Source organism: Rhizobium sp. 9140, assembly GCF_900067135.1.
Lineage (GTDB): Bacteria > Pseudomonadota > Alphaproteobacteria > Rhizobiales > Rhizobiaceae > Ferranicluibacter.
The window spans coordinates 589,716-647,386 of sequence record NZ_FJUR01000001.1 but is presented as its reverse complement, the minus strand read 5'-3'; the positions used below and the strand labels follow the sequence as shown (position 1 = coordinate 647,386).

Here is a 57,671-nt window from a genome sequence, read left to right as displayed (position 1 = left end):
CTGCGCCGATTGCGACAGGCGCGGATCGAACGGCACGAGCGCGACCACGAGGAGGATGGCACCGAGCAGAAGCCAGACGGAGGAGGAGATCGGCCTGTTCATGATGTTCCTTGTCTGTCTCCGTCTGCACGATCTTGCGGAAAGTGTTTTCGCGTTTGCTGAAGTCAACCGCCAGACATGAAAATGCCCCGGTCTCTGCGGGGAGCCGGGGCATTTGTGGGTTCATTCAGGCATATCAGGCTGAAAGTGCCTTGAATTCGGCCAGGATCGCATCGCCCATTTCGGTGGTGCCGACCTGCCGCGCGCCGGGTGCCATGATGTCGCCGGTGCGGATGCCCTGATCGAGCACGTTGGCGATCGCCTTTTCCAGACGGTCTGCTTCGGGGATCATGTTGAACGAGTAGCGCAGGCACATGGCAAAGGACGCGATCATCGCGATCGGGTTGGCGATGCCGCGGCCGGCAATGTCGGGGGCCGAGCCGTGAACGGGCTCATACATCGCCTTGCGCTTGCCCGTGGTCTCGTCGGGCGCGCCGAGCGAGGCCGACGGCAGCATGCCGAGCGAGCCGGTGAGCATGGAGGCGACGTCCGACAGCATGTCGCCGAACAGGTTGTCGGTGACGATGACGTCGAACTGCTTGGGCTGGCGCACCAGCTGCATGCCGCCGGCATCGGCCAGCATATGATCCAGCTGCACGTCGGAATATTTTTCCTTGTGCGTGGCGGTGACGACCTGGTTCCAGAGCACGCCGGACTTCATGACGTTACGCTTTTCCATCGAGCAGACGCGGTTCGAGCGGGTGCGGGCAAGCTCGAAGGCGACGCCGGCGATGCGCTCGATCTCGTAGGTGTCGTAGACCTGCGTGTCGATGCCGCGCTTCTGGCCATTGCCGAGGTCGATGATCTCCTTCGGCTCGCCGAAATAGACGCCGCCCGTCAACTCGCGCACGATGAGGATGTCGAGGCCCTCGACCAGTTCGGGCTTTAGCGACGATGCCGCAGAAAGCGCGGGATAGCAGATGGCCGGGCGCAGGTTTGCAAACAGCTGCATGTCCTTGCGCAGGCGCAGGAGACCGGCTTCCGGACGCGCCTCATAGGGTACGTCGTCCCACTTCGGACCGCCGACGGCGCCAAAGAGCACGGCATCGGCGGCCATGGCCTTGGCCATGTCGGCATCGGAAATGGCGGCGCCATGGGCGTCGTAGGCCGAACCGCCGACGAGACCCGTGTCGGTGACGAAACCTGCGCCGGCTTCCGTGTTCATGTGCTCGATGATCTTGACGACCTCGGCCATGGCCTCCGGACCGATGCCGTCACCCGGCAGAAGAAAAAGTGTGCGCGTGGACAAGGAGGCCTCCCAATAGCTTTGACCGAATGGATTGCGGATCTTCCGCGATGTGCCGGTTCTTTAGCGCATGTCGTGCGGCAGGAAAATGCCGCCTCGCCAAGAATAAGACCTGTCGTGTCAGGTTTTAGCGAGAGCGACGGCAGAGAGACCGCCCAGCCAGTCGAGATAGCGGGCATAAGCGAAATGGAGCGCGATGCCGACGAGCACGAACAGGGTCCCGACCACCGGATCCTTGCCGGTGACGAACAGCAGGACCTGGCCGATCATTGCCAGGATCGTTCCGAAGATGAAGACGGGCAGGGAGTGGCGGCCGATCATGACCAGCGGATTGTCGAGGCGCAAACGTGACAGACGGTTGAACACCGGGGTGATGGCAAGGAGGTAACCGAGCGCGAGAACATGAAGAAGGCGGGTCAACGACAGGAAGGTCTTGTCGAAGCCGGTCAGAACCGCTGGCAGGCCATGGGAGACATCGATGGACCACCAGGAGAACAGCACCCAGGCGAAGGAGACGCCAACGTAAAGGGCCGCGACCGAAACGAGAGCCGGGTGGCGCGGCAGAGAAAGGCCGGTGCGGCTGCGCATCATGGCGACGAGGCCGATGGCAAACAGGAACTGCCAGGAAAAGGGGTTCAGGAACCAATAGTTGTGGTCGAGGAAGTTGATCGGCACGATGTGGAAAATGCCGGCGAGGAGCCAGACCAGTGCCGAGACGCCGATGAGGAGGGTGGGGCTGATCTTTTGCAGGAGCAGCATTCCAGGGAGCATCAGGAACACAACCGCATACATGGACAGGATATTGTTATAGCCGAACTGGTGACCGAGCAGGACCATGGCCACCACGCCCTGCTCCGTATTGTCGACCATGGGGCGGATGTTGATCTCGCCGATCAGGTCCTGCCGGTTGAAGTAAAGGGCGCCGCCGGCAAAGATCGCGAGCGTGATGATGCTCGACATGATGTGAGCGATGTAGAGCGTGAAGGCGCGGCGCCAGATGCGCAGGCTGAGCGCCAGCCGGTTGCCGGGCAGGAACTTGCGGCCATAGGCAAGGCCGGCCGACAGCCCGGAGATCAGCACGAAGGCTTCCGCCGAATCCGAAAAGCCGAAGTTCTTCGTCGTCAGATATTCGAGATACTGGCCCGGCACGTGGTTGATGAAGATCATCAACAGGCAGATGGCCCGGTAGGTATCCAGACGCGTGTCGCGTTCGCCCGGAACGGCGACACGATTTAAGGCCGGTGCCGGCGCTGGCGCGGACACCGGCTGCAACAAGGGCGGCAGCAGGCCCGGAGACGCGGTGCGCAGCACCGGAGGTGTTTCTTGAAGCATTCGAGGTCTCATGCGGATCTTGGCGCCCCAGCCCCTCAACCTCGCCGATATCGTTCAGGCTTCGTTGCAGACCGGCCCGGGTTCGACCGGGCCGGTCTGCCATTGGTGGCTAGAGCAAAACGCCATCATGCGCGTTTTTTGTGACAGCCGTATCAACCGTAACTTCAAACGCACCGTTTCCGTCGCCGTTGTCATCCCCTGTTCTGGCCACGGCGATCTCGTGCACCTTGCCGTCGATGGTCAGCCGCGCTTTGAAGCCTTGCCAGTCCGAAGGAAGGGCGGGATCGACGATCAGTCGTTCGCCCTCCTTGCGCAGGCCGAGGATGCCTTCCACGGCGACGCGGTAGAGCCAGGCGGCCGAGCCGGTGTACCATGTCCAGCCGCCACGGCCGGTGAGATCCCCATGGCCGTAGACGTCGGCGGCCACGACATAGGGCTCGACCCGGTAGACATTGGCGTCTTCGCGGTTCAGTGCATGGGTCACCGGGTTCAGCATCTGGAAGGCCTTCCAAGCATCGTCGCCGCGCTTCAGGCGGGCGAGCGCCAACACGACCCAGGTGGCTGCATGAGTGTACTGACCGCCGTTTTCCCGCACGCCGGGCGGGTAGGCCTTGATGTAGCCCGGGTCCTGCTCGGTGCCGGAAAGCGGCGGGGTGAACAGGCGGATCAGGCGGTGCTCGTCATCGGCAAGCTCCGCAAGCACCGCATCCATGGCCTGCGTGGCGCGGGCCGGATCGCCTTCGCCCGAGAGCACGCTCCAGGACTGGGCAATCGAGTCGATGCGGCATTCATCCGACATGGCCGAGCCGAGCGGCGTGCCATCGTCATAATATCCGCGGCGGTAGTGCGTGCCATCCCAGCCTGCCGTTTCCAGCGCCTGCTTGAGACGCTCGAGATGCGCGGTCCAGGCGGTAACGCGGGCGGCATCGCCACGCGCTTCCGCGATGCTCGTGAAGTCGCGCAGCGTGGAGGCAAGGAACCAGCCGAGCCAGACGCTGGTGCCGCGACCCTCGATGCCGACGCGGTTCATGCCGTCGTTCCAGTCGCCGCCGAGGATCAGCGGCAGGCCGTTTTCGCCGGTCCGCTTGATCGCGAGGTCGAGGGCTCTGGCGCAATGCTCGTAGAGGCTTGCGGTGGTTTCCGAGACCTTCGGCTGGAAGAAGCTGTCGTGCTGGCCGGGCGCGAGCGCCGCCCCCTCGATGAAGGGAATGGTCTCGTCCAGAATGTCCGTCGTGCCGGTCACCTCGCAATAATGCTGGGTGGCATGGCCGAGCCAGACGACGTCGTCGGAGATCAGCGTGCGCACGCCGGCGCCGGAGCCCGGCAGCCACCAATGCAGCACGTCGCCTTCCGCAAACTGCCGCGCGGCAGCGTTGAGGATCTGCGTCCGCGCCAGTTCCGGCCGGTGCACGATGAAGGCCAGCGTATCCTGCAACTGGTCGCGGAAGCCGAAGGCGCCGCTTGCCTGATAGAAAGCCGAGCGGGCGAGGATGCGGCAGCCGAGGCTTTGATAGGGAAGCCAGCGGTTGATGAGGTTGTTGAACGCCTTGTCCGGGGTCTCGATTTGCACGACGCCGGTGAAGGCTTCCCAGAAGGCGGTCGATGCTTCAAGAACGGCATCGAACGTGTCGGCCTTGGCGGCTTCCAGATGTTCGAGCGCCTGTGCGCGATTGTCGCTGTCGCCCATGTAGAAGACGAGGTCGCGGGTTTCGCCCGGCTTCAGGGTGAGGTCGAACGAGACGGCCGCGCAGGCATCGCCATCGATATCGGAGCTGCCGGTGAGAACCGCGCCGTCGACCACGGCCTGTGGTGCCAGGATGCCACCCGTGCGGCCAAGGAACTCGCGGCGGCTTGCGGTAAAGCTCGTCGGGGTTTCGCTGACGGCGAGGTAGGCGGTCCGCCCGGCATAGTCGATGCTGTAAGGGTTGGTTGCCGACATCATTCCCGCGACCTCGTCATAATGGCTGACGACGAAGGGGGCGGTGCGGGCGCGGTTGTTGCCGAGCACCCATTCGACATAGCCGTAGAGACGCAGGCGACGGGCCTCGCCGGCGCCGTTCGCCAGGCGCAGGCGGGTATATTTTACGGGCAGCGTGCGATGCACCGTCTGCGTGGCTTCCACCGTCAGACCGTCCTGACCGCTCGAGAAGGTGGAGACGCCGAGGCCATGGCGGGTTTCGAAGGTCACATCCTTGCGACGCGAGAGGGCGCCATAGGGCGTGACGACCGAACCGCTGGTCATGTCCTTGATGAAGATCGCCTCTCCGGGGCGGTTGCCGACCGGGTCGTTGGTCCAGGAGGTCAGCTGGTAGTCGCGCGAGTTGCGGCTCCAGGTGAAGGCCGAGCCTTCGGCCGAGACGTGGAAGCCGAAGATGTCGTTGGAGATGACGTTGATCCACGGATGCGGCGTCGCCTCGCCACCGCGCAGGCGGGTGACGTATTCGCGGCCGTCGGCCGAGAAGCCGCCATAGCCGTTCCAGAAATCGAGCCCCTCGCCGGAGATCACGGCCGGTTCGGCATCGGTCAGGGTCGGGGCTGCCAGCATCGGGAAGGACCCGGTGGCCGGCTTGTCCTTCTTGATGCTCGGCGTCGAATAGAGCGCTTCGGCGCGGGCCATCTGATCGGAGATCTTGCCGTTGCGAGCATGGAAGACAGCGCGCGAGGCGGACAGCAGCGCTGCCCATGTCTCGGCTTCCATGATATCGCGGCGGACGGCAAAGACGTGCTGGCGCGCGCCGTCTGACTGGCCGCGCAGGCGCAGGTTCTCGCACATGCTGTCGATCGCGTGCTGCATGTCCTGCGCATAAGATGCGGCGCGCTCGTTGATGATCACCAGATCGGCGGTGACGCCACGGGCACGCATATATTCCTGCGCGCGGAGCGCTTCGCGGGCAATGCCCATATCGACATCGTCGTTGATACGAACGGTGAAGATCGGGAAATCGCCGGAGATCGCGAGCGGCCAGAGGGCCGACTGCGGTCCGAGGCCGGCCCGCACCGTCGCCGTATCCGCCCGAAGCTGCATGTCGGGATAGATGAGGTATCGGCCGAGGATCTGGAAGCTTGCAGCTTCCTGCGAGGTCACGCCGACATGGCGCATCTGCACCTGGCTGCGGGTCCACGCATGGATCATCTCATGGCTGAAGCTGTCCGGGTGGCGATAGCGCTCGACGGCACGATCGATATCCGCGCGGTTGGGCGCCGCGATCGTCCAGAAGATGACGCTGACCTTCTTGCCGGCCGGCACGCGCACGGTGCGGCGCAGCGCCATGACAGGATCGAGCGTGAAGCCCGATGTTCCGGAGAGGCTGACGTCGCCGTCGAAGGCGCGGGCTTCCGCCAGCGTGCGGCCCTCGCCGATGAAGCGGCGACGATCTGTCTCCACCTCTGTCGGACGGTCGGTGCCGGCATTGTCGACGATCAGGTGCGCGACCTGCATGTCGGGCTCGCCTGGCGTGCGCTTGTTGCGCATCACGCGGATCAGGTCGCCCTTGGCGTCGATTTCCGTCTTCAGGAACATCTTGGCAAAGAGCGGATGCGCGTTGTCCGTATCGTCCGTCGTCAGCACCGGCTCGGCATAGGAGGTCACTTCGATGAAGCGGTCCTCGGAGCCTGTGTTGACGAGCGTCACGCGCCGGCCTTCGGCATCGTGTTCGGTCGCGACGATGACTTCGACCTCGCTGGTGAGATCGCCGACGATCTTGATGAACTCGGCCTTGTCGTCACCGAAGCGGGTCGTCGCCTTCTCGCCTTCCGCACGGCGCGGCTCTGCGGTGGCCGACCACCAGTCGCCGGTCGCGGTGTCGCGCAGGAAGATGAAGGTGCCGGTGCGGTCCTCTACCGGATCCGGCTTCCAGCGCACGACGGTCTGGCCGTTCCAGCGGGAGTAACCGGACCCGACGGCGGTCAGCATGATCGCGTAATGGCCATTCGACAGGAACACGGTCTCGCGGTCCTTGGCGAGCGGGTTCTTGACGACGCGGACTTCGGGGCGGAGCAGGTCTTCCTGGCCCTTGCCCAGCGCTTCGGGTTCGCGCTTGGCGTTCATGATAGGGATATCGCGCGGCGCCTTTTCCTGGAGCAGGAGTTCAGCGGCCTCGATGACCGGATCGGCGTGGAACCACTCACGCAGGCGGCCATTGAAGACCACGTTGGCGACCGCCGCGATCGACATGCCATGGTGGTGCGCATAGTAGTTGCGCACGACCGCGCAGGTCTTGCCTTCGGGAACGCGGGTCGGCGTGAAGTCGACCGAATCGTAGAAGCCGTACATGCCAAGCGCGCCGAAGCCACGCAGACGGTCGAGGTTCGCGAGCGCCGCCTTTGGATCGTACATGCTGGCGAGGATCGAGGCATAGGGCGCGATGACGGCATTCTGACCGAGACCGCGCTTCAGGCCGAGCGAGGGGACGCCGAAGTTGGTGTACTGGTAGGTCAATTCATGGTCGCGCGCGTTGAAGGCGGCTTCCGAAATACCCCACGGCGTGCCGAGGCGACGGCCGTGGTTCATCTGCTCGCGCACGATCAGGTTGTTCGTCTGGTTGAGAATGCCGCCCTGGCGTTCCTGCATGACGAGCGGGGGCATCAGATATTCAAACATCGAGCCTGACCAGGAGACCAGCGCGCCACGCGCGCCGATCGGCACGACCGGGCGGCCGAGCTTGTACCAGTGCTCCGTCGGCAGGTCGCCCTTGGCGATCGCAAACAGGCTGGTCAGGCGGCATTCCGAGGCGAGAAGGTCGTAGCAGGCCTCGTCGAGCTCGCCGCTGTTGACGCGGTAGCCGATCGAGAGCAGGCGGCGTTCCTTGCGGAAGAGGAACGTGAAGTCCATCGAGAAGGCGATGTCGCGGCTGCGGTCTCGCAGCACGATGAGACGCTGGCGCAGGGCATCGATGGCGCCAAGGTCGAAGACGCTGTCGGCGATGTGTGCCTCGCAGGTCTGGACCAGAAGGCCGGCCCACTTGACGACTTCGCCGCTGGCGCCGCTTTTCACTTCGTGATCGAGGTTCAGCGACAGCTTCTGGATGTCGCGGGCGAGCACCGAAAGGTTGATGACGCGGATCGAGGCGAATTCGTGCTCGCGCTTGACCGCCTGCAGCGCGCTCTGGAAGCCGATCAGGCGTTCCTCGATGCGGCGGCGCAGGGGCCGGACCGTCTTGCGGTCGTCGGGAAGGGCGGCCAGCATTTCGGCGAGGATCGATACGACGTCGCCGATGCCGTCGAGGCTGCCCTGCACATGCGCCGAGGGCGCTTCCGCCCATTCGCGGCACATGGAGGAGACGGCAATGAGGTGGCCTGCCAAGTTACCGCTGTCGACGGCCGAGATATATTTCGGCTCCATCGTCTCCAGGCGGTTGGTCGTGTACCAGTTGAACAGGTGGCCGCGATATTTCGGCATGGCGTCGACGGTCGCGATGGTTTCCTCGAGACGGCGGATGGTTTCCTCGAAACCGATCCAGCCGAAGTCGCGGGCCGACATGACCGAGAGCAGGTAGACACCGATATTCGTCGGCGACGTCCGCTCCGCGAGGATCGGATGCGGGATTTCCTGAAAATTGTCCGGCGGCAGGAAGTGCTGCTCGGCAGTGACGAAATCCTCGTAGAAGCGCCATGTCCGGCGCGCGATCTTGCGGAACTCGGCTTTCACCTCGTCGGAAACGTCGAGCTGGTCTTCGGTCTCGGCGGATTGGCTGACGAGCCAGGCGATGGCCGGGGACAGTGCCCAGAGGACGGCGAAGGGAATGCCGATGAAGGGCAGGCCGGTGGCGGAGACGGCCGCCAGTCCGAGCGATACCGCGGCGATGACGGGGGCGATCCACATGGTGCGGTAGTAGTCGAGCACGGTGCCGGTGGCGCCGCTCTGGACCTGGGCGGCCGTGCGCCATTCGAGCATCAGCTTGCCGCTGACGAAGGTGCGGTAGACGGCCCGCACGATCGCATCCAGCATCATGCCTGCGGAATGGGCGATGAAGACGATACGCAGCGCCACCTGAGCATTGGCGGCGCTGATCTCGGAGAGGACGGCATGGAAATGCGCCCGGGCAACGATGTCGTTGCGGCGCGGCATCAGGCCGGAGATGAGCGAGAGAGTGGGCGCCACGAAGAGCGAGAAGATCAGCACGACCTGCCAGATCAGCGCCTGCGTCGGCTCCATGTAGTACCAGCCGAGCACGGAGGCGATGAGCCAGGCGACGGGGATCAACGAGCGACGCAGATTGTCGTACATCTTCCAGCGGCCGAGCATGGAAAGCCCGTTCGACGGATTGAAGATGTAGGGAAGGAGCTGCCAGTCGCCACGCGCCCAGCGATGCTGGCGCGAGGTCTCGACCTCGTAGCGGATCGGGAAATCCTCGACGAGCTCGACGTCGGTCACCAGAGCGCAGCGTGCGAAGGATCCTTCGAGAAGGTCGTGGCTGAGAACCGCGTTCTCGTCGATGCGGCCCTTGATCGCCGCTTCAAAGGCGTCGACATGATAGAGGCCCTTGCCGGTGAACGTGCCTTCCGAAACGATGTCCTGATAGACGTCGGACACCGTGAAGACGTAGGGGTCGATGCCGCGATTGGCCGAGAAGATGCGCTGGAAGGACGAGGCTTCGCTGCCGGTCGTCAGCGACGGGGTGACGCGCGGCTGAAGGATCGAATAGCCCGACAGGATCTTCTGGTTCTTGACGTCGATGACCGGTCGGTTGATCGGGTGATACATCTTGCCGACGAGCTTGGTAACGGCATCGCGCATCAGGCGCGTGTCGCTGTCGAGCGTCATGACATACTGGACGTTCTCGGGCACCTTGTCGGCGCCGGATATGAAGGTCGTGTCGCGGTCGCCGCGCAGCAGCAGGTTCAGCTCGTGCAGCTTGCCACGCTTACGCTCCCAGCCCATCCACGCGCCTTCGCCCTCATTGTAGAGGCGGCGGCGGTGCAGAAGATAAAAGCGGGTGCGGCCATCATGGGCATAGCGCTTGGACAGCGTCGCGATCTCGCCCTTGGCATATTCCAGGACGTCGAGGTCGGCGGCGGTTTCCTCGGTCTGGCTGTCGGCCCAGTCGCTGACCAGCGCGAAATAGATCTCGCCCTTGGGGTTCGCGAGGTAGTGGACCTCGATGTTGCGGACGAGTTCGTCCACGTGATCGCGCTTGGAGATCAGGCAGGGAACGACGACCAGCGTGCGCGCATCTTCGGGAACGCCGGAGAGAAATTCGTATCCGACGAGCCGTGACGGCGTGAGGAAGAAGGTCACGACCGTGTTGAAGAGACCGGCGGCTCCCTCGGAGGCGGGCAGGGCGAAGAGCAGCAGGATGATGAGCTTGGCGCCTGTCGGCATGTCCATGGGGCTGATGAAGTCATAGACCAGCACGATCGCGAGGATCGTCAGGATGAGGTTTGGCAGAGCGATGGCGAGCCAGCCCATGCGGCGCGCCGTGCGCACCACCGACTGAACGGGTGTCGGTCTGTAGCCGATGGCCTCCTCGAAAGCGTCGGTCTGGTTTCCAACCAGGAAATCGCCGACATTTGTCGCGTGAATCTGGATATCGTCCTCGATCACAGGCGCGGTGCCGGTCTCAACCGACGTCTCGTCGGCTGCCGGCCGTATCGGCACGACATTCTGCCCCTCGGCTGCCATGGCGATGGCGCGCTGGGTGACATCCAGCTCGGTCAGGCCGGAGCGCTTGGCAAGGCGTTCGATCGTCGTACGGTACTTGTTGCGGGAGCCGAAATCGAGCGCCATGTAATCGGAGTGCTCGCGCAGTTCGGCGTCGAGCTTGCTGACGCTTTCGAACCAGACGGCCCAGTCATTGTCGTCGATTTCGCGCAGTGAGCGGATAATGTTGCTCATCGTCGCATTGCCGGATGACAGGCGGTTCTGCTCGGCGACTAGGGCCTCTTCGACATCGCTGCCGCGCTTTTCCAACTGTTCCTCGAGCCAGCCGATGACGACGCGGCCGCTCTGGGAGCCGTCGCGCAGGCGGTAGAGAAGCTGGGCAACGAAAGAGTTGTCGGCTGCCAGACCTTCGTAATCCGTGAGCAGCGTCGCCGCCTTTTCCGGATCGCTCAGGCGGACGATCTGGTCGGCCACATCGTTCGCCTTGTGGCGCATGGCGCGCGAGCGCTCGACGCGGATGGCAATGCGGCGCAGGTTTTCGATAAGAATGAAGCGCAGGATAGAGGGAAGCGCCCAGAGCTCGCCGATCTTGAAGGTGGCATGCTCATGGAAGCCCTCGACCATGGCGGTCAGGCTTTCGCGCGATACGGTGGAGTGGGTGTGGGCCGTGTAGAGCCAGGCCAGCGCCATGGTGCGCGGAATGGACGTACCGGCGACCGGAATCGTGGGCAGCTGTCGGTAAAATTTCCGGGGGAAGTCGCGCCGGACCTCCTGGATCGCTTCTTCCACGACGTAATGGTTGTCAAGCAGCCATTCCGCCGCCGGCGTGATGGTGGCGCCGGCTTCCACGTCGGCGGCCGTGATCCTATAGACCCGGAAGATCTCGCCTTCGTTCTCTCGGTGACGCTGCTGGAACTCGAACGGGAGAAAGCTCGGCAGGGTCGTCGCACCGTCTCGTGCCAGTGCGGCACCTGCGGCCCGAAGTTCCTCGTTCGTGAAATAGGTCGAACGGATCGAGTCGTTGGTGTCGAGGAGGGCGGGCTGGGCTCCGCGCGGCGAGGTCGTGTGTGTTTCTTGCAGGGCCATGGAGCGGGTTCTGGATCCAACCGTTGGGTTAAGAGGTAAGGCGACTGCACGGCGCGCAGTCGGTCGGCGTGAGGCGTGGCCTCTCAATCGGGCGCTTTCACGGCACCGGCATCGTTTGCAGGGGACCGCGACCGGGAAAGCCCGGCTGAGGGACCCCGCCAGCATCGCGGCAGCCGATCCGTGAGAGGGTGCGGAAAAGCACCATCCCGATCGCCGACAAGCGCGATTGCCGATCGGATGTGAGGCATCTAAAATAAAGGCTTTATTGTCTAGCGGGATGCCGGTGTGCTTGCAAGGCAAAGCGCAGCCTCGGCGCGGCCAGACACAGCGTGGAAAGCGCGAGAAGGCAGAGCGTCGTCACAGATCTTTTCGGATGACATTCGATGGCCGCCACCTCCCGGGCTCAAAGCGAAAGCATGGCACTTCTCTCCCCACGGAAACGCGGCTTGCTGCCTTTTGTTCCGTAAGCTGTGTCTTGAACGTGAAGGCTTCAAGCTCTGTCGTCATGTCACCTGACCCATGATCCAGTCCCGGAAGGCAAGGCCTGCCCGGTTCTCCATCTTTCCCTCGGGAACCACGAGGTAATAGCTGTTCTCGGTCTTCATCGGCCGGTCGAACACCACGACCAAGCGGCCGATTTCAAGCTCGTGCTCGATGAGATAGCGCGGCAGGAGGGCAAAGCCGAGGCCGGCGATAGCTGCCTCGATCACCATGGCGAACTGGTCGAACCGGCTGCCGCGATAGGCGCTGCCGGCCGTCGTGCTGTTCGCCTCGAACCATTCCGCCCACATCTTCGGCCGGGTTGCGAGGTGCAGCAACGGCGCGCCGTCGAGGCTGACCGGCTCGGGGGCAGGGTGGCGCGCCAGAAGGGCTGCGCTGGCCACGGGCACGATGACCTCGCTGCAAAGATAGTCGCAGGTCGCATGCGCCCAGACCGGCTGGCCGTAATGGATCGCGACATCGAAATTTTCCTCGCCGAAGTCGAACGGCTGCGACCGGGCGGCGATGTTGAGGATGGTATCGGGGTGGAGGCGAAGGAAGTCGGAAAGGCGAGGCGTCAGCCAGCGGCTGCCGAAGGTCGGCAGCGTCGCGATCGACAGGGCATTGTCCGAGCGGGCGGCGCCCATGGCCCGCACCATCAGCTCTTCCGACTGGCGCAGCAGGCGACGCACTTCCGGCAGGAATTTTTGGCCTGCATCCGACAGGATGACGCGCTGGCGGATCCGCTCGAACAGGAGCACGCCGAGCTGGCCTTCCAGGTCTTTGATCTGGCGGCTGACGGCGCTCTGGGTCAGGTTCAGTTCCGCTGCGGCCTGGGTGAAGCTGCCATGACGCGCGGCGCATTCGAACGCCTGTAGCGTGGCAATGTCGGGCACCAGTCTTCGGCTCAACTTCATTCCAACCCCGCATGACCATAGTCAAAACAGTCGCAATCAAAGCGCATTTCGGGGTAGTATCATACGAAACCAGAATGATCAGCGCGACACATCCTATCGTGACGCCATATCGCGAGGCAAGCCGCCGTGACCGAGAAGACCTTCGTTCAAACCGACGATATCCGTTCCGCCTTTTCCGCCGCCATGTCGGCCATGTACCGGGCGGAAGTGCCGGCCTATGGCACGCTGATGGATCTCGTGGCCGAGGTGAATGCGCAGGTGCTCGCCGCGCAGCCCGTGCTTGCCGAGCGGCTGGCCGACACCGATGCGCTGGAGCGGATTTCCGAAGAGCGGCACGGCGCGATCCGGCTCGGCACGCCTGCGGAATTGTCGATGATGCGCCGTGTCTTCGCGGTCATGGGCATGTTTCCGGTCGGCTATTACGATCTCAGCACGGCGGGCGTGCCGGTCCATTCCACGGCGTTTCGCCCCGTTGGTGCGGCAGCCCTCAGCCGCAACCCCTTCCGTGTCTTCACGTCGCTGCTGCGTCTCGACCTGATCGACGATGCGGATCTGCGGGCGGAAGCCGAGCGCGTGCTGGCGACGCGCGCGATCTTCACGCCCCGCGCCGTCGCGCTCACCGAAAAAGCGGAGGCCGAAGGTGGCCTCGATGCCGAGGACGCCGCTGCCTTCGTCGAGGCGGTGCTGGAGACGTTCCGCTGGCACGACAAGGCCATCGTGGATGCCGGTCTCTACAAGCGGCTGCACGACGCGCATCGCCTGATCGCCGACGTCGTTTCCTTCAAGGGTCCGCATATCAATCACCTGACGCCGCGCACGCTCGATATTGATGCGGTGCAGATGCGCATGCCGGAAAAGGGCATTGCGCCCAAGGCCGTCATCGAAGGCCCACCGACGCGGGCCTGCCCGATCCTTTTGCGCCAGACCTCGTTCAAGGCGCTGGACGAGCCCGTATCCTTCAAGGACGAAGACGGCGCCTGGGTTGCCGGTTCCCATACGGCCCGCTTCGGGGAGATCGAGCAGCGCGGCATCGCGCTGACCCCGAAAGGCCGGGCGCTTTACGACGCCCTTCTCGACCGGTCGCGCAAACATGTCCGCCCCGCCGCCGACGGTTCCAATGCCGCGGCCTATGAGCAGGCGCTGGCGGATGCGTTCAAGGACTTTCCGGACAGCTGGGAGGGTATCCGTGCCGAGGGGCTCGGCTATTTCACCTACAGCCTGACGGATGCGGGCCGTGGTTCCGAGATTGCGGGCGATCTCGAGACGCTCCTGCGTGAGGGGCGCGTGCGGTTCGACCCCATTGTCTACGAGGATTTCCTTCCCGTCAGCGCGGCCGGTATCTTCCAGTCGAACCTTGGCGATGCCGCCGCGCAGGATTTCTCCGCCAGCCCCAGCCAGCAGCAGTTCGAGGCCGATCTCGGACAGGCCGTGCTCAATGAATTCGACCACTACGCAGAAATCGAGGCGGCCTCGATCGCGGCCTGCCTGTTCGGTCCGTCGGCACAGGAGACATCGCGCGCAGAGGCAGCTGAATGACCCTTCGTGTCGTGATCGGAGAAGAGCATGCACGCGCACTGACGGCGCTGGTGGGCGAGCGCGGCTTCGTGTCCGACGCTGGCGACATGGCGGCCTACGAGACGGGTGCGCGCTATGATGCCGGCCGGGCGCTGGCTGTCGTGCGGCCGCAGACCACGCAGGAGGTCTCCGCCGTGCTCTCCTACTGCGTGCACCATGGCCTGGCGGTCGTGCCGCAATCGGGGAATACCGGGCTCGTCTCCGGCTCGACGCCGGATGCGGCGGGCGGGCAGGTGGTGCTCAGCCTCGACCGGATGACCGGCCATTTCGCGCTCGATGCCGATAACCGCTCGCTGGAGGCCGATGCCGGCTTGCTCCTGTCGGACGTCAACCGGCGGCTGGAGGCCTCCGGCCTGTTCTTTCCGATCGATCTCGGGGCCGATCCGCGCCTTGGCGGCATGATCGCCACCAACACCGGCGGGTCCCGTTTTCTGAAATATGGCGATGTCCGGCGCAACGTGCTCGGGCTGACGGTTGTCTTGGCCGATGCCGAGGGGACGATCCTCGAATTCGGGCAGGCGCTGCGCAAGAACAATACCGGCGTCGATTGGAAGCAGCTTTTCATCGGCACCTCCGGCGCCTTCGGCGTCGTCACCCGCTGCGTGCTCAATCTGGAACGCCTGCCGCTGCAGACCGCCACCGCCTATCTGGTGCCGGCGGGGCCTGAAGCGGTGATGCCGCTGTTGCGGCTGATGGAAGAACGGCTCGGCACGACTCTGTCGGCCTTCGAAGGCATGTCGCGCAACGCCATCGCGGCCGCGCTCGATCATGTGCCTTCGCTCCGCAACCCGTTCCAGAACGGCGAGATCCCTGACTATGTGATTCTGGCCGAGGTCAGTCGGACGTGGCAGTCTCGCGAAAGCGAGGAGCCGCTCGGCGACATGCTCGAATCCGTGCTGGCCGAGATCTTCGAGACCGAAGCGGCGCCGCTTGCCGACGCCTTCATCGGCCCGGCCCACGAGATGTGGGCGTTGCGGCACGCCCTGTCGGAGGGCGTCAAGCAGTCCGGCCGGCTCATCGCCTTCGATGTCGCGTTTCGTCGCGGCGATATCATGGCGTTCTGCGAGCGGATGAAGCGGGATATGCCTGAGCGCTTTCCGCAGGCGCGGATCTGCGATTTCGGCCATATCGGCGATGGCGGCGTGCATCTCAACATCGTCTTCCCGCGCGATGCTAAGGGGCTTGCCGATGGTTCTCTGGAAACGGGCCTGCGCGACTGGGTCTATGCTGTGACGGTCGAGGATTTCGCCGGCAGCTTCAGCGCCGAACACGCCATCGGCCGCAAGAACCAGCATTATTACGATCTCTATACGCCGCAGAAGATCAGGGACATGGCCTGCGGCCTGCTCACCCTTACTTCGCCCGGCGGGCTCGGAACCGTCCGCTTCGGCTGATCCCCTTTCAGGAGTTAACATCATGAACATCGCCCAAAAGCCGCTCGACGTCGTCGCAGAGACGGCCCGCCTTCTCGGCCTTCTCGGCGTCGATCCATCTACTTATACCGGCGGCGATATGGCGTCCTTCTCACCGGTGACCGGTCAGGAGATCGCACGTCTCAAGACCATTTCGGCTGATGAGGCCGCAGCCCGCATCGAGGCCGCGCATGCGGCGTTCAAGGCCTGGCGCCTGATCCCCGCGCCGCGCCGCGGCGAGCTCGTCCGCCTGCTCGGCGAGGAGCTGCGCGCGCACAAGGCCGATCTCGGGCGCCTCGTCTCGCTCGAAGCCGGCAAGATCCCGTCCGAAGGTCTCGGCGAAGTGCAGGAAATGATCGACATCTGCGACTTCGCCGTTGGCCTTTCCCGCCAGCTCTACGGCCTGACCATCGCGACCGAGCGTCCCGGCCACCGGATGATGGAAACCTGGCACCCGCTCGGCGTCATCGGCGTCATCTCGGCTTTCAACTTTCCGGTCGCCGTCTGGGCCTGGAACGCCGCGCTCGCTTTCGTCTGCGGCAATGCCGTGGTGTGGAAGCCTTCGGAAAAGACACCGCTGACGGCGCTGGCCTGTCAGGCCGTGCTCGAAAAGGCCATCAAGCGCTTCGGCGAGGATGCGCCGTCCAGCCTGTCCTGCGTCCTCATCGGTGATCGCGGGATCGGCGAGGTTCTGGTCGATCATCCCAAGGTGCCGCTCGTCTCGGCAACGGGCTCCACCCGCATGGGCCGCGATGTTGGCCCCCGGCTTGCCAAGCGCTTCGCACGTGGCATTCTGGAGCTCGGCGGCAACAATGGCGGTATTGTCTGCCCGTCGGCGGATCTCGACATGGCGTTGCGCGCCATCGCCTTCGGTGCCATGGGCACGGCCGGCCAGCGCTGCACGACGCTGCGCCGCCTGTTCGTCCACGAAAGCGTCTATGACGCGCTGCTGCCGCGGCTGAAGAAGGCCTATGGCAGTGTGTCCGTCGGCAATCCGCTCGAAAGCACGGCTCTCGTCGGCCCGCTGGTCGACCGGCCGGCTTATGAGGGCATGCAGAAAGCGCTTGAGGAGGCAAAGGCCCATGGCGGCAGCGTGACGGGTGGCGAGCGTGTCGATCTCGGCCATGCCGGAGCCTATTACGTCAAGCCGGCGCTGGTCGAGATGCCGGAGCAGGCCGGGCCTGTGCTGGAGGAAACCTTCGCGCCGATCCTCTATGTTATGAAGTACAGCGACTTCGACGCGGCGATTGCAGCCCATAATGCCGTGGCCGCTGGCCTCTCCTCATCGATCTTCACCCGCGACCTGCAGGAGTCCGAGCGGTTTCTCTCGGCCGATGGCTCGGATTGCGGTATCGCCAACGTCAATATCGGCACGTCCGGTGCCGAAATCGGCGGCGCGTTCGGGGGCGAGAAGGAAACCGGCGGTGGTCGCGAATCCGGCTCGGACGCCTGGAAGGCCTATATGCGCCGGGCGACGAACACGGTGAACTACTCCAAGGCACTGCCGCTGGCGCAGGGCGTCTCGTTCGATATCGAATAGGTGCATTCGCATGAGGGCGCCAATGTCGCCCTCATGCCTTTAGCTGGCTTCGGCTTTCGCCAGCAACAGGACGAAGGCCGCGAATCGTTCGCCGGCCTCTTCCAGCGGGCCGCTATTGTCGATGGTGGTCAGGTGCGGATCGCCGTCGATGTCGGGTACCTGACGGGCAAGGCGCTGGCGGATGTCCGCTTCGCTTTCCCGGGCGCGGGCGATCAGCCGTGCCGCGATGACCTCGGGCGACGCCACGATATTGACGACCGCCACGCGTGGAAAGGCATCCCGGAACCGGTCAAGCACGGCGCGGCTGCCATTGGCGATCAGCGTACGTCCCTCTTCCAGCTTGGCCTGGCATGCGGCGGGGATGCCGTAATGCAGCCCATGGGCCTCCCAATGCACGGCGAATGCCCCCCGTTCCGCACAGGCCCGAAATTCCGCGGGTGAGATAGCTTCATGATCCTCACCGCCCGCATCCTGGGCGCGCGTGATGACGCGGCGGACGAGTTCGACCTCGGCCGATGTGCTCTTCAGCCGGTCCATGGCATAGTCGATGACGCTGTCCTTGCCGGCACCGCTCGGGCCGACGACGACGATCATGGCGCCGGTGCCGCCGGTCGGGTGATCCGGGGTCATGCGACGCGCCGTCCGTTGCGCCAGACGGAACGGACGATCGGCACGCCGCTCGGCCGTTCGACGCGCATGAGATCTGCCCGCCGCCCGACCGCGATTCGTCCCCGATCCTCCAGTCCGACGGTGCGGGCCGGGTTGTCGCTGACGAGCGCGATCGCTTTTTCCAGGCCGAAGCCCTCGATCGCATCGGCGAGCAGGAAGGGGGCGTGGATGAGGCTGAAGGGGACGTAGTCTGAGGAGAGCACATCGAGCACGCCGCGCTCGGCGAGATCGCGGGCGGCGATGTTGCCGGAATGCGAGCCGCCGCGCACGACGTTCGGCGCGCCCATCAGCACGCTGAGACCGGCTTTGTGGGAAAGATCGGCTGCTTCCAGACTGGTCGGGAATTCCGCCAGCTTGACGCCGAGGTCTATCGATTCCGTCACGTGCGCCGCCGTCGCATCGTCGTGGCTGGCGATCGGGATGCCACGGGCCGCGCAGATGTTGGCAATCGCGATCCGGTGGCGGGCTGAGTTTCGCTCCGACAGTGCCAGCTGCTTCTCGACATAAATCGCGAAGGCCTCGTCCGAAAGGCCGCGTTTGATCTTGTAGTAGAGAATGTACTGATCCATCGTCTGGAACTGGCGCTGGCCCGGTGCGTGGTCCATGAGAGAAACGAGGCCGACCTTCGGATCGTCGCCGAAAGCATCGAACTGGTCGAGCACGTTATCGGTCGAAACCTCGCAGCGCAGGTGGATGCGGTGATCTGCACGCAGGCGGTTTTCCCGCTCGGCCTCCGCCAGCGCATCGGCCATGGCGCGCATTTCGCCGGTAGCAAAGCCGTCGTCGCCTTCCGCCGAGCCCATGCGCAGACAATCGAACACCGTGGTGATGCCGGAGGTGACGATCTGCGCATCATGCGCCTGGATCGCCGCCATTTTCATCCAGCGCAGGCCCGGTCGGGGCGAATAATGGGTTTCCAGATGGTCGGTGTGCAGCTCGATGAGGCCGGGAATGAGGAAGTCGCCCTCGAAGTCCTCGCCGCTATGCACGGTGCCGGTCGAGATATCAGCAATCTCTCCGTCGCGAACGAGCACGGAGCCCTTTACGATGTCATCCGGCAGGACAATGCTGGCATTGGTGAAGATCTGCTCGACGGCCATTCATCTGTCTCCTTCGATCGCGGCATCGCCCAGCGGCATCAGCGAGTGGACGGTAAAGGGGCTGCCGCGCTTCGGCTCGATGAAGAGCGCAAGCGCGGTAACGGACAATGGCTTTCCCAGGAAACCGGCGAAGGCTTCTTCGAGTGCTGCCCGCACGGCAGGGCAACGCTCTTCGGCAACCGGGCCGGTCAGTGTCATGTGAAAGCGGAATTCGTCGAAAACGTAAGGGTAACCCCAGTTCTCGAGATTCTGTCGCTCGGCCGGGGGCAGCGTTTCGGGCTTCCGCCGGGCGATATCTTCCGCCGACAGGGCGGCCCGGAACGGCTCGAACCGGCGCACGGTCTCGGCGGCGAAGCTCGCAAGCGCATCCGAAGGCGCGCCGGGAACGAGCGCGAAGAAGGGGCCGAGTTGACCGAGCGTCAGGGACGGGATCTCGAAGGGCTCGCATTCGGCCGAAAACTCGTCGAGGGCTGCAAGGAGTTCGGCTTCCGTGCGGCCGGGGGCGAGCGCGAAGGGGGCCTTCAGCGTGGCGTGGAAGCCGTAGCGCCGGGGCTCTGCCGTCAGCATGCCGAGCTCTTCCGTCGTGAAGCCGGGAACCTCGGGTGTCGGCACCCGGCCATCGAGAAAGGCATCGCGCGACAGCCAGGCTGCGGCGGCCAGCGTCAGGGCGTCATCTTTCGGCGGGGTGAAGTAAAGGGCGTAGCGCATCGCATCCTCGATCATGGCCTGCTTCCGGTCTTTGCGCAGTCGGCAAAGCCCTGGCGGTCGTTCCTATTCCCACCGCCCGAGCACCAGGTGACGCGTGTCGAAGCGGGTTCGGGTCTGTGCCGTCGTTTTGCGGCACGCGTGTCATTCTCATGTGACGACGTCATGACATCGCGGGTGGTTCCCGCCTTCCCTCTTTTTGTCAGCGTTTTTCTGTCCCCGCGTACCTTGGAGAATCACCGGAGCATTCATACCGAACGTCCTTAAAGCGCTTCTGCCGCCGGAGTCACGGGGCAGAAGCGCTTCAGCACAAGCCGGGGGCAGGTGCGTCAAAAATGGCGCAGATCGGGTGCCGGAGTTCCAGCAGACGGCGCTCACGCCGTCTGGAGATCGGCGAGGCCTTCCAGGGCGGCGGCAATGACGGCGTCGAGCGGCCGGTCGATATCGACGGTGACGACGAGGTCTTCGCCCGTCGGCGTTTCCAGCGTCCTGAACTGGCTGTCGAGAAGGGAGGTGGGCATGAAATGGCCGGTGCGATGGCCCATGCGGGATTCGAGGACGGCTCGCGTTCCTGTGAGGTAGACGAAGGCGAGCCTGCCGCCCGCCGCTTTGCGCAGATGGTCGCGGTAGACCTTCTTCAGCGCGGAGCAGGACACGACGACCGCATGGCCTGCGTCAGATCCCTCGTGGAGGGCCTTGCCGACGGCGTCGAGCCACGGCCAGCGGTCCTCATCGGTCAGCGGCGTGCCCGCCGACATCTTGGCGATGTTTTCCGGCGGGTGCAGGGCGTCGCCCTCAATGAAGTCGGTTGCGAAAGCCGCGGCGATGGCCTCGCCGACGGAGCTTTTGCCGCAGCCGCTAACCCCCATGACCACAACGGGAGCGGGAAGATGCGCCGTTGCGGCTTCAGGCTGGGATGTGCGGGGGACGGAAGGCCCCCCGTTTTTTCTATCGATGTCCGGCACGTGGATCAGCCCATCTTCGCGTAGGTGGCCGCCATATCGGCCATGCGCTTGATGCGGATCGACGGTGCCTTGCCGGCCGTGCGGAAGGCCTCGAAACGCTCCAGGCAGACGTCGGTCATCAGCGCCGTCGCGGGCTTCAGGTAGCTGCGCGGATCGAAATTCTCCGGCTTTTCTTTGAAGCACTTGCGGATCGTCCCGGTCATCGCGAGACGCAGGTCGGTGTCGATATTGACCTTGCGCACGCCGAAGGGAATGCCGCGCTGGATTTCCGATACCGGCACGCCCCAGGTCTGGGTCATTTCCCCGCCATAGGCCGTGAAGAGATCCTGCAGGTCCTGCGGTACCGTGGAGGAGCCGTGCATGACGAGGTGGGTGTTGGGAAGGGCCTTGTGGATCCTCTCGATCGTCTCGATCGACAGGATGTCGCCATCCGGCGCGCGGGTGAACTTGTAGGCGCCATGGCTGGTACCGATGGCGACGGCCAGCGCATCGACGCCGGTCTTGCTGACGAAGTCGAGCGCCTGTTCCGGGTCGGTCAGCAGTTCCTCGCGGGTCAGCTTGCCTTCGAAGCCGTGGCCGTCTTCCTTTTCGCCCGCGCCGGTTTCCAGATTGCCGAGGCAGCCGAGTTCGCCTTCGACGGAAACGCCGGCCGCGTGCGCGATCTTCACGACTTCGGCTGTGACCGCGACGTTGTATTCATAGCTTGCCACCGTCTTGCCGTCGGCCAGCAGAGAGCCGTCCATCATGACGGAGGTGAAGCCATTGGTGATGGCCGAGATACAGGTGGAAGGCTGGTCGCCGTGATCGAGATGAAGGCAGATCGGAATGTGCGGATACTCCTCGGCGGCGCCGAGGATGAGGTGCCGCAGGAAGCCGTCGCCGGCATAGGCCCGCGCACCGCGGCTGGCCTGAAGGATAACGGGGCTGTCGGTCTTGTCCGCCGCCCGCATGACCGCCTGCACATATTCCAGGTTGTTCACGTTGAAGGCCGGCACCGCATAGTCGTTTTCGGCCGCATGATCCAGCAATTGCCGAAGGCTGATCAGTCCCATACACACTCTCCCATTGTGCCGGCCGCTCTGGTTGCGGCGGCTCTTTTCCCATGCTCCGGGCGGGGCTTCACACGGAACGTCCCAAGTGACGTCGTGGTGCCCTCGCAGCGACTACCGCCGGATCTCTATCTGGTTGACCAGCATAAGGATCGCAACTGTTTTGGCAACGGAGAAGGCCGCTATTCGTCGGCCGGATGAAATTCCTTTAGCGTCTGCTCACGGAAAAAGATGAAGAGGCCTGAGGCAACAATGAGGGCTGCACCGATGATGACTGTCGGGCGTGGCGTATCTCCGAAGAAGATCCAGCCGAAGACCACCGCCCAGAAAAGCAGCGTGTATTGCAAGGGAACGACGGTCGCGGCATCCGCAAGCTTCAGAGAGCGGCTGACGAGAACGTGGGCGAGCATGGCGACGACGCCGAGAAGGGCCGGAAGCAGGATCGTCGCGGGATCGAGCGGCTTCCAGCTGCCGGGGACGACGGCGACGCCGATGAGCGAGAAGACCAGCGAGCCGACGAACTGCCAGACGACCAGCGTCGTATCCGGCGTGGTGCGCAGCGTGCGGCCGAGCATGATGGCAAAGGCAAAGCAGGCGCTGCCGAAGAGCGCGACCAGTGCGGGCATCGACAGGCTTTCGCGCGATGGATCGAGCGCGATGAGCACGCCGGCAAAGCCGATGAGGATCGCGGTCCAGCGCCGCCAGCCGACCTTTTCGCCGAGCAGGAAGGGCGACAGCGCCGCGACATAGATGGGGGCCGCAAGCCAGTAGATCATCGCATCGGCGAGTGGCATGTAGCCGACGGCGAAGTAGAAGGCGGTCGCGTCGATGGCAAACAGCAGCGCGCGCAGGGCCTGCAGCCCGGGACGCTCGACCCGAACCACCGTCATAATGCCGCGGCGGAGAACGAGCGGCAGCAGCACGAGAAGCGCGGCAATGCTGCGGATCGCCATCAATTGCAGGACCGGATAGGTCTCGACCAGCCATTTCCCCATTGTGTCGTTCAGCGAAAACATCAGCATGCCCAGAAGCATGAAGACGATGCCCAGGCTGGCTGAACCTTTCTGGAGGGCGGACGGTTTCGCAGGGGCGGTGGACGGCATGGCAGAGCGCTCAGCGGCATGATCGGGAATGGGGCCGATGCGGGCTCGATCGGGCGCTGCAAGAGGCTCTGTCTGTTGCCATAAAAGGTGCGAGCGATCCAGTGCCGCTTGGCGATGGCTTCATGATAAAAGGAAATGAGTTTCCTCGCTGTGCGGGTGACATCTTGACGCGGCAGGTGGGATGGCTAATTAGTTCAGCAATCCCGCGCATACGACATCGACACTCGCGCGGGACGAACTTGGTGCCGGGCCCCTCTGGCGAGAGTTTTAACGGCGCTCTCGCGATGTCGGTACCGCCAGCACACCGAGCCGGCGGATGTAAATTCCCATGACAAAGAACGTCTTTCTGACGATGCGTACCCATGCGGGCATGGCATCGCTTTCTGTCACTCCTGCTCCGATCAGCACCGGAGCGAACGTCGCTGCCAGCGGGAGGGCGGGCGCATGAACACCTCCACCCAGACATCGACGCTCAGCTATTTCACCTGGGCCTTCATCGTCACCGGCCTCGGTCTTGCGCTCGGCGCCTGGCTCGGCTGGAACGAGACCGGTACGATCGGCGGCATGGCGACCGTCTTCTTCATCTGCACGGTCCTCGCCGTGCTCGAAATTTCGCTCTCCTTCGACAACGCCATCGTCAATGCCAACAAGCTCAAGGACATGACGCCGATCTGGCAGCAGCGGTTCCTGACCTGGGGCATTCTCATCGCCGTCTTCGGCATGCGGATCGTCTTCCCGCTGCTGATCGTGGTGATCGCGGCGGGTATCGGCCCGGTCGATGCCATCATTCTCGCTGCCGCACGTCCCGACGAATATGCGCGCATCATGAACGACGCACACCTGCCGATCGCAGCGTTTGGCGGCACCTTCCTGATGATGGTCGGCCTGTCCTACTTCTTCGACCATGACAAGAAGATCCACTGGATCTCCTTCATCGAGAAGCGTCTGTCGGCGGCGGCCAGCATCAAGGGCGTCGAAATCGCCTTCGTCCTCATCCTGATCCTCGCCTTCTCCGCGCTGATTCCGGACGATGCGGCAACGCCGGATATCGAGAGCACGACCTTCGTCTTCTCGGCCATTTACGGCCTTGTCACCTTCCTCGTGGTGGAAGTCATCGGCGGTCTGCTCGACGCCTCGCAGAAGACCATGAGCGAAGCGGCGAAGGGCGGCCTCGGCGCGTTCATCTATCTCGAAGTGCTCGATGCCAGCTTCTCGTTCGACGGCGTCATCGGCGCCTTTGCGCTGACGCAGAACCTCTTCGTGATCGCCATCGGTCTCGGCATCGGCGCCATGTATGTGCGCTCCATGACGATCATGCTGGTGGAGAAGGGCACGCTTGCGGAATATCGCTACCTGGAACATGGCGCGTTCTACGCAATCCTGATCCTGTCCGTGATCATGTACGTCCAGACGCTGGTCCATATCCCGGAGGTCATCACCGGTCTCGGCGGCGCAACGCTGATCGGCATCGCTCTCTGGTCGTCCATCCGGTACAACAAGAAGCACCACCCGCTCGGGGCCGACGCTGTCGCCCCGCATTGATTTCGAGGCTGGCGGCGAAGATCGCCGGCCATCTTCTCGCAGACAGACCGCGGTTCGAAAGGACCGCGGCTTTTTTATAGGCTGTGACCGAGACGGTGGGCTTGGTGGGAAGGGACGTCTCGTCTACGCACCATCCCCCAAAAGCAAAGCCCGCCGGTCCGTCATGGACCTGCGGGCTTTTTGCAGCCCGGGATGAATGATCCCAAGCGAAATCTTTTACTGCGACGACCTGTCGGCAGTAGCGTCGTATCAGCCGCGGCGATAGGGAGCCGGGAAGCTGGTCGGGTCGATGCCGAGGGTGTTGAGGTCGCGGGCCTGCGGACGACGGCCGCCTTCGATGGCTGCTGCGGCTGCGGATGCAGCGCCGATAACGGCAAAGGCACGGCCGAAAATGTTACGCTTGCTGGTCATTGTCTTCGTCTCCTGATCTCATGTTCTGTGACCTGAAGATGGGCCTCCGGAGCCTCTTTCACAATGCACAAGTGTTCATTGCAGCCATGCGTGGCAAGCAATACGGATGTCTTAAGAAGATATTACTTTGCCACGGCCCCGTTAAGACGTTTGCGGAGACAAGTATCGTCGGAATTAAACCGATTATAGGATCACCATCGCAAGCCGAAAATGGGATTGGCCGGGCGTCCCAAGGGAGCATCCGGCCATTCCATATTATCCGGGATGAAGCCTCGGATCAGTCTTCGCTGGCGGCCAGTTGCGAGAGCACCTGTCCGCGTCCGCGCGCGCGCAGGATCAACGGTACGATCAGGGCCAGCGCTGCGATGGTCAGCAGCACGGCTGCGATCGGCGAGGTGAAGAGCACGCTCGGATCGCCCTGGCTGATGGCCAGAGCCCGACGGAGCTGCTGTTCGGCAAGCGGCCCGAGAATAAGGCCAACGACCACAGGCGCGATGGGATAACCGAGGATGCGCATGATGTAGCCGAGGAGACCGAAGCCGAGCAGCATGCCGAGTTCGAAGACGGACGGATTGGCGCCGATGGTGCCGAGCGTCGCAAACAGCAGGATGCCAGCATAGAGCCAGGGCTTCGGGATCGTCAGCAGCTTTACCCAGAGGCCCACCAGCGGCAGGTTGAGGACGAGCAGCATGAAATTGGCGATCAGCAGCGAGGCGATGAGGCCCCAGACGAGCTGGGGGTTGGTCGCAAACAAAAGCGGGCCTGGCTGCAGGCCGTATTGCTGGAAGCCGGCGAGCATGATGGCGGCGGTGGCCGTTGTGGGCAGGCCGAGCGTCAGAAGCGGCACCAGGGTGCCAGCGGCGGACGCATTGTTGGCGGCCTCCGGTCCGGCGACACCTTCGATCGCACCATGCCCGAATTCTTCCGGATGCTTCGTCAATCGCTTTTCGGTAGCGTAGGAGAGGAAGGTGCCGATTTCGGCACCACCGGCCGGCATGGCGCCGATCGGGAAGCCGATCAACGTACCGCGCAGCCAGGGCTTCCAGGAACGTGCCCAGTCCTGCTTGGTCATCCACACCGATCCCTTGACGGCCTCAACCTTGTCCGGCCCCGTCGCGCCCTGTGCGGCGATGTAGAGCGTCTCGCCGATGGCGAAGAGGGCGACGGCGAGCGTCGTCACCTCGATGCCATCGAGCAGATCCGGCACACCGAAGCTCATACGGGCCTGGCCGGTCAGCTGGTCGATGCCGACGATGGCAAGGGCAAAGCCGATGAAGAGCGAGGTCAGCCCGCGCAGTGTGGAATCCCCGAAGGCGGACGATACGGTGACGAAGGCGAGAACCATCAGCGCGAAATATTCGCGTGGCCCGAAGACCAGCGCCACCTTGACCACGAAGGGTGCGATGAATGCCAAGCCGATGGTGGCAATGAGGCCGGCGACGAAGGAGCCGATGGCAGCCGTTGCAAGCGCGGGTCCGCCCCGGCCCTTCCGGGCCATCTTGTTGCCCTCCAGCGCCGTGACGATAGAGGCGCTTTCGCCGGGCGTGTTGAGCAGGATCGACGTGGTGGAGCCGCCATACATGCCGCCATAATAGATGCCCGCGAACATGATCAGCGATCCCGCGGGATCGAGCCGGTAGGTCACGGGCAGCAGCAGCGCGACCGTCAGTGCCGGGCCGATGCCCGGGAGAACGCCGACTGCGGTGCCCAGCGTCACGCCGACCAGCGCGTAGAGCAAGTTCATCGGCTGCATGGCAATGGCGATGCCCTGGAGCAGGAATTCGAATGTCGACATGGACGCTCTCTTAAAAGAAGAGGTGTTCGAGCGGCCCTGCCGGCAGCGACAGCTGCAGGAGACCGGCGAAGATGAGCCAGACGGCGAGACAGAGCGCGATGCCGACCGGAATGGTGATCCACAGCTTGCGCCGGCCGAAGCCCGCGGCGGTGAATGCGAAGAGCAGGCCGGTAGCAATCGAGAAGCCGGCGATGCGCAGCAGCAACATCTGCAGGACAAGGCCGCCGACGATCCATGCGACGGGCGGAATTTCCTGGCGTTCGCGCACCGGGAATTCGCTGCGGAAGGCGGCGACGGCCGTCCAGATTGCAAGGCCGAGAAGGCACCAGGCGATGACGAAGGGAACGGTGGCAGGGCCGATCTTGGAGTAATTGGCCATAGCCGAAAGGCGGGAGCTATCCCAGAAGATCAGGCCGGCAAGGCCGCCGAGGAAGACCGCAACGGCAAGCGCCGCCCTATCGGGGCGGCGCGAGGTTGCGCTTTGTGTGCGCGAAAGTTCGCTCATTGAACGAGACCGATGTCTTTAAGGATGGTTTCGGTGGCCGAGACGTCCTTGGCGAGCTGCTCCTTGAACGCGTCGCCCGACAGGTAGGTGTCCTGCCAGCCCTTGGTCTTCAGCGTTTCCTGCCAGGAGGCGGACTTCACCATCTTTTCGACGTCGGCGGTGACGGCGGCCTTCTGTTCGGCAGACAGGCCGGGTGCAGCGGCGACCATGCGCCAGTTCTGCACGACTACGTCGAGGTTGCTTTCCTTCAGTGTCGGCGCGTCAACGCCGGCGATCTTCTCGGCGCTGGAGACGGCGAGGAGGCGCAGCGTACCGGACTTGACCTGCGATTCGAATTCGCCATAGCCGGAGATACCTGCGGTGACCTGGTTGCCGAGGATGGCGGCCAGTGCTTCGCCGCCGCCCGAAAAGGCGATGTAGTTGATCTTGGTCGGGTCGACGCCGGCTGCCTTGGCAATCAGGCCAACGGCGATGTGGTCCGTGCCGCCAGCCGAGCCGCCAGCCCAGGATACCGAACCCGGATCCTTTTTCAGCGCCTCGACGAGATCGCCCATGGTCTTCAGCGGCGATTCGGCGGGAACGACGATGGCTTCATATTCGCCGGTCAGGCGGGCGATCGGCTCGACTTCGCTCAGCGACACCGGCGACTTGTTGGTGAGGATAGCGCCGACCATGACGTAGCCGCCGACAAGCAGAGCATTGGGGTTGCCGGCCGACTGGCTGGCGAACTGGGCGAGACCGATGGTGCCGCCGGCGCCGGGCACGTTCTGCACCTGCACATTGCCGGAGATCTTTTCCTGCTGCAGGGCGGTCTGCATGGAGCGCGCTGTCTGGTCCCAGCCACCGCCTGGGTTGGCCGGTGCAATAATGGTGTAGTCGGCAGCGGCCACTGGGAGCGCCATGGCACCGGCGATCAGGGATGCAATGAGAAACTGTTTCAAGGTGACGTCCTCCGTCAGCGCGTTTGCGCGCTTTGTTTCAATTCTTGACGCGAGGAGCATGTGGAACAGGCGCGCGTGAGATCGAAGGATCTTCGCTCGGGCCGTTTTGGGTGAGACACTCCTCCGCACCGCTTCGTCACCGCCTCCACGGCTGACGAACACCACTAAGCCACCATAGTAAGCTGACATCAACCTGACATCCCTGCATCCCGTGCATAACTCGGGCCAATCGTGCCTGATTTTGCGGGAGCTTTGGTCTCTGTCAGCGGATCAAGGCTCAGGGAAGGCCTAGCACGTCCCTCCAGCGGGCGATGAGACGTGCGCGCTTTACCTGATCGAGATAGACCATCAAGCCCGGGCTGACCGGAACGGGACGCAGCTGCGCGCCCAGAATGTCCTGCAACGTACTCGCAGTATTGTCGCCGGCCACGTCCGGATTGACGGCGGCGATATGAAGCTCGCGCGCCATGATCGACTGACCCTCGGCGGACATGAAGAATTCGAGATAGCGCCGTCCAAGTTCCGGTGCAGCGGCGGCCTCCGGCACGAGGCCGATCCGGGAGATGACCACGGTATAGTCGGTCGGCAGGATGATGCCGAGATCGGGATGATGTTCGGCCCAGTCGGCCGCATAGGAGCCGACGATGTTGTAGCCGAGCAGGAAGCGGCCATCGGCGACCCGCTCCAGAATATCGGAGCTCGTCGCATAGAGCTTGACCCCGGCCTCGCCCATGGCGCGGATCACCGACCAGATGTCACCGAACTGCTCCTGATCGCGCGCCATGAACAGGAAGCCGACGCCCGAACGCTCGATATCGTAGGTGCCGATACGGCCTTGGGCTTTAGCGCCCGCTTCGCGCAGGAAACGCACGAACTCCGCACGGGTGGAGGGCGGCTCGGTGCCGGCGAAGCTCGGCTTATGGTAGACGAAGACGGCCGGCTCGAAGGTCAGGGCATAGGCGGTGTTGCGCCACTTGGCCCAGGCCGGCCAGGAGCGGGTGAGGGGCAGCTCGCTCGGCTGGGCATAGCCGTCATTGGTCAGCTTAACCTGCAAATCCATCGCCGAGGAAAAGGCGAAGTCCGCCGTCTTCTGCCCGGCATCCGTCTCCCGGACGATCCGGTCGTAGATCTCGCCGGTCAGCATGTTTTCATGGCGAACGGCAATGTCGGGATTGGCGGCCTGAAACCCGTTGATCAGCGGCTGCGCCAGGGGATCGTCCAGCGAAGAATAGACATTGAGCACCGGCGCATCCGCCCTACCGGATCGTGCGGGAAAAAAATCGGGCGCGCCAACAGCAGCGATTGGACCGGCGAGAGACAGGAGAAGGGCTGCGGCGAGGCGAAACATCGGCGGAGTGTGCGCCAGCGGTGGCCTTCGCACAAGCGTGGCCAAGCCGGCTTCCTCTGCAATTCCAAATCGATGGTCGAAAATCGTTTTGTCCGTACCGGGAGTTATTCTAGGATCGCCCCGGTCGAGGAGCCGCCACGTTTTGAGAATTCTTCTGGTCGAAGACAACAAGGTCCTGTCGGAAGGGCTTGCCGCCATCCTGCGCGGCAGCGGCTATGCCGTGGACGTGGTGCGCGACGGTGCTTCGGCCGATGCGGCGGCGGCAACCGAGCGGTTCGACCTCGTGATCCTCGATCTGACCCTGCCCGAGATGGACGGGCTCGACGTGCTGCGCTCCATGCGGGCGCGGCAGAACCGGTCGGCCGTGCTGATCCTGACCGCGCGGGGGAGTGCGGAGGAAAAGGTGCGCGGGCTCGATCTCGGGGCCGACGACTATATGATCAAGCCCTTCGACATCGGCGAGTTCGAGGCGCGCGTGCGTGTTCTTCTGCGCCGGCAGGCGGGCCTGCGCTCGTCCATGGTCACCTTCGGCGCGGTTTCGCTGGATCTGACCTCGCGGACCTTTTCGTCCGACGGCATCCCCATCGACATTCCCCTGCGGGAGACGGGGCTTCTGGAAATCCTGTTCATGCGGGCCGGGAAGGTGGTGGCGAAGGACGCCATCATGCAGTCGTTGACGGCCTTCGACGACGACCTCAGCCCCAATGCCATCGAGCAATATGTCAGCCGCCTGCGCAAGCGCCTGTTACCCTATGGGCTAACGGTGCGCACGGCGCGCGGCATCGGTTATTATCTCGACAAGGCGCCGGCGCCGGCCGACCCTGCTCCGGACATGGCATGAGCGGCGTACGGGCGGCGCATTCGCTGCGCAGGCGGCTTCTGGCGTGGCTGCTGGCGGCCACCGCTGTGATCGGCATCATCGCGCTCGGCGACACGTATCGCGAGGCGGTGAAAACGGCCAACAGCGTGTCCGATCGCGTGCTGGCGGGATCGGCACTGGCGATTGCCGACCGTGTGGTCGTTGCCGAGGACGGCACGCTGGAGGTCGACATGCCCTATGTCGCGCTGGAAATGCTGACCTCGGCAGCGCAGGACCGGGTGTTCTACCGGGTCGACGGGCCGCCCGGCCACTTCATCACCGGTTACCGGACGCTGCCGGGCATTGCCGAAATGCAGGGGCGGCAGGCCGTCTATCTCGATTCGGACTATCGCGGCGAGCCGATCCGCATTGCCGCGCTGGAACGCTCGGCGTCGACGGGGATCAATTCCTTACCCTTCGTCGTGACGGTGGCGGAAACCACGGTGGCGAGGCAGCAGTTGGCCCGAGCGCTGCTGTTTCGCTCGGCACTGCGCCTGTTCCTCCTGATCTTCGGGGCGGCCGCCATCGTCTGGATCGCCGTCACATTATCGCTCCGTCCGCTCTACCGGCTGGGTGACGCCATTGCAGAGCGCAGTCCGGACGATCTACGCCCGATCCGGCAATCCGTGCCGCGCGAGGTGGAGGGGCTGGTCGAGACGGTCAATTCCTTCATGGTGCGGCTGCAATCGGCGCTCGATGCCATGCGGCATTTCTCCGGAAATGCGGGCCACCAGTTGCGGACGCCGCTTGCTGTGGTGCGTACGCAGCTCGCGCTCGCGGCCCGGTCCGAAAAGCCGGAGGACATCAAGACGTTCATCGCCCGCAGCGACGAGGCCGTCGGTCATGCGGAACGGATTCTTGCGCAGTTGCTACTTCTGGCAAAGATCGATGCGACGGGATCGGGATCTCCCACGGCACCCGCACCGATGGACCTGACGATGGCCGCGCGGGAGATCACCGCGGAATACGTGCCCCGCGCGGCCGATGCCGGTATCGATCTCGGCTTCGAAGGCAAGGGAACGGCCTTCATCGCCGCGGAACCGCTGCTGATCGGCGAACTCCTGCGCAATCTCGTGGAAAACGCCCTCGCCTATGCCGGACAGGGTGCCGAGGTGACGGTGAGAGTCGGGTGCGATCCGGGCCTCGTCCGGCTCGATGTGGAGGACAACGGACCGGGAATTCCGCCGGAAAGATTGTCCGCCGTGCGCCAGCGCTTCGCCCGCGGCGAGAGCGAGGCGCCGGGCCTCGGGCTCGGGCTGCCGATCGTCGAGGAGATCGCGGTTCGCTTCGAGGGGTGTCTCTCGCTCGGGCCGGCGGTGATGGATGAGCGCGGGATCGGCTGCGGCCTGAGGGCGCGGGTGGTGTTTCCCGCTGTAGCCATCGACGCCTGACGATCGTTCGCACATTCGATCATTCGCCCTTTTCATTCGCGAGCGTGGTCATCCGATCAGCGGATTTCATTGGTCATGTCGGGGCAATCGCGGCAATGTCCAGAGCCTTCTTCCCGCAGCATTGGAACGCCTGACGCGACGGGGAAATGCCTCGACCCGGGAGCCTGCCATGCGTGTCACATCGGACCTTACCCGTCATCTCCAGGATCCGCGGATCCTTGCCGAGGCCGAGGTAACGGGTGCGACGTTCGAGGTTCGCAATCCCTCTTCCGGCGTTCTGCTGGCGACCCTGCCGGATATGGGCGTGCCGGAAACACGTGCGGCGATCGAGCGGGCGGCGCTGGTACAGCCGGCCTGGGCGGGGCTGCCCGCCAAGGACCGCAGTCAGCGCATGCGGCGCTGGCACGATCTCGTTCTCGCGCATATCGACGATCTCGCCGCTATCCTGACCGCCGAAATGGGCAAGCCGCTGAGCGAGGCGCGCTCGGAGGTGCAGCATGCCGCAGCCTATATCGAATGGTATGCCGAGGAGGCAAAGCGCGTCTATGGCGAGACGTTTCCAGCACCCTCTACGGACCGGCGGATGTTCGTCATCAAGCAGCCGGTCGGCATTGTCGGCACGATCACGCCGTGGAATTTTCCGGCCTCCATGGTGGCGCGAAAGGTCGCGCCGGCGCTGGCCGTGGGATGCCCCGTCATCCTGAAGCCGGCCGAACAGACGCCGCTGGTGGCCGTCGCGCTGCATCGGCTGGCGCTCGATGCCGGCTTTCCCGATGGCGTGTTCCAGCTCGTCCTTGCCAGCGAGGGGCAGGCGGTTGGCTATGAGCTCTGCACACATCCGAAGGTGCGCAAGATCAGCTTCACCGGCTCCACCGAAGTCGGGCGGCTTTTGATGCGGCAATGCGCCGACCAGATCAAGAAGGTGAGCCTTGAACTTGGTGGAAGCGCGCCGTTCATCGTCTTCGACGATGCGGATATCGATGCCGCGGTGGATGGCGCCGTGCAGGCGAAATTCCGCAATGCCGGGCAGACCTGCACCTCGGCCAACCGCATCTATGTCCAGTCCGCAGTCTACGACACCTTTGCCGAAAAGCTCGCGGCCCATGTCGCCGACCTGCGCGTCGGGGATGGCTTCGAGCCCTCGGTTTCGGTAGGCCCGCTGATCGACGAGGCGGCGTTGTGCAAAGTGGCGCATCATGTCGAGGATGCCGTTCTCAGGGGCGCGCAGGTGCTCTGCGGCGGCGGTCGGGTTGGCGAGACCGGAACCTTCTTCGCGCCGACGGTGTTGACCCATGTGGATCACGGCATGCTGGTCGCCTGCGACGAGACGTTTGGCCCGGTTGCGCCGGTCATAAGGTTCGAGACCGTCGAGGACGTCATCCATCAGGCAAATGACACGATCTACGGCCTTGCGGCCTATTTCTACGCCACCGAGCTGCGGAAAGTCTGGCGGGTGGCCGAGGCGCTGGACTACGGCATGATCGGCATCAATACCGGCCGCATGTCGTCCGAGGCCGCGCCGTTCGGCGGGCTGAAACAGTCGGGGATCGGCCGCGAAGGGTCGCGGCACGGCATGGAGGATTACCTCGACATGAAATATCTCTGCATGGGCAATATCTAGCGCATAGACTGCAACGAAGCCCGGGCGAATGGAGACCGATATGGCGTATCTCGACAGGGACCGGGCGGCACGGCTGATGGCCGCGGCCGGCCTCGATGCGCTGCTGCTGCTCACGCCGGAATGCTTTACCTATGCGACGGGTGCAAGCCCCGGTGTCGGCACGATGTGGCGGCGGGCCGGCGCCGTTGCGGCCCTCGTTCCCGCCGATCCGGGCGTCCCCATCTGCGCCGTGGTCAGCGATCTCTTCGAAGAAAGTTTTCGCGCAACGAGCGACGTGACCGATATCCGCATCCATCCGCTCTGGGTGGAAACGGCGGATGTGCGGCCACAGGATCCGTCCCAGCCTCTGCCCGATCTTATTGCCGCCGCGTGGGCAGGCTCGGGCCGCCCGGCCGGCTTCGCACGGCCGGAGACGTTCGACGCCGCACTCGGGTTTCGCCTCGCCGGCGATCTCTTGGCGGCTCGTAAGCTTAGCAGCGCCCGCGTCGGCGTCGAGCTCGACAGCCTTTCGGTTTCGGATTTCGCCGCATTGTCGGCGGCCCTGCCCGGTTGCCGGCTGGTCGATGGCAGCGACGTGCTTCGCCGGCTGAAAATGGTGAAGTCGGCGCAGGAGATCGCCCATCTGCGAACGGCCGTCACGCTCGCCGAGATCGGGATCGGTGCACTGGCTGCCGCGATCACCCCGGGGCAGACGCGCGATGGGCTGGCTGAGGTCTGGATTTCGGCGGTGCAGGCTGCTGCGCGGGAGCGGGATATCCGCAATCTCACGGGCCGGTGGGAATATGTGTCCGTCGGTGCCAATCCCTGGTCGCGGGGTGGGGTGGTCGAGGTGGGCTCCCTGATCAAGGTCGATGTCGGTTGTCTTGTCCAAAACTATACGTCGGATACCGGCCGGAGCTTCGTCTGCGGCAAGCCCTCGGAAGTCCAGAACCGGCTGTTCGATGCGCTGTCTCAGGCATTCGAAGCCGGTCTCTCGCATATCCGCCCCGGTGTCGAGATGCGGGCGGTGCATGCGGCAGCGACAGCTGCCATGGCGAAAGCGGGCTTTCCGGGTTTCAGCCGCGGCCATTTCGGCCATGGTCTCGGTGCCGGGCTTGGCAGCGAGGAATGGCCGTTCTTTTCCGCCACCAGCAGCGTCGTGCTGGAGCCCAGCATGGTCGTCGCCTTCGAGACGCCCTGGTATATCGATGGCGTCGGCGGGATGATCATCGAGAACCAGCTGCTGATCACGCCGGATGGCCATGAGGTGATGAACAGCCTGCCATGGGAATTGGTTTCTGTCTGACGCCGGCTACCGCATAGCCGGCTCTATAGTGTGTCGTTAAGGCTCTTGATGGCCTGAAGATCCTCGCGGAAACGGTCGATCTCCTCGCGCTTGCGTCCCTCGTCGGGGATGCGCAGGAGGTAGGAGGGGTGAACCGTCGTGTAGAGCGCCCGCCCGTCGTCGAGATCGACCTTGCGGCTGCGGTAGTCGGCCAGGCGCTCTGCGTGGTTCATGACGGAGGTCAGCGCCGTTGCGCCCATCGCGACCACGAGTTTCGGTCGGATCAGGTCGAGTTCGAGCTTCAGCCACCAGCGACAGGCACGGATTTCGCCCATGTTGGGCTTCTGGTGAATGCGGCGCTTGCCGCGCGGCTCGTATTTGAAATGCTTCACCGCATTGGTGACATAGGCCGTCTTGCGATCGAGATCGACCTCGCCGGCGATCGTGTCGAACATCTTGCCGGCCGGGCCGATGAAAGGCCGGCCGGCGAGATCCTCCTGATCGCCCGGCTGCTCGCCGACGAACATGAGTTTCGCATCGTCAGGGCCTTCGCCGAATACGGTCTGCGTCGCCTTGCAGGAGAGCGGACAGCGGGTGCAGTTACGCGCCTCCGCCCGCGCGGCCTCAAGCGTGCCGGGGATGGCGGTGTTCTCTTCGCTCTTCGGCATGGCGGCCTCGCGTACCTTCGCGTGAAAGGCCGGCGGGTCCTTCATCGCTTGTTTCGCCATCGCCCGAACCTTTTCCTCGGCACCGGCGATCAGACCGGGGATAAGGTCGGCTTCGGGCAGGTTCTTCCAGTATTTCTTCGGCATTTCCGACGTCATCGCCTTCACCTTCAGCCGCGCCGGATTGAAGATGTTGCTGTAATAGGTGCGCCACAGCGTGTCTGCATCATCGGTCAGCTTGGGGTCGTCCGCCGGCTCGGACGTCACCGTCAGCGTGGTTCCATCCCAGGCGGCGGATCCTTTTGGCGTGGCGATGATCCAGTCCATGTCGGTGAAGCGCCGCTGGAAGAAAGGAGCAACGCGGGCGACGATGAAATGATCCGGCTCGAACCAGGCGAAAAATCGCCGGCGACCGATAGGGATGCCGCTCGCCTCCAGAGCGGCGGGACGGGCGATCACCTCCATGATGTCCGCCGTCAATGTGCTTGTTGTGGATGTGCTGGCGCCGATCTCCTTGAAGCGCACGAAGGCCTTCATCTTGTGGCTGTCGCGACGCAGGGATTTTTCCATGGCATGGAGCCGGACGACGTCGGCGTCGGAAACGATGTCGAGCAGGTTGCGCTCGGCCTGCAGGCGCCAGAGCGTGCGATAAAGAAGCGTGAAGCGTCCGGGATCGGAGTGGCAGATCACGGTTTCGGCCAGCGTCATGAAGGCGCGGGGAACAGTGATCTCACGTGGTCCCTCCGGTTTTCCTTCTGCGTTCGGCCGCGCCGGCACAGGAGCGGCAAACAGATCGGTGGTTTCGTGCTTTTCGCGCCAGTCCACTTCTGTCGGCAGCGTTCCCGCGACCAGAAGCCGGCGTGCGGCCTCCCGCCATTCGCCAAAATCGCCCTTTCCGTCGAGCGTGACGGTTTGCCTCTCAATGCCCGGTGGCGGCATCAGAGAAGGACCAGCTGTTCCGGCTTGGGTGCGAACATCGTGCGCAGGTCCGGCCGGTCGATGAGGCGCGAGGGGGTCCAGCCCTCCGCGATGATGAAGGCCTGCACCTTTTTCAGCGAGACCTTTAGACGGGCGAGATCTTCCAGCCGCAAGGTCCGGTGCCGGCGGGCGGTGAGGATGGCGCGGACGATCTTCGTGCCGAAACCGGGTACGCGCAGAAGCATCTCGCGATCCGCCTTGTTGATATCCACGGGGAAACGCTGCCGGTTGGCAAGCGCCCAGGCAAGCTTCGGATCGAGATCGAGGTCGAGCATGCCATCCGGCTGGTCGCGCGTGATTTCGTCGATGCCGAAGCCATAGAAGCGGTAGAGCCAGTCGGCCTGATAGAGCCGATGCTCGCGCATCAGAGGCGGCTTGACGAGGGGCAGATTGCGGGAGGCATCCGGAATGGGACTGAAGGCGGAGTAATAGACGCGGCGCAGGCCGTAGCTGCCGTAAAGCCGCGCGCTGGTGCCGAGAATGACGCTGTCGTTTGCCTGGTCGGCTCCGACGATCATCTGCGTGCTCTGGCCGGCGGGCGCAAAGCGTCGTGTACGTTTGGTCTGGAGCGTCGGGTCGCGCATTTCCTCAATCTTCAGGCGAAGATCGCCCATCGATTTGCGAATGCCGTCCGGCCGCTTTTCCGGCGCATAGCGCGTCAGTCCGGCGTCCGTCGGCAACTCGATGTTGATCGACAGGCGGTCCGCATAAAGTCCAGCTTCCTCGATCAGCGCCGGGGACGCCTCGGGAATCGATTTCAGATGGATATAGCCGCGGAAATTATGCGTGACGCGCAGCTCCCGCGCGATGCGCACCATCTCCTCCATCGTGTGATCCGACGAGCGGATGATGCCGGACGAGAGGAACAGACCTTCAATATAGTTGCGGCGATAAAATTCGAGCGTCAGCCAGACCACTTCCTCGACCGAAAAGCGTGCACGCTCCACATTGCTGGACGACCGGTTGATGCAATAGGCGCAGTCGTAGATGCAGAAATTCGTCATCAGGATCTTGAGCAGAGAAATGCATCGCCCGTCCGGCGCATAGGCATGACAGATGCCGGATCCCTCCGTGGAGCCGAGACCGCCGCTGGCCGACGAATTGCGTTTCGTCGTTCCGCTGGAGGCGCAGGACGCATCGTATTTGGCGGCATCCGAAAGGATGGCCAAACGCTCTTTCAGCGATTTCTTCATGGTGTTCTACATATGTTCTTTTGCTGCGCGCGTCAATGTTATGTGCGTTGATGGTTTCGGTTTTCGAATCTTCAGCCTGTCTCGGATCAGGTTGTTGGCAATGTCACCGATGTTTTTCGGAACGATCGGTGGGGGCGCCTCGTTAAGATGGCGAACCCGTCATGACATTCGCGTCTGATATCGCCGACCCGAGAGGTTGGGGATCATCCCAGACAAGACCAGAGACAATAAGGAGCAGGCTCATGCCTTCCATTGCCGAATCCAAAATTCTCATTCTCGCCACGGACGGCTACGAACGGTCAGAACTGCGCGTTCCTTATGACAGCCTGAAAAAGCAGGGCGCGACGGTGAAGATCGCCTCGATCGGCAAGACCAGCATCAAGAGCTGGGACGAAAAGGACTGGGGCGACAGCATCGACGTCGATCTCGAAGCCAGGGACGTCAAGATCGAGGACTTCGATGCGCTCGTTCTGCCGGGCGGCCAGATCAACCCGGACAAGCTGCGCGTCGAGGACGAGGCGTTGCGAATTGTCCGCGACTTCGTGTCGTCCGGCAAGGTCGTCGCGGCCATCTGCCATGCGCCCTGGCTTCTGGTCGAAACCGGTGCGGTTAAGGGGCTGAAGGTCACGTCCTTCAAGTCGATCAAGACGGATGTCGTCAATGCCGGCGGTCTGTGGTCGGATGAGGCCGTGGTGACCGACAAGGGCATCATCACCTCTCGCAACCCCGGCGATCTTGATGCCTTCGTGGCGAAGATCGTCGAGGAAGTGGAAGAAGGCCGTCACGACCGCAAGGCCGCTTAAGGCCCTTTTTCCGCATGACATCTTCGACCGGCTCCATCCAGCGATGGGGCCGGTTTTTTCGTGTCGAGCGACAGGAGCATTCTCACATGTCGCGTGAGACTTGCGAAGATGAGATGAGACAGGCACAACATGGCATGATGTCCCTGTCCGATCGCCATCCCGTCCGTCTCCGTCGCTCGGTGCTCTGCGTTCCAGCCGACAACGAGCGCGCACTTGCCAAAGTGTCGAGCCTTTCGCCCGATGCCGTGATCTACGATCTGGAGGACGCGGTGCTTCCGGAGCGCAAGGCCGATGCGCGCCATGCGCTGGTGCGCCATCTGGCGGATGTTGCGCCCGGTATCGAGCGGATCGTCCGTATCAACAGTCTTGCCTCGGGTTTTGGCGAGGCGGATCTCGAAGCGCTTTTCGCCTGCCGGTTCGATGCCGTTCTATTGCCGAAGGTGGAAGGGCCACGCGATATTCTCGACATTGCCGAAGGGTTGGATGAGGGCAACGGTCCGGAAGATCTGCGGCTCTGGGCGATGATCGAGACGCCGAGAGGCGTTCTCAATGCGGCGGCGATCGCCGAGGCCGGACGCACGCGTGGCGGGCGGCTCGATTGCCTCATTCCCGGCCTCAACGATCTGCGCAAGGAAACCGGTGTCGCCGCCCTTCCCGGGCGAGGCTACCTCGTGCCCTGGCTCATGCAGATCCTGCTTGCAGGACGTGGCAGCGGGCTCGATGTTCTCGACGCCGTCTTCAACGATATCGGCGATGCCGAGGGTTTCGCGCAGGAATGCGCCGCCGGCCGCGACATGGGGTTCGATGGAAAGATGCTGATCCATCCGCAGCAGATCGCGCCGGCCAATTCCACCTTCGGCCCCTCCGTTCAGGATGAGGCGGAGGCTCTGGAGATCGTCGCGGCTTTTGCTGAACCCGACAATGCAGGCAGGTCGGTCATCGTCCACAAGGGCAAAATGGTCGAAGCCTTGCATCTCGAACAGGCGATGACCTGTCTTGCAAAGGTCGAGGCCATCAGAAACAAAGGAATGCAGCTATGAAACTCTACCGCTTTCTCACCGGCCCTGACGATGCGAGCTTCTGTCATAAGGTAACGGCCGCCCTCAACAAGGGCTGGCATCTCCATGGTTCGCCGACCTACACCTTCAATGCCGATGCACAGGTCATGCAGTGCGGTCAGGCCGTGGTGAAGGATGTCGAAGGCAAGGACTACGTGCCGGATATGAAGCTGTCCGAGCAATAGGCGACAGCCATGCGCGTGCGGCGGGCTCCTACCCGCCGACATGCTCCACGCTCGCCTCGATACGCTCCATATCGTCATCCGACAGGCCGAAGTGGTGGCCGATCTCGTGGATCAGCACATGGGTGATGATGTCGCCCAGCGTCTCGTCGTTTTCGGCCCAGTAATCGAGGATCGGCCGGCGATAGAGCGTGATCCGGTTCGGCATCGTGCCGGTTTCCATGGTGAAACGCTCGCCGATACCCCGCCCTTCGAACAGACCCAGCAGATCGAACGGCGTTTCCAGCGCCATGTCCTCGAACACGTCGTCATCCGGAAAATCCTCGATCTCGATGATGAGGTCTGTGGCCAGCAGCCGGAATTCCTCGGGAAGATGCCCATAGGCTTCCAGCGTCAGGGATTCGAACGTGCTGATGGTCGGCGCATGACGTTCCCGCCAATCGTCGCTTTGGTCAATCCGGGCCATGGATACTCCTTGTCCCTTTTATATAGCCATTTCCCGGTTCATTTCGAGAAGCAATTCGCAATGTAAGGCGATTGTGCAGAAACTGCGGAATCTTTTCCCAACTGCGTTGACTCTTTTTTGAAGCTCTGGAATCAATAAGAACATATCAGGAACGAATAGGAGCTGACTGCCATGGCTGAAAACGCTGTGCCGCGGGAGACGGTGCTCGCCCTGCGCGACGCCATTGCCCGACTGGAACGAGACAGGCCATCCGGTTCCTGTCGTCCCACCTTCGAGACGGAGGGCGAGCGTGCGGGATTTTCAGCGTCCGCGCGGTCTCTCGGCGGGCAGGATGTTGCCGGGCAGAGGGCCAAGCAGTGCAGGGCCGGAGAGCGCGGGCAAGACGACGTGCTGCCGCTCGGCGTTCCCGACCTCGACCATGCGATGTCCGGCGGCCTGCCGCTGAAGGGTTTGAGCGAAATACGGGTGGCGGAAACGCGCGATGCCGGTGCCGCCACGGGGTTTACGCTCGGTCTTGCCGCGCTCTACCAGACGCGGCGCAAAGCCCTCGGTGAACTCGGTCCCATCCTCTGGATCTCCGAGACCATGGCGGGAAAAGAGGCCGGCGAGCCTTACGGTGTCGGCCTTTCGCTTCTCGGGATCGATCTGCGTGCAGCGCTCTTCTCGCGGCCTCGCAACCTCCAGCAGGCGCTGTGGATTGCCGAGGCGGCGCTCGGGTTTTCCGTGTTTTCCGCCGTCATTCTGGAGATCCGCGGGAATCCGGCGCGTCTCGGGCTTCCCGAAAGCCGGCGGCTGCAATTGCGCTCGGTCGCCAGCGGCGTTCCGATCTTTCTGCTCCGGCAGGCGGGCGAGGAGGAGGCGAGCAGCGCGCATCTGCGCCTTCTCGTCCGTCCCGCCCCCGCCGCCCCATTCATGCTGCCCGATGGCACGATGCTTTCGACCGGCATCGGGCATCCCGCCTTTCACGTCGTTGCCGAGAAGACGCGGGCTTTTTCCCCTGTCGATGCCTACCTTGAATGGAGTTCCCATGCGCGCCGGTTCTACCCTCTCGACCCCGTCGCCGTCCCTCTTCCGGCCAACGCAGCGGATTCTGTCCCTGTCCTTTCCGCATCTGTCGGCCGACCGGGTGGCACGCCGGCGGTGGGGCGCGTCGTGGCTTTCAAACGGGCGTCCTGACCACCCGCCGGTCGTATTTTCCGACAAGGTCGAGAATGCCATGCGGATCGTGGCGCTCGACAGCGTGGCCGAGCGCCTGCGGTTGAAGCGGGGACAGGGCGTGGCCGAAGCCCGCGCCATGCATCCGCAGATCGACGTGCTGCCGGCCGATCCTGCCGCCGACAAGGCTTTTCTCTCGGCTCTTGCCGACTGGTGCGATCGCTATACGCCGCTGGTCGCCTATGCCGGTGCCGATGGGCTGGCGCTCGACATCACCGGCTGTACGCATCTGCATGGCGGGGAAAAGGCGCTGCTCGACGATGTCCTGTCGCGCCTCTTCCAGCTCGGCGTCGAGGCGCGCGGGGCGATTGCCGCATCGCCTGGTCTTGCCTGGGCGCTCTCGCGATTTTCCAGTGCGCGGCTTTCCGATGATAACGTGATCGAGGCGGGAGAGGAGGCCGCAGCGCTCGGCCCCCTGCCGGTGACGGCGCTTCGGCTGCCGGAAACGGTGACGGACACGCTGATCCGGCTGGGCCTGACCCATGTCGCCGATCTCATGGAGGCGCCCCGGGCAGCACTTGCGCGCCGCTTCGGGCCGCTCGTCTTTCTCCGGCTCGACCAGGCGCTCGGACATGACGACGAGCCCCTGTCGCCGCGCAGGCCGGTGGCCGAGCTTTCGGTCGAGCGCCGGCTGCTCTCGCCGGTCTCCGGCGAGGACGATATTCTCGGGCTGGCGCTGCAACTTGCCGCGGGCCTCAAGACCACGCTGGAGGAGCGGGGAGAGGGCGGGCGCCAGTTCGAGCTCCTGCTCTTTCGCGTCGATGGCAAGGTGTTCCGGCTGCTTGCCGGCACCTCGTCACCGGTGCGGGATCCGAAGCGCATCACGGCGCTCTACAAGGAGCGGCTGGCGGCGGTGCATGACGATCTGGATGCCGGGTACGGTTTCGAGATCCTGCGGCTCTGCGTCCTGAAAGCCGAGCCGATCACATCCATCCAGGACGATTTTTCCGGCCGTCCGGACCAGAGCCGGGCGCTTGCCGACTTCACCGATCGCGTTATCGCCCGCTTCGGAGAGGATGTGCTTTCGATCGTGGTTCTTGCCGCGAGCCACATCCCCGAGCGCGCAGCGAGCCTGCAGCCGGCAGGCAATGCCGTCGTTCCCGCCGCAAAGATGCTGCAGGCGGAGGAATGGCCGATCGTGCCCGTGCGGCCGCTCCGCCTTCTGATCCATCCCGAACGGGTGGAGGTTCCCGCGGCCGATGTTCCCGACGGCGCGCCGGAGCGGTTCTTCTGGCGACGCACAGCCTACAGGGTCGCGCGGGCGGAAGGGCCGGAGCGCATTGCCGCGGAGTGGTGGATCGACGGTGAGGATGCACCGACGCGTGACTATTTTCGCATCGAGGACGAGACCGGTCGCCGTTTCTGGATGTTTCGCAATGGCCTCTTCCAGCGCGAACGGATGCATCCCGACTGGTTCATGCACGGTATTTTCGCATGACCGGCGTTAAGCCCGGTAGCGGCCGCGAGTTCGGAAGAGGGCTGACGGACGCGGGTCGCGGGTCGTCCAAAGCTCAGCCGCCGACGTTTTTCGAACTGGGTGCCTGCACGAACTTCTCCTTCCTGCGCGGCGCCTCGGGCGCCAAGGAGATGGTGGTCACCGCCAAGCGGATCGGTCTCAAGGGGTTGGGGATTGCGGACCGCAACACGCTGTCCGGCGTCGTTCGGGTTCATGCCGAAGCGAGAGAGGAAAAATTTCCTTTCCAGCCGGGCGCACGCCTCGTTTTTGCCGATGGTTCGCCCGATATGCTGGCCTATCCGCGCAACCGGCAGGGATGGGGGCATCTCTGCCGCCTGCTGAGCGCCGGCAATCTGCGTGCCGACCATAAGGGTACCTGCACCCTCTTCCTCTCCGATCTCCTGACATGGCAGGAACATTTGCAGGTGATCGTAATGAAGGGGCGCACCCGCGATAGCGGGCATAAGACCGTTCAGGCCGATCCGCACGCGGTGGCTGACGGACCCCATGCAGACGTCTCCGATGCTGAAACGGGCAATGGCCTTCAAGGGAACGAGGGCCGTGACTGGAAGACGCTCGGCGATACGCTCCGGACATTGCAACCTCTCATGAAGGGTCGGCTCTTCCTCGGCATGACGCCCCGTTATGATGGGTTCGATGCGCAGGATTTCGCGGCGCTCGCGGCGCTTTCCCATAGCACGGGCGTTCGTCTCATCGCCACGAACGACGTGCTCTACCATTCCCCCGACAGCCGTCCCCTGGCCGATGTCATGACGGCCATCCGAGAGCATGTGACGATCGCGGAGGCGGGCTTTCGGCTACAGGTCAATGCCGAACGTTTTCTCAAGGCGCCGGCCGAGATGGTCCGCATCTTCCGCCGCTACCCGCAGGCGGTTGCCAATACGGAGCGCTTCTTCCGGACGCTCGATTTCACGCTCGACGAGCTGAAGCACAATTATCCGAAGGAAGCGGGTCCGGGCGAGACTTCGGCGCAGACCCTGGAGCGGCTGGTCCGGGAAGGGGCGGCCCGGCGATATCCGCAGGGCGTGCCGGAGTCTGTGGAAACGAAAATCGCCTACGAGCTCGATCTCATCGCCAGGAAACAGTACGAACCATATTTTCTGACCGTTCATCGGCTGGTGACCTTTGCGCGAGACAAAGGCATCCTCTGCCAGGGCCGCGGATCTGCGGCCAACTCCTCCGTCTGTTACTGCCTGCATGTGACGGAGGTCGATCCGGTCAAGTTTACCCTGCTTTTCGATCGGTTCCTGTCAATGGACCGCGACGAGCCGCCGGATATCGATATCGATTTCGAGCATGCGCGGCGCGATGAGGTGATCCAGTTCATCTACGATACCTATAGCAAGGAGCATGCCGGCATCGCCGCCGCCGCCATCAGCTACCGGGCGCGCTCGGCCGGGCGCGAGGTGGCCAAGGTCTTCGGCTTCTCCGAGGATGTGCAGACGGCGCTCGCCGCCTCCATCTGGGGCTGGTGGACGTCGTCCTTTACCGACGAGCAGGCAAAGGCTGCGGGGCTCGATCTCGCCGACCCGACGGTGATGCGCATGTTCACCTATGCCGGACGGCTGATGGACATGCCGCGACACCTCTCCCAGCATGTCGGCGGCTTCGTCATCACGCAGGACCGGCTGGACGAGGTCGTGCCGATCATGCCGACGGCCATGCCCGGCCGCTACATGATCGAGTGGAACAAGGACGATCTGGATACGCTGAAGATCCTTAAGGTCGACGTTCTCGCGCTCGGCATGCTCACCTGTCTCGCCAAGGCGTTCCGGATGCTGGAGACCCATTACGGCAAGCAGATGCTGCTGTCAGAGGTCTACGATACCGAGCTCGATTATGTGAACGACGACAATCCTGTCTACGACATGATCTGCCGGGCCGACACGGTGGGGGTGTTCCAGATCGAGAGCCGGGCGCAGATGAGCATGCTGCCGCGGCTCCGACCCCGGGAATTCTACGATCTCGTCATCGAGGTTGCGATCGTGCGGCCGGGGCCGATCCAGGGCGATATGGTGCATCCCTATCTCAAGCGCCGGGAGGCCCGATTGCGGGGCGAGGCGATCCCCTATGAGAGCTTTGAGCTGAAGGCGGTGCTGCAGCGGACGCTGGGCGTGCCCCTGTTTCAGGAGCAGGCCATGCAGATCGCCATGACGGCCGCACGGTTCACGGCGGCCGAGGCCGACCAGTTGCGCCGCGCCATGGCCACCTTCCGGCGGTCCGGGCTGGTCGCAAACTTCGAGACAAAGATGATCGAGGGCATGGTCGGCAACGGCTACAGCCGAGACTTCGCCGTTCGCTGCTTCAATCAGATCAAGGGCTTCGGCGAATACGGTTTTCCCGAAAGCCATGCAGCCTCCTTCGCCCTGCTCGTCTACGCCTCCTGCTGGTTCAAGACCTTCTATCCCGACATCTTCTGCGCGGCGCTCCTCAATGCTCAGCCGATGGGGTTCTACGCTCCGGCACAGCTGGTGCGCGATGCGCGCGAGCACGGGGTACAGGTGCGGGCCGTGGATATCAACCGCTCCGACTGGGAGACGATCCTGGAGGGCAACGAACTGCAGGGGCGGGGCGATGAGAATGGCGGGGAACGAAGCGCCTTCGACCGTCGGGCGATCGATCCGCGGCATCGCGAGATGCGCGACGTCATCCGCACGGCATATGCCGTTCGTCTCGGCTTCCGGCTGGTGAAAGGCCTGCGGGAAGACGATATGGCAAGGCTCGTTGCCGGCCGTGGCAAGGGTTACGTCTCGATCCACGATCTCTGGCTGCGATCCGGGCTGACGCGGAGCGTGCTGGAACGGCTGGCGGATGCGGATGCCTTCGGCTCGCTCGGGCTCGATCGCCGCCGGGCGCTCTGGGCGATCAAGGCGCTCGACGAGCGGGCGCCGGCCGAGCGCCTGCCGCTCTTTGCCGCAGCGGGGGAGGCGGACCTCCGGGCGGATCCGGCTATGCGCCTGCCGACCATGCCGGCCGGCGAGGAGGTGGTCAACGATTACAGGGCGCTGTCCCTGTCGCTCAAAGCCCATCCGGTTTCCTTCATGCGGGAGGCCTTTGCGCGGGATGGTGTGGTGGCGAGCCGTGCGCTGTCGGGCCTGCGTCCCGGGCGGCGCGTTATGGTGGCCGGCCTCGTTCTCGTGCGGCAGCGGCCGGGGTCCGCCAAGGGCGTGATCTTCATGACGCTCGAGGATGAGACGGGCGTTGCCAACATCATCGTCTGGAAGGCCGTTTTCGAGACGTTCCGCGCTGTCGTCATGGGGGCAAGGCTGGTCAAGGTCACCGGCCGCCTGCAAAGCCAGAATGGCGTCATCCACGTCGTTGCCGAGAGCATGACGGACATGACCGAAGCGCTGGGGCTCCTGAAGGGCGAGGCCCGCCGCTTTGCCATCAACGAACGGGCGGACGAGGTGCTGCGTCCGACCGTGGATCAGCGGCAGAAGGGTAATGCGGTGGATCAGGCCCAGCGGGAGCGCGCGCGCCTCGAGGCGCGAATCAAATCTGGACTTATGGAGACGGCGCAGGTCATGCCGAAGGGCCGGAATTTTCACTGAGACCTACTCTCGGAGGTGCTCCGGCGAGAAAAGCACGCGTCCCCATATTTATTTCAGATGGCGTGCATATCGTCATCAGCTTCATCCAAAATGGCCTGAAATGTGTTTCGAGACGCTCGAAATCTTTTGAAAATATTCCCGTCTGCAAGGTGCCGCGGACGTCATTGGAGGGGTGCCCGTGTCTGGGCGGGAACGCTTACGCAAAGTGGCCGGAATCGACTTTCTGATTGCCCGCGTGTTCGCGAAGATGAGAGATCGCATCGACCTCCCACCGTCAGCGTCAACTCATGGGCAGATATCCGACTTCGGTTTCTCTTCCTCTATCTCTTTGGAATTGTTCTAAACTAGACCAACTCTTCTCACGGCCTTTTTTCTTGACACCAATTATCTTGTTTGTTTACTGCTGGCCTCAGCGAGGATGCGAAAACAGGCAAGACGCCATGCTGGTTTGCAGTTGCAATTTCATCTCCGAAAAGGAGATCGAGGACACGATCACCGCTCTTCTCGATGAAGACTGTTGGCAGCTGATCGTTCCTGCGAAGGTGTATCATGCCATGGCCAAGCGCGGCCGCTGCTGTGGCTGTTTCCCCAATGTCGTCGATCTGATCATCCGGACCACCGAGCGCTATCATGCTCTACGGCACTCGACGGATGACCAAATATTTGATTTCATGACCCGTCTCAAAAATTTCCACGAAGAAAACAGGAGAGCGGATCTTGAAAGGCGACACAAGGGTCATAGAGCGGCTTAACGAAGCCCTCTATCTCGAACTCGGAGCGGTCAACCAGTACTGGCTGCATTTCCGGCTGCTCGAGGATTGGGGCTATACGCTCCTGGCCAAGAAGGAGCGGGCCGAATCGATCGAGGAAATGCATCACGCCGACAAGATCATCGCGCGCATCATCTTCCTCGATGGCCATCCGAACCTGCAGACCGTCGGTGCGCTGCGCATCGGACAGAACGTCAAGGAAGTCCTCGAGGCGGATCTTGCCGGCGAATACGACGCCCGCGCCTCGTACAAGGAGTCGCGCGATATCTGTCACGCGGCCGGCGACTACGTCTCTATGAAGCTGTTCGAACAGCTGCTGATCGACGAGGAAGGTCATATCGACTTCCTCGAAACCCAGCTGCAACTGTTCAATTCGATCGGCGCCGAGAAGTACGGCCAGCTGAACGCGACCTCCGCCGACAAGGCCGAAGTCGGCAGCGAAGACGCCTGATACAGGCTTTGATCGGATGCGGCGGCATTTTCGCCGCATCCTTTTTTCTTCCAGGTTACAAGGCCAAGCCGATCCGGCATCGGCCGCTACACTGGCGTAGTCAGTCCTTGCGGGCTGCTTCCGTTGCCAGATGTCCGAAGGTGGCGACCACGGTGTCATAGACCTCCCGCTTGAAGGATACGATGAGGCCGGGAAGGTCGGTCATCGGCTTCCACGCCCATTCCTCGAATTCCGGTTCGTGTCCGCCCGGCGGCGGGTTGATGGCGATCTCGCGGTCATCGCCTTCGAAGCGGAACGCGAACCAGCGCTGGGTCTGCCCGCGAAACTTGCCCTTCAGCCCGATGCCGATCAGATGGGCCGGCAGGTCGTAGTTGATCCAGTCGGGTGCTTCCATCAGCAGCGATACGCTACGCATGCCCGTTTCCTCGTAGAGCTCCCGCTTTGCCGCCTCCAGCGGGTTTTCGCCCTTGTCGATGCCGCCCTGCGGCATCTGCCAGAGCTGGCCTGACCCGTCATATTCCGAGTTTCCGATCGGGATGCGGCGCCCGGCCCAGACAAGGCCGTCGCTATTCAGCACCATGATGCCGACGCAGGGCCGGTAGGGGAGGTCTTCAGCGCGAAGGGGAGGGTTCTTGCCGGTCTTGCTCATCGGGTGTCCTCAAGACGTGTGGCGGCTGTCCTGCAGCGCGCACGAGGGGGGATCGGTTCAGTTTCGCTTCGTGTCCTTCACCAGCGCGGAGACGCCGACGAATTCGATGCCGCGCTTCTCTGCCTCTTCCATCCATTGCGCAATGGCGGAGACGCTTACGTCGAAGGCGGATGCCGTACCGATCGCCGTGCCGTTGCGCCGGGCGATCCGTTCGAGATCGTCGAGCTTGCGCAGAATGGCGGTGCGATCGAGCTGCGTATCCACCACGACGTCGCCGAAAGCATAGGGGACGTCCAGCGCATCGCCGAGGGTGGATGTGAGCGATTGCGCCGAGGTGCCGTCATCCAGAAACAGCAGCCCGCGGCGTCCGAGATCGCGCATCACCGGTTCGAGAGCGCCGGAGTCGGACAGGAAACGCCCGCCGAGGAAGTTCATGACACCGGTATAGTTGGTGATCTTGCCGAGCGCGTCGCGCAGCTGGGCGAGGTTCTGCTTGGCGCTGTCTCCGACCAGCAGGGTCTGTGGCCCGGGATTGTTTGCCGGGTAGTCGAAAGGTTCGAACGGCACCTGCAACAGGATCTCGTGACCCGTCCGGCGCGCCTCCTGCATCCAGCGCTGGAGGCTGTTGCCCGAGGCGGCGAAGGCGAGGGTGGTGGCGGGGGGAAGTGTGCGGATGGCGTTCTGCGTCCCCGTCTGGCTCATCCCCAGGCCGCCGACGACGAGTGCGATCCGCGTGCCGCGCGCCCCCGACCAGGGGCGGGCATACTGGTCCATCGGTCGCAGCCCGTCCGGCCCGACGACCGGCAGTCGGCCTTCCGGCGCGTCTTCCAGCAGAAGGTCGTTCGGCTGTGCCGCCATGCGCGGATCCTGGCCCCGCATTGGGCCGACCTCGATAATGGCCGGACCGTCCTTGCCACGCTTGCCGGGCGAATAGGTGGTCACCACATTGCCGTCGTTGAGGAGCGTCCGGTTCACGGTCGCGCCCGACGACGATGTTTCGCGGATCGGCTGGGCTGTCGCCTTCGCCGCTTCTTGTGTCGTCTCATCGGGATTTTCGCCGGCCGGCACGACGGCAACGATGTCTGGCTTTGGAGGAAGAAGGCCCGTGGGCGACACCAATGCAAAGACGGTCACACCGGCTATGGCCGCCGCGAAGAGACCAAGCGAGAGCCGCCCCTTGCGGAGCGGCGTCTTCGTCTTTGCCGGTCGCCTGTTCTGGCCAAGCGGTGCGTTGAGATCCGTCCCCAAAGTCGTCCTGCACTGGTAGCTGGACCATTCCCAACCGGAATATCGCAGCGATGTCTTCAGCTTTGCCCTCAGGCGATTCGGCCGGGCGAGCCCGTGGTAGCACAGTCATCTGCCATCGGCTCTGCCGACCTTATTACCCACTGAAGCTTGCGCGTCACCGACGCCTTACACGCAAAAACGCCGCCCAGGGGGGACCGGACGGCGTTTGAAGCGATAGCGATGGTCCCTCGACCTTTACGGTGCGAGTTCGGCCTTCTGCGGGTTGGCCGGAAAGCTCGGGTCGCTCTTCTTTCCGCGCAGCAGGTCCAGCGCATAGTTCAGCTGTATGTCGTCCTTGGGTTCCGGCGGAACGTAGGCAACCGAGCCGGAGCCCTCCTGCGTTTCGTTCTGGCCCTGGATATGGCCGCGCAGGCTGGATTCGCTGGTGTTTTCGACCTTGCCGAGAAGTTCCGGCGGCAGCGGCTGATCGACCTTGATGTCCGGCGAGATGCCGGTGCCCTGGATCGACTTGCCGGACGGCGTGTAATAGAGCGCCGTCGTCAGGCGAAGCGCACCGGCTTCGCCGAGCGGGATGATCGTCTGGACGGAGCCCTTGCCGAAGGACCGCGTGCCGAGAACGGTAGCGCGCTTGAGGTCCTGCAGGGCGCCGGCAACGATTTCGGATGCCGAAGCCGAGCCGCCATTGACGAGCACGACGACTGGCTTGCCGTCCGTCAGGTCACCCGGCGTCGCGTTGAAGCGACGCGTCTCGTCTGCATTGCGGCCGCGGGTGGAAACGACTTCGCCGCGCTCAAGGAAGGCGTCGGAGACGTTGATCGCCTGGTCGAGCAGGCCACCCGGGTTGAGACGCAGGTCGAGAACATAGCCCTTCAGCTTGTCGGCCGGCACATCCTTCTTGATCTTCTCGATCGCGTTCTTCAGATCGTCATAGGTCTTCTCCGTGAAGGAGATGACGCGGACATAGCCCACATCGCCTTCGACGCGCGACTTGACGGCCCGCACGGCGATGACGTCGCGCACGATCGTCAGTTCGATCGGCTTGTCGGCGCCCTTGCGCAGGATGGTCAGCTTGATGGGCTTGCCCACGGCGCCGCGCATCTTGTCGACGGCTTCCTCGAGCTTCAGGCCGCGAACGTCCTGGCCATCGATCTTGGAAATAAAGTCGCCGGCGAGAACACCGGCCTTTGCGGCGGGCGTATCGTCGATCGGGCTCGTCACCTTGACCAGCTCGTCTTCCATCGTGACTTCGATGCCGAGGCCGCCGAATTCACCCTTGGTCTGGGTGCGCATGTCTTCCGCGTCGGTCGCATTCATGTAGCTCGAATGCGGATCGAGCGAGGAGAGCATGCCGTTGATGGCGTTCTCGATCAGCTTGTCGTCCTGCGGCGGCGTGACGTACTGGGCGCGGACGCGCTCAAAGACATCGCCGAAGATCGACAGCTCGCGATAGGTGGACGGGTTGGCCGCAACGGCCGGCACGACTGCGGAGTAGACGACGCTCATCGCCGTCGCGCCCATCAACGCCCCGACCAGAACTAGTGAAGCCCTACGAATCATTTCGACCCTTTCCGGTATCTGAGGCGGTCCACCAAGGTCGAGAATCAACCGGTTTACCGTCTTTTCTGAATTCAATGTAAAGCGTTGGTCGATCTGTTTCCAGCGCCAAAGCCGCAGCACTCGCCACTCTTTTCGCCCCCATCTGGCCGAGCGGTTCGCCCGCGACGACGAACTGGCCCGGCTGTACGGTGACCGTCTCCATCCCCGACAAAACAACGAGATAGCCGTCGCCCGGGTTGAGGATGATCATTTGCCCGTAGCTGCGGAACGCGCCTGCGAACATGACCCATCCATCCGCAGGCGCCGTGACCAGCGCGCCGGCTTCGGTGCGCAGCATCATGCCTTGCGAGGAATGCCCTGTGCCGTCGTCTTCGCCGTAGCGACGCAGGACGGAGCCGGCGACGGGAAAGGCGAGTTTCTTCTGCAACTCGGAAAATTCATATGCCGGGGCAATACGGTTTTTGTCGGGCACCGCGTTGCGCGCCAACTCGCGCGCGGCCTCGCGTTCGGCTTCCGACAGGCGGGCGCGAGCTTCCTCCTCCGCGCGTGCCGCGTCTGCGGCGGCCCTCACGGAGCCGATCTCGGTTTCGAGCGAGCCGATTAGGTCTTGCAAGCTCGTTGCCTGCGAGGCCAGCTGTTCGGCCTTGCGCCGTTCCGCAGCAAGCTCGGTGGCGTTGCGGTCTTTGAGCTTCTCCTTCTCGGCCACCAACATGTTCATCCGCCGCTCTTCCTCGAGCCGCGCGGTCATGTCGTTGCCGAGCGCCTGCTTCTGATTGACGATCTGGGTGCGCAGGCCGGCCAGTGCCTTGAGGTCGGCGGCAAGATTTTCCGTCTCGTGGCGGATGCCCGGCACGACGGCGCCGAGCAGGATGGCGCTGCGGACGGAGCCGAGCGCGTCTTCCGGCGTGACGAGGAGGGCAGGCGGCGGGTTGCGGCCCATGCGCTGGAGGGCGGCGAGAACCTCTGCCAGCACGCCACGCCGCGCCTTCAGCGACTGGTGCACGGTGTCCTCGCGAACGCGCAGATCGGCAAGCTTCGTTTCGCCATCCGCGATCTGTTGCTCGAGCGCCTGCCGCTTGCCGGCAGACTCTACCAAAGCCTGACGCAGGGATTCATTGGTCTTTTCGATGTCGGCGATCTCGGACTGAAGCGCAAGCGCCCGCTCCTGCGACAGGTTGATCGTCTTCGACAGGGCTTCAAGTTCGATGCGGGTATTGTTGCGCCTCTGCGAGAGGGCGGCAGCGGGATCTTCCGGTGCGGCTGGTCGATCGCCGCGTTCCGCCTCCTGCGCATGGGCCGCAAGACCGAGCGGCGCAAACGTGATGAGAACCGTGGAAACGAGGAGAATGCAACGGAGGCTGCGGCCATGCCGCATCGTCCGGTCGCCTGCACCGGCTATCCTGCGTCTGGTCTGCCCGCGTCTGGTCATCCCGCCATCTGCCGTCGTCCGCCTTGCCCGAAGCTTGAGGGTGAAGTGAAGGTTCAAGCCTGTTGTCACAAATGCGGCAGGCGCGTGGCCGGACGGCGTGATGACGCAAGCTTGATGGCAGCCATCATGAAATTAGACGCGATGATAGGGATGGCCCGAAAGAATCGTGACGGCGCGATAGAGCTGCTCGGCGATCAAAATCCGCACGAGCTGGTGCGGCCATGTCAGGCGTCCGAGGCAGATCACGGCATCCGCGCGGGCGTGCAGCTCGGGGTCGAGACCGTCGGCGCCACCGATGGCGATGGTCATGTCGCGTTTGCCCTGGTCGCGAAAACCGCCGATGAGGTTGGCGAAATCGAGGGAGTCGAGATGTTTGCCACGTTCGTCCAGAAGAATGAGAAGACCCGCGTCGGGGAGCGACTTCAGAAGCTGGGCTCCCTCTTCGCGCTTCCGGGTGTCGCTGGAGGAGGCGCGGCTCTCGGCGATTTCCGTCATCCGGCCGGCTTCAAGGCCGATGGCAGGGCCAGCCTTGGCGAACCGGTCGAGATAGCGCGCCGCGAGATCCTTCTCCGGGCCGGCTTTCAGGCGCCCGACAGCAAAAAGTCCGATTTTCAACCCTGGCCTCCGGCGCAGCTATTCTGTGAGCCGACGTTTACTGTCGGCCGTCGGCCGAATGATCCGCAGCGAAAACGGGCCGTCAAAGGCTGCAAGATGAAGCTTTCGACGATCCCTTGCAGGTGCCGTCGAAAGCCCGAAATCAAGGATCAATGGCGCGTGCCGTCATCCATCTCGGGTGCCGCCCACATCCGCTCTATATTGTAGAATTCGCGGATTTCGGGACGGAACACGTGGATGATGATATCGCCAGCATCAATCAGAACCCAGTCCGCCGTCTCAAGGCCTTCCACCCGGGGAGCGCCCAGGCCTTCATCCTTCAAGTCAGATACCAGATGGTCTGAGATCGCTGCAACATGGCGGCTCGATCGCCCGGAGACCACAACCATGTAGTCGCCCAGCGCCGACTTCCCGGCAATGTTGATCGTGACAATATCTTCTGCCTTTGAGTCCTCGAGGCTTGCGAGAACCAGTTGAAGCGCCCGGTCGGCGGCATCGTCGCCACGTTCCGTGCTTTTCGGGAAGATGCGGGTAACATTTCCCTTGGCGTGTACTGTTGTCAGAGTTTTTCCTTTCCCAATGACCAGAACATGCACGTTCGACGCGTCTCGCGCCGGGCAGCCGCTTGTCGGACAGCTTGCTTCGTAAATGTAGTCATCAAATCCTTAAGGTTTCAAGACGCAGCCGAAAAGATCGTCAGCCTCGCGCAGGCTTGCCCGCCCGCAGCGCGGTAGAACTCAAGGGCGAGCGCGGGCCGTGAAGGAATGTCCAGGCAGGTGCCGGCCTGCGCGCAAGAAGAGCGGCATCCTCCTCGTCCACGCGGGCATAGTCGAAGGTCTGCGCCATTTTCGAGGAGAGGTAGGCAAGCGTGGCGCCCGGACGATCGACGATGGCAATGGGAACGCTGCGGGCGATCTCCTGCCAGCGCTGCCAGCGATCGAACGTCTTCAGGTTGTCCGCGCCCATGACCCAGACGAAATGAATGGCCGGGTTGCGCGCGCGGATCTTTTCCAGCGTCCGCTCCGTGTAGCTCTGTCCGAGCGACTGCTCGAAGGCGGTCACCTTGATGCGCGGGTTTTCGGCGATAGCCTCGCTGAGCGCGATCCGTTCGGCAAGCGGGGCCAGTTCGCGCCGGCTCTTCAGGGGGTTGCCGGGCGTCACCATCCACCAGAGCTGATCCAGCCGCAGCCGGCGCAGGGCAATGTCGGCCACCAGCACATGGCCGTCATGCGGCGGATTGAACGAGCCGCCGAAAAGGCCGACCGTCATGCCCGGCTCGACATGCGGCATCCGGAGATAACGGTCGGCGACGGCTTCGTTTCGCGTCACCTAGGGCCGAACCTGGCCGGTGCCGTGCACGCGATACTGGAAGGACGTCAGCTGCTCGACGCCGACCGGCCCGCGCGCATGCATCTTGCCGGTGGAAATGCCGATCTCGCCGCCCATGCCGAACTCGCCGCCATCGGCGAACTGGGTCGAGGCATTGTGCAGGAGAATGGCGCTATCGATCTCGGTGAAGAAGCGGCCGACGACGTGCGGATCCTCGGCAATGACGGCTTCGGTGTGGGACGACGACCAGAGGCCGATATGCTCGATGGCCCCGGAAATGCCATCGACCATCCGCACGGCGATGATGGCGTCGAGATATTCGGTTGCCCAGTCCTCCTCTGTGGCAGCGATGAGACCCGGAACTATGGCACGAACCGCGTCGTCGCCGCGCACCTCGCATCCGGCAGCCTGCAGAGCCGTGATCAGCGGCTCGACGAAGCGCCCCGCGCCGACCTTGTCGATCAGCAGGGTTTCCGCCGATCCGCAGACGCCGGTGCGTCGCATCTTCGCATTGACGATGATGGCGCGTGCCATGTCCAGATCGGCCGAAGCATCGACATAGACGTGGCAGAGGCCTTCGAGATGGGCAAACACGGGAACGCGGGCCTCGTTCTGCACGCGGGCGACGAGGCTCTTGCCGCCGCGGGGAACGATGACGTCGATCGTGCCGTTCAACCCGGTCAGCATGGCCCCAACAGCGGCGCGATCGGCAACGGGAACCATCTGGATCGCATGTTCGGGGAGGCCGGCCGCAGCCAGGCCTTCGAGCAGGCAGGCATGGATTGCCTGCGAGGAATTGAGGCTATCGGAGCCGCCGCGCAGGATCACCGGATTGCCAGCCTTGAGGCAGAGCGCACCCGCATCCGCCGTCACGTTCGGCCGGCTCTCGTAGATGACGCCGATGACGCCGAGCGGCGTGCGAACGCGCTGGATGCGAAGGCCGTTCGGCCTGTCCCACTCCGCCATGACATCGCCAACCGGATCCGGCAGAGCGGCGATATCGCGGATGGCGCTCGCCATGTCTGCGATCCGCGCTTCGCTGAGGGTCAGCCGGTCGATGAACGAGGCGGCAACGCCGGTTTCCCGGGCGTTTTCCAGATCCAGCACGTTGGCGGCCAGGATTTCCGCGGTCCGCTTCACGATCGCCTCCGCCATGGCCATGAGGGCGGCGGTCTTCCGCTCCGGCGAGGCCATGGCGAGCGGCCGGGCCGACGCCTTCGCCTGCCGGCCGATGGTCGCCATCAGGTCCTGGATTTCGCGCTTGCGGGGATCGTCAAGCATGGATGTCGCTCCTCTCCGTTTCCTCGGTCACGGGTTCCCGAGACATGGGCTCCTGCGTCGCCCCGGTCATCACCAGATCGTCGCGATGCACCATGGCGGCACGCCCGGCATAGCCGAGAATATCCGCGATCTCTCCCGATTTCCGTCCCGCGATCTGCCGCGTCTCATCGGCATCGTAGCCGGCAAGGCCGCGGGCGATCTCACGCCCGTTCGCACTCAGGATCGCGATCGTATCGCCGCGACTGAAGGAGCCGGTGACGTCACGCACGCCGGCCGGCAACAGGCTCTTGCCGGAGCGTAAGGCCGTTTCGGCGCCGGCATCGATGGAGAGACTGCCGGAGGGCAGCAATTGCCCGGCAATCCAGGTCTTGCGCGCGGTGACCGGCGTGGTGGAGGGCGCAAACCACGAAGAGCGGGCGCCTTCGCCAAGCGCGCTCAAGGGGTGGTCCACCTTGCCCGAGGCGATGATCATGGCGCAGCCCGCGCCTGTCGCCATCTTGCCCGCGTCGATCTTCGTGCGCATGCCGCCGCGCGACAGCTCCGATGCCGCCCCGCCGGCCATCGCCTCGATCTCGGGCGTAATCGACGGGATAATCTCGAGGAACTGCGCCTGCGGATCGAGATGCGGCGGCGCCGTGTACAGGCCATCGATATCGGAGAGGAGAATCAGCAGATCGGCGCCGATCATCGTGGCGACGCGCGCCGCCAGACGGTCATTGTCGCCGTAGCGGATCTCGCTCGTCGCGACCGTGTCGTTCTCGTTGATGATGGGAATGGCACCCATTTTCAGGAGCTGCTTCATGGTCGCGCGCGCATTGAGGTAACGGCGGCGCTCTTCCGTATCTCCGAGCGTCAGCAGCACCTGCCCGGCGATGATGGCATCCCGCGACAGGCTCTCCGACCAGGCGCGTGCGAGCGCGATCTGCCCGACGGCGGCCGCCGCCTGGCTTTCCTCGAGCTTGAGGGCGCCGGCCGGCAGCTTCAGCACAGAGCGGCCGAGTGCAATGGCGCCGGAGGACACCACGAGAACATCGACGCCCTTTGCCTTCAGGGCGGCAATGTCGGCGCAGATGGCATCGAGCCATGCCGTCTTCAGCCCGCTTGCCCGATCGACCAGCAGGGCCGATCCGATCTTGATGACGATCCGGCGATAGGTCGAAAGGGGCTTGCGGGCAGCGCGCATCAGTCGTCGCTCCCCGCCGTCTGGGCGGTGACGATGATGTCGCGCAGAGCGCGCAGCGTTTCCGTCATGCCAGTGCCGACGATGGCCGAAAGCAGGAACGGCGTCGTGCCGCAAGCCTTCGCCAAGGCCTTCTGTTTCTTCTTGAGTTCTGCCGGATCGAGCGTATCGACCTGCGACAGCGCCACGATTTCCGGCTTGTCCGTCAGCTCGCCGCCATAGGCTTCCAGCTCGTGTTTTACCGTCTTGTAGGCCTTGGCCACATCCTCTTCCTGCCCGGAGACAAGATGTAGGAGGACACGCGTGCGCTCGACGTGGCCGAGGAAGCGGTCGCCAAGGCCGACACCTTCATGCGCGCCTTCGATCAGGCCGGGAATATCGGCCAGAATGAATTCGCGTCCATCGATGGTGGCGACGCCCAGATTCGGGTGCAGCGTGGTGAAGGGGTAATTCGCGATTTTCGGCCGAGCGCGCGTGCAGGTGGCGAGGAACGTCGATTTGCCGGCGTTCGGCAGGCCGACCAGCCCGGCATCGGCGATCAGCTTCAGCCGCAGCCAGATGGTTTTTTCCTCACCCTCTAGCCCGGGATTGGCCCAGCTCGGCGCCTGGTTGGTGGCGGACTTGAAGTGCGCATTGCCGAAGCCGCCATTGCCGCCCGCCGCGATGCGGAAGCGCTGCCCTTCGGTGATCATGTCAATGATCAGGGTTTCGCCGTCCTCCTCGAAGATCTGCGTGCCGACCGGCACTTTCAGCGTCACGTGATCGCCGCCAGCGCCCGTGCGGTTGCGGCCCATGCCGTGGATACCGGTGCCGGCCTTGAAATGCTGCTGGAAGCGGAAATCGATGAGCGTGTTCAGGCCGTTGACGGCCTCCACCCAGACATCGCCGCCACGGCCGCCATCGCCGCCGTCCGGCCCGCCGAACTCGATGAACTTCTCGCGCCGGAAGGATACCGCGCCGGCACCCCCGTCGCCGGAGCGGATATAGACCTTGGCCTCATCAAGAAATTTCATCGTCGT

General features: G+C 63.8%; 45 protein-coding genes (1 of these 45 only partly in view). 16 read left to right on the top strand and 29 right to left on the bottom strand.

The genetic code is table 11. From position 1 onward, the window contains the following. The 5 genes from GA0004734_RS02920 to GA0004734_RS02900 all read right to left on the bottom strand — a co-directional run. On the bottom strand, window positions 1-102 hold the 5' portion of the coding sequence (locus tag GA0004734_RS02920) for a phosphatase PAP2 family protein (protein WP_092931046.1). The gene continues 597 nt to the left of window position 1, outside the view; the window shows 102 of its 699 coding nt (coding positions 1-102); it begins with the start codon at window positions 100-102; its stop codon lies beyond the left edge, outside the window. 133 nt (window positions 103-235) lie between these two features. Next, complete coding sequence (gene leuB, locus GA0004734_RS02915; RefSeq protein ID WP_092931044.1) at window positions 236-1,348, bottom strand: 3-isopropylmalate dehydrogenase; 1,113 nt, start codon at window positions 1,346-1,348, stop codon at window positions 236-238. 117 nt (window positions 1,349-1,465) lie between these two features. Next, window positions 1,466-2,677, bottom strand: a complete 1,212-nt coding sequence (gene opgC / locus GA0004734_RS02910; RefSeq protein ID WP_092931042.1) for an OpgC family protein — start codon at window positions 2,675-2,677, stop codon at window positions 1,466-1,468. A 109-nt stretch (window positions 2,678-2,786) separates the two neighbouring features. Then, complete coding sequence (locus GA0004734_RS02905) at window positions 2,787-11,363, bottom strand: GH36-type glycosyl hydrolase domain-containing protein (protein WP_092931040.1); 8,577 nt, start codon at window positions 11,361-11,363, stop codon at window positions 2,787-2,789. Between the two features lie 503 nt (window positions 11,364-11,866). Next, window positions 11,867-12,760, bottom strand: coding sequence for a LysR family transcriptional regulator (locus tag GA0004734_RS02900; RefSeq protein ID WP_092931038.1), 894 nt, complete (start codon window positions 12,758-12,760; stop codon window positions 11,867-11,869). A gap of 126 nt (window positions 12,761-12,886) precedes the next feature. Between GA0004734_RS02900 and GA0004734_RS02895 the strand changes: the two genes are divergently transcribed. The 3 genes from GA0004734_RS02895 to GA0004734_RS02885 are packed head-to-tail and all read left to right on the top strand — an operon-like array spanning window position 12,887 to window position 17,287. After that, window positions 12,887-14,296: a 2-oxoadipate dioxygenase/decarboxylase HglS gene (locus GA0004734_RS02895; protein WP_092931036.1), complete on the top strand. Its 1,410-nt coding sequence runs from the start codon at window positions 12,887-12,889 to the stop codon at window positions 14,294-14,296. Between the two features lie 11 nt (window positions 14,297-14,307). Beyond that, window positions 14,308-15,729, top strand: coding sequence for an FAD-binding oxidoreductase (locus GA0004734_RS02890; RefSeq protein WP_092935829.1), 1,422 nt, complete (start codon window positions 14,308-14,310; stop codon window positions 15,727-15,729). 22 nt (window positions 15,730-15,751) lie between these two features. Next, a complete protein-coding gene (locus GA0004734_RS02885) occupies window positions 15,752-17,287 on the top strand; it encodes an L-piperidine-6-carboxylate dehydrogenase (RefSeq protein ID WP_092931034.1) in 1,536 nt (511 codons plus the stop codon). Between the two features lie 39 nt (window positions 17,288-17,326). Here GA0004734_RS02885 and phnN read toward each other — a convergent pair whose 3' ends face one another. From phnN to GA0004734_RS02855, 6 genes are all read right to left on the bottom strand, one after another. Continuing rightward, entirely contained in the window at window positions 17,327-17,917 is a 591-nt protein-coding gene (gene phnN / locus GA0004734_RS02880; protein ID WP_245292323.1) for a phosphonate metabolism protein/1,5-bisphosphokinase (PRPP-forming) PhnN, read from the bottom strand. Beyond that, a complete protein-coding gene (locus GA0004734_RS02875) occupies window positions 17,914-19,056 on the bottom strand; it encodes an alpha-D-ribose 1-methylphosphonate 5-triphosphate diphosphatase (RefSeq protein WP_092931032.1) in 1,143 nt (380 codons plus the stop codon). Before GA0004734_RS02875 ends, phnN begins: the two co-directional genes overlap by 4 nt. Then, on the bottom strand, window positions 19,057-19,764 hold the full coding sequence (locus GA0004734_RS02870; RefSeq protein ID WP_092935825.1) for a DUF1045 domain-containing protein: 708 nt from the start codon (window positions 19,762-19,764) through the stop codon (window positions 19,057-19,059). A 371-nt stretch (window positions 19,765-20,135) separates the two neighbouring features. Next, a complete protein-coding gene (locus GA0004734_RS02865) occupies window positions 20,136-20,630 on the bottom strand; it encodes a gluconokinase (protein ID WP_092935823.1) in 495 nt (164 codons plus the stop codon). Between the two features lie 101 nt (window positions 20,631-20,731). Next, entirely contained in the window at window positions 20,732-21,778 is a 1,047-nt protein-coding gene (gene fba / locus GA0004734_RS02860) for a class II fructose-bisphosphate aldolase (protein ID WP_092931030.1), read from the bottom strand. Between the two features lie 179 nt (window positions 21,779-21,957). Next, window positions 21,958-22,878: a DMT family transporter gene (locus GA0004734_RS02855; RefSeq protein WP_092931028.1), complete on the bottom strand. Its 921-nt coding sequence runs from the start codon at window positions 22,876-22,878 to the stop codon at window positions 21,958-21,960. A gap of 444 nt (window positions 22,879-23,322) precedes the next feature. On the opposite strand from GA0004734_RS02855, the gene GA0004734_RS02850 reads away from it, so the two are divergent. After that, window positions 23,323-24,420, top strand: coding sequence for a DUF475 domain-containing protein (locus tag GA0004734_RS02850; RefSeq protein WP_092931026.1), 1,098 nt, complete (start codon window positions 23,323-23,325; stop codon window positions 24,418-24,420). Window positions 24,421-24,669: 249 nt separating this feature from the next. Here GA0004734_RS02850 and GA0004734_RS25850 read toward each other — a convergent pair whose 3' ends face one another. The 5 genes from GA0004734_RS25850 to GA0004734_RS02830 all read right to left on the bottom strand — a co-directional run bounded on the left by GA0004734_RS25850 (window position 24,670) and on the right by GA0004734_RS02830 (window position 29,420). Then, a complete protein-coding gene (locus GA0004734_RS25850; protein WP_092931024.1) occupies window positions 24,670-24,831 on the bottom strand; it encodes a hypothetical protein in 162 nt (53 codons plus the stop codon). Window positions 24,832-25,108: 277 nt separating this feature from the next. Further along, complete coding sequence (locus GA0004734_RS02845) at window positions 25,109-26,626, bottom strand: tripartite tricarboxylate transporter permease (RefSeq protein WP_092931022.1); 1,518 nt, start codon at window positions 26,624-26,626, stop codon at window positions 25,109-25,111. Between the two features lie 10 nt (window positions 26,627-26,636). Then, window positions 26,637-27,131 (bottom strand): tripartite tricarboxylate transporter TctB family protein, encoded by a 495-nt coding sequence (locus GA0004734_RS02840; protein ID WP_092931020.1) that lies wholly within the window; start codon window positions 27,129-27,131, stop codon window positions 26,637-26,639. Beyond that, on the bottom strand, window positions 27,128-28,072 hold the full coding sequence (locus tag GA0004734_RS02835; protein WP_092935821.1) for a Bug family tripartite tricarboxylate transporter substrate binding protein: 945 nt from the start codon (window positions 28,070-28,072) through the stop codon (window positions 27,128-27,130). Before GA0004734_RS02835 ends, GA0004734_RS02840 begins: the two co-directional genes overlap by 4 nt. Window positions 28,073-28,349: 277 nt before the next feature. After that, on the bottom strand, window positions 28,350-29,420 hold the full coding sequence (locus GA0004734_RS02830) for an ABC transporter substrate-binding protein (RefSeq protein WP_092931018.1): 1,071 nt from the start codon (window positions 29,418-29,420) through the stop codon (window positions 28,350-28,352). Between the two features lie 142 nt (window positions 29,421-29,562). Between GA0004734_RS02830 and GA0004734_RS02825 the strand changes: the two genes are divergently transcribed. The 4 genes from GA0004734_RS02825 (at window position 29,563) to GA0004734_RS02810 (ending at window position 34,576) form a co-directional block, all read left to right on the top strand. Further along, window positions 29,563-30,261 (top strand): response regulator, encoded by a 699-nt coding sequence (locus GA0004734_RS02825; protein ID WP_092931016.1) that lies wholly within the window; start codon window positions 29,563-29,565, stop codon window positions 30,259-30,261. Further along, on the top strand, window positions 30,258-31,670 hold the full coding sequence (locus tag GA0004734_RS02820) for a sensor histidine kinase (RefSeq protein WP_092931014.1): 1,413 nt from the start codon (window positions 30,258-30,260) through the stop codon (window positions 31,668-31,670). The genes GA0004734_RS02825 and GA0004734_RS02820 overlap by 4 nt, the downstream gene beginning before the upstream one ends. 169 nt (window positions 31,671-31,839) lie before the next feature. Then, window positions 31,840-33,291 (top strand): NAD-dependent succinate-semialdehyde dehydrogenase, encoded by a 1,452-nt coding sequence (locus GA0004734_RS02815; protein ID WP_092931012.1) that lies wholly within the window; start codon window positions 31,840-31,842, stop codon window positions 33,289-33,291. 40 nt (window positions 33,292-33,331) lie between these two features. Next, window positions 33,332-34,576: a M24 family metallopeptidase gene (locus tag GA0004734_RS02810; RefSeq protein WP_092935819.1), complete on the top strand. Its 1,245-nt coding sequence runs from the start codon at window positions 33,332-33,334 to the stop codon at window positions 34,574-34,576. 23 nt (window positions 34,577-34,599) lie between these two features. Here GA0004734_RS02810 and GA0004734_RS02805 read toward each other — a convergent pair whose 3' ends face one another. Beyond that, window positions 34,600-36,159 carry a UdgX family uracil-DNA binding protein gene (locus GA0004734_RS02805; protein ID WP_092931010.1) on the bottom strand — a complete coding sequence of 520 codons (1,560 nt, stop codon included), beginning with the start codon at window positions 36,157-36,159 and terminating at the stop codon, window positions 34,600-34,602. Next, window positions 36,159-37,391, bottom strand: coding sequence for a putative DNA modification/repair radical SAM protein (locus GA0004734_RS02800; RefSeq protein WP_092931008.1), 1,233 nt, complete (start codon window positions 37,389-37,391; stop codon window positions 36,159-36,161). Before GA0004734_RS02800 ends, GA0004734_RS02805 begins: the two co-directional genes overlap by 1 nt. A 242-nt stretch (window positions 37,392-37,633) precedes the next feature. Between GA0004734_RS02800 and GA0004734_RS02795 the strand changes: the two genes are divergently transcribed. From GA0004734_RS02795 to GA0004734_RS02785, 3 genes are all read left to right on the top strand, one after another. Continuing rightward, window positions 37,634-38,194, top strand: a complete 561-nt coding sequence (locus GA0004734_RS02795; protein WP_092931006.1) for a type 1 glutamine amidotransferase domain-containing protein — start codon at window positions 37,634-37,636, stop codon at window positions 38,192-38,194. A gap of 137 nt (window positions 38,195-38,331) precedes the next feature. Continuing rightward, window positions 38,332-39,234 (top strand): HpcH/HpaI aldolase/citrate lyase family protein, encoded by a 903-nt coding sequence (locus tag GA0004734_RS02790; RefSeq protein WP_092935817.1) that lies wholly within the window; start codon window positions 38,332-38,334, stop codon window positions 39,232-39,234. Beyond that, entirely contained in the window at window positions 39,231-39,437 is a 207-nt protein-coding gene (locus GA0004734_RS02785; RefSeq protein ID WP_092931004.1) for a DUF1737 domain-containing protein, read from the top strand. Before GA0004734_RS02790 ends, GA0004734_RS02785 begins: the two co-directional genes overlap by 4 nt. A 28-nt stretch (window positions 39,438-39,465) precedes the next feature. On the opposite strand, the gene GA0004734_RS02780 is transcribed toward GA0004734_RS02785, so the two are convergent. Then, a complete protein-coding gene (locus GA0004734_RS02780; protein ID WP_062477507.1) occupies window positions 39,466-39,900 on the bottom strand; it encodes a metallopeptidase family protein in 435 nt (144 codons plus the stop codon). Between the two features lie 171 nt (window positions 39,901-40,071). Here GA0004734_RS02780 and GA0004734_RS26360 point away from each other — a divergent pair, with 171 nt between their 5' ends. The 5 genes from GA0004734_RS26360 (at window position 40,072) to bfr (ending at window position 47,364) form a co-directional block, all read left to right on the top strand. After that, window positions 40,072-41,076 (top strand): ImuA family protein, encoded by a 1,005-nt coding sequence (locus GA0004734_RS26360; RefSeq protein ID WP_245292322.1) that lies wholly within the window; start codon window positions 40,072-40,074, stop codon window positions 41,074-41,076. Beyond that, window positions 41,027-42,553, top strand: coding sequence for a DNA polymerase Y family protein (locus tag GA0004734_RS02775; protein ID WP_245292471.1), 1,527 nt, complete (start codon window positions 41,027-41,029; stop codon window positions 42,551-42,553). Before GA0004734_RS26360 ends, GA0004734_RS02775 begins: the two co-directional genes overlap by 50 nt. Further along, window positions 42,550-46,143, top strand: coding sequence for an error-prone DNA polymerase (locus GA0004734_RS02770; protein ID WP_092931000.1), 3,594 nt, complete (start codon window positions 42,550-42,552; stop codon window positions 46,141-46,143). Before GA0004734_RS02775 ends, GA0004734_RS02770 begins: the two co-directional genes overlap by 4 nt. Before the next feature lie 440 nt (window positions 46,144-46,583). After that, entirely contained in the window at window positions 46,584-46,895 is a 312-nt protein-coding gene (locus GA0004734_RS02765) for a (2Fe-2S)-binding protein (RefSeq protein WP_092930998.1), read from the top strand. Continuing rightward, entirely contained in the window at window positions 46,861-47,364 is a 504-nt protein-coding gene (bfr, locus tag GA0004734_RS02760; protein WP_092930996.1) for a bacterioferritin, read from the top strand. The genes GA0004734_RS02765 and bfr overlap by 35 nt, the downstream gene beginning before the upstream one ends. Before the next feature lie 100 nt (window positions 47,365-47,464). Here the strand turns inward: bfr and GA0004734_RS02755 are convergent, their stop codons facing one another. The 10 genes from GA0004734_RS02755 to obgE form a co-directional block, all read right to left on the bottom strand. After that, window positions 47,465-48,013 carry an RNA pyrophosphohydrolase gene (locus tag GA0004734_RS02755; RefSeq protein ID WP_092930994.1) on the bottom strand — a complete coding sequence of 183 codons (549 nt, stop codon included), beginning with the start codon at window positions 48,011-48,013 and terminating at the stop codon, window positions 47,465-47,467. A gap of 57 nt (window positions 48,014-48,070) precedes the next feature. Beyond that, the gene (locus GA0004734_RS02750) at window positions 48,071-49,261 is read right to left on the bottom strand and encodes a divergent polysaccharide deacetylase family protein (RefSeq protein ID WP_092930992.1); all 1,191 of its coding nucleotides are present in this window, start codon (window positions 49,259-49,261) and stop codon (window positions 48,071-48,073) included. A gap of 234 nt (window positions 49,262-49,495) precedes the next feature. Further along, on the bottom strand, window positions 49,496-50,818 hold the full coding sequence (locus tag GA0004734_RS02745) for a S41 family peptidase (protein WP_092930989.1): 1,323 nt from the start codon (window positions 50,816-50,818) through the stop codon (window positions 49,496-49,498). Further along, complete coding sequence (locus GA0004734_RS02740; protein WP_092930987.1) at window positions 50,808-52,247, bottom strand: murein hydrolase activator EnvC family protein; 1,440 nt, start codon at window positions 52,245-52,247, stop codon at window positions 50,808-50,810. Before GA0004734_RS02740 ends, GA0004734_RS02745 begins: the two co-directional genes overlap by 11 nt. A 132-nt stretch (window positions 52,248-52,379) precedes the next feature. Then, on the bottom strand, window positions 52,380-52,862 hold the full coding sequence (rlmH, locus tag GA0004734_RS02735; RefSeq protein WP_092930985.1) for a 23S rRNA (pseudouridine(1915)-N(3))-methyltransferase RlmH: 483 nt from the start codon (window positions 52,860-52,862) through the stop codon (window positions 52,380-52,382). Window positions 52,863-53,011: 149 nt separating this feature from the next. Continuing rightward, on the bottom strand, window positions 53,012-53,458 hold the full coding sequence (rsfS, locus tag GA0004734_RS02730; RefSeq protein ID WP_092930983.1) for a ribosome silencing factor: 447 nt from the start codon (window positions 53,456-53,458) through the stop codon (window positions 53,012-53,014). A gap of 100 nt (window positions 53,459-53,558) precedes the next feature. After that, window positions 53,559-54,152 carry a nicotinate-nucleotide adenylyltransferase gene (locus tag GA0004734_RS02725; protein ID WP_092935815.1) on the bottom strand — a complete coding sequence of 198 codons (594 nt, stop codon included), beginning with the start codon at window positions 54,150-54,152 and terminating at the stop codon, window positions 53,559-53,561. Between the two features lie 39 nt (window positions 54,153-54,191). Further along, entirely contained in the window at window positions 54,192-55,472 is a 1,281-nt protein-coding gene (locus GA0004734_RS02720) for a glutamate-5-semialdehyde dehydrogenase (RefSeq protein ID WP_092930980.1), read from the bottom strand. Then, window positions 55,465-56,655: a glutamate 5-kinase gene (gene proB, locus GA0004734_RS02715; RefSeq protein WP_092930978.1), complete on the bottom strand. Its 1,191-nt coding sequence runs from the start codon at window positions 56,653-56,655 to the stop codon at window positions 55,465-55,467. Before proB ends, GA0004734_RS02720 begins: the two co-directional genes overlap by 8 nt. Next, the gene (gene obgE / locus GA0004734_RS02710; RefSeq protein WP_092935813.1) at window positions 56,655-57,665 is read right to left on the bottom strand and encodes a GTPase ObgE; all 1,011 of its coding nucleotides are present in this window, start codon (window positions 57,663-57,665) and stop codon (window positions 56,655-56,657) included. The genes proB and obgE overlap by 1 nt, the downstream gene beginning before the upstream one ends. Between the last annotated feature and the right edge of the window lie 6 nt (window positions 57,666-57,671).

Bases quoted from the DNA above. Each gene is read 5' to 3' on its own strand.
- opgC (WP_092931042.1), bottom strand. From the start codon at position 2,677: ATGCTTCAAGAAACACCTCCGGTGCTGCGCACCGCGTCTCCGGGCCTG.
- GA0004734_RS02905 (WP_092931040.1), bottom strand. From the start codon at position 11,363: ATGGCCCTGCAAGAAACACACACGACCTCGCCGCGCGGAGCCCAGCCC.
- GA0004734_RS02900 (WP_092931038.1), bottom strand. From the start codon at position 12,760: ATGAAGTTGAGCCGAAGACTGGTGCCCGACATTGCCACGCTACAGGCG.
- GA0004734_RS02885 (WP_092931034.1), top strand. From the start codon at position 15,752: ATGAACATCGCCCAAAAGCCGCTCGACGTCGTCGCAGAGACGGCCCGC.
- phnN (WP_245292323.1), bottom strand. From the start codon at position 17,917: ATGACCCCGGATCACCCGACCGGCGGCACCGGCGCCATGATCGTCGTC.
- GA0004734_RS02875 (WP_092931032.1), bottom strand. From the start codon at position 19,056: ATGGCCGTCGAGCAGATCTTCACCAATGCCAGCATTGTCCTGCCGGAT.
- GA0004734_RS02870 (WP_092935825.1), bottom strand. From the start codon at position 19,764: ATGCGCTACGCCCTTTACTTCACCCCGCCGAAAGATGACGCCCTGACG.
- GA0004734_RS02865 (WP_092935823.1), bottom strand. From the start codon at position 20,630: ATGGGGGTTAGCGGCTGCGGCAAAAGCTCCGTCGGCGAGGCCATCGCC.
- fba (WP_092931030.1), bottom strand. From the start codon at position 21,778: ATGGGACTGATCAGCCTTCGGCAATTGCTGGATCATGCGGCCGAAAAC.
- GA0004734_RS02855 (WP_092931028.1), bottom strand. From the start codon at position 22,878: ATGCCGTCCACCGCCCCTGCGAAACCGTCCGCCCTCCAGAAAGGTTCA.
- GA0004734_RS02850 (WP_092931026.1), top strand. From the start codon at position 23,323: ATGAACACCTCCACCCAGACATCGACGCTCAGCTATTTCACCTGGGCC.
- GA0004734_RS25850 (WP_092931024.1), bottom strand. From the start codon at position 24,831: ATGACCAGCAAGCGTAACATTTTCGGCCGTGCCTTTGCCGTTATCGGC.
- GA0004734_RS02845 (WP_092931022.1), bottom strand. From the start codon at position 26,626: ATGTCGACATTCGAATTCCTGCTCCAGGGCATCGCCATTGCCATGCAG.
- GA0004734_RS02840 (WP_092931020.1), bottom strand. From the start codon at position 27,131: ATGAGCGAACTTTCGCGCACACAAAGCGCAACCTCGCGCCGCCCCGAT.
- GA0004734_RS02830 (WP_092931018.1), bottom strand. From the start codon at position 29,420: ATGTTTCGCCTCGCCGCAGCCCTTCTCCTGTCTCTCGCCGGTCCAATC.
- GA0004734_RS02820 (WP_092931014.1), top strand. From the start codon at position 30,258: ATGAGCGGCGTACGGGCGGCGCATTCGCTGCGCAGGCGGCTTCTGGCG.
- GA0004734_RS02815 (WP_092931012.1), top strand. From the start codon at position 31,840: ATGCGTGTCACATCGGACCTTACCCGTCATCTCCAGGATCCGCGGATC.
- GA0004734_RS02810 (WP_092935819.1), top strand. From the start codon at position 33,332: ATGGCGTATCTCGACAGGGACCGGGCGGCACGGCTGATGGCCGCGGCC.
- GA0004734_RS02805 (WP_092931010.1), bottom strand. From the start codon at position 36,159: ATGCCGCCACCGGGCATTGAGAGGCAAACCGTCACGCTCGACGGAAAG.
- GA0004734_RS02800 (WP_092931008.1), bottom strand. From the start codon at position 37,391: ATGAAGAAATCGCTGAAAGAGCGTTTGGCCATCCTTTCGGATGCCGCC.
- GA0004734_RS02795 (WP_092931006.1), top strand. From the start codon at position 37,634: ATGCCTTCCATTGCCGAATCCAAAATTCTCATTCTCGCCACGGACGGC.
- GA0004734_RS02790 (WP_092935817.1), top strand. From the start codon at position 38,332: ATGTCCCTGTCCGATCGCCATCCCGTCCGTCTCCGTCGCTCGGTGCTC.
- GA0004734_RS02785 (WP_092931004.1), top strand. From the start codon at position 39,231: ATGAAACTCTACCGCTTTCTCACCGGCCCTGACGATGCGAGCTTCTGT.
- GA0004734_RS02780 (WP_062477507.1), bottom strand. From the start codon at position 39,900: ATGGCCCGGATTGACCAAAGCGACGATTGGCGGGAACGTCATGCGCCG.
- GA0004734_RS26360 (WP_245292322.1), top strand. From the start codon at position 40,072: ATGGCTGAAAACGCTGTGCCGCGGGAGACGGTGCTCGCCCTGCGCGAC.
- GA0004734_RS02770 (WP_092931000.1), top strand. From the start codon at position 42,550: ATGACCGGCGTTAAGCCCGGTAGCGGCCGCGAGTTCGGAAGAGGGCTG.
- GA0004734_RS02765 (WP_092930998.1), top strand. From the start codon at position 46,584: ATGCTGGTTTGCAGTTGCAATTTCATCTCCGAAAAGGAGATCGAGGAC.
- GA0004734_RS02755 (WP_092930994.1), bottom strand. From the start codon at position 48,013: ATGAGCAAGACCGGCAAGAACCCTCCCCTTCGCGCTGAAGACCTCCCC.
- GA0004734_RS02745 (WP_092930989.1), bottom strand. From the start codon at position 50,818: ATGATTCGTAGGGCTTCACTAGTTCTGGTCGGGGCGTTGATGGGCGCG.
- GA0004734_RS02740 (WP_092930987.1), bottom strand. From the start codon at position 52,247: ATGACCAGACGCGGGCAGACCAGACGCAGGATAGCCGGTGCAGGCGAC.
- GA0004734_RS02725 (WP_092935815.1), bottom strand. From the start codon at position 54,152: ATGCCGCATGTCGAGCCGGGCATGACGGTCGGCCTTTTCGGCGGCTCG.
- GA0004734_RS02720 (WP_092930980.1), bottom strand. From the start codon at position 55,472: ATGCTTGACGATCCCCGCAAGCGCGAAATCCAGGACCTGATGGCGACC.
- proB (WP_092930978.1), bottom strand. From the start codon at position 56,655: ATGCGCGCTGCCCGCAAGCCCCTTTCGACCTATCGCCGGATCGTCATC.
- obgE (WP_092935813.1), bottom strand. From the start codon at position 57,665: ATGAAATTTCTTGATGAGGCCAAGGTCTATATCCGCTCCGGCGACGGG.